Origin of the sequence: Sphaerisporangium flaviroseum (assembly GCF_039537005.1) — a bacterium.
Lineage (GTDB): Bacteria > Actinomycetota > Actinomycetes > Streptosporangiales > Streptosporangiaceae > Sphaerisporangium > Sphaerisporangium flaviroseum.
Map to the genome: position 1 here is coordinate 715119 of NZ_BAAAZR010000001.1, position 57671 is coordinate 772789.

At 69.3% G+C, this 57671-nt stretch carries 48 protein-coding genes and 1 pseudogene; 28 read left to right on the forward strand and 21 right to left on the reverse strand.

Annotation, left to right across the window (positions count from 1 at the left end):
• The 3 genes and pseudogenes from ABD810_RS03470 to ABD810_RS03480 form a co-directional block, all read left to right on the forward strand.
• Positions 1-341, forward strand: a pseudogene (locus tag ABD810_RS03470) (TetR/AcrR family transcriptional regulator); the annotation flags it as partial.
• Entirely contained in the window at positions 338-529 is a 192-nt protein-coding gene (locus tag ABD810_RS03475) for a ferredoxin (RefSeq protein WP_344934066.1), read from the forward strand. The pseudogene ABD810_RS03470 and the gene ABD810_RS03475, both read left to right, overlap by 4 nt.
• An 8-nt stretch (positions 530-537) precedes the next feature.
• Positions 538-1809 carry a cytochrome P450 gene (locus ABD810_RS03480; protein WP_344934068.1) on the forward strand — a complete coding sequence of 424 codons (1272 nt, stop codon included), beginning with the start codon at positions 538-540 and terminating at the stop codon, positions 1807-1809.
• 39 nt (positions 1810-1848) lie between these two features.
• On the opposite strand, the gene ABD810_RS03485 is transcribed toward ABD810_RS03480, so the two are convergent.
• The gene (locus ABD810_RS03485) at positions 1849-2307 is read right to left on the reverse strand and encodes an ATP-binding protein (protein ID WP_344934070.1); all 459 of its coding nucleotides are present in this window, start codon (positions 2305-2307) and stop codon (positions 1849-1851) included.
• 744 nt (positions 2308-3051) lie between these two features.
• On the opposite strand from ABD810_RS03485, the gene ABD810_RS03490 reads away from it, so the two are divergent.
• Both ABD810_RS03490 and ABD810_RS03495 read left to right on the forward strand, forming a co-directional pair.
• A complete protein-coding gene (locus ABD810_RS03490; protein ID WP_344934072.1) occupies positions 3052-3900 on the forward strand; it encodes a helix-turn-helix domain-containing protein in 849 nt (282 codons plus the stop codon).
• A gap of 8 nt (positions 3901-3908) precedes the next feature.
• On the forward strand, positions 3909-4109 hold the full coding sequence (locus ABD810_RS03495; RefSeq protein ID WP_344934075.1) for a DUF397 domain-containing protein: 201 nt from the start codon (positions 3909-3911) through the stop codon (positions 4107-4109).
• Positions 4110-4571: 462 nt separating this feature from the next.
• On the opposite strand, the gene ABD810_RS03500 is transcribed toward ABD810_RS03495, so the two are convergent.
• From ABD810_RS03500 to ABD810_RS03515, 4 genes are read right to left on the reverse strand one after another with little or no spacing between them, the layout of a single operon-like run.
• Complete coding sequence (locus ABD810_RS03500; protein ID WP_344934077.1) at positions 4572-5147, reverse strand: GTP-binding protein; 576 nt, start codon at positions 5145-5147, stop codon at positions 4572-4574.
• Entirely contained in the window at positions 5128-5502 is a 375-nt protein-coding gene (locus tag ABD810_RS03505; protein WP_344934079.1) for a DUF742 domain-containing protein, read from the reverse strand. Before ABD810_RS03505 ends, ABD810_RS03500 begins: the two co-directional genes overlap by 20 nt.
• Entirely contained in the window at positions 5499-5906 is a 408-nt protein-coding gene (locus tag ABD810_RS03510; protein WP_344934081.1) for a roadblock/LC7 domain-containing protein, read from the reverse strand. Before ABD810_RS03510 ends, ABD810_RS03505 begins: the two co-directional genes overlap by 4 nt.
• On the reverse strand, positions 5903-8401 hold the full coding sequence (locus ABD810_RS03515; RefSeq protein WP_344934085.1) for a nitrate- and nitrite sensing domain-containing protein: 2499 nt from the start codon (positions 8399-8401) through the stop codon (positions 5903-5905). The genes ABD810_RS03510 and ABD810_RS03515 overlap by 4 nt, the downstream gene beginning before the upstream one ends.
• A gap of 232 nt (positions 8402-8633) precedes the next feature.
• Here ABD810_RS03515 and ABD810_RS03520 point away from each other — a divergent pair, with 232 nt between their 5' ends.
• A complete protein-coding gene (locus ABD810_RS03520) occupies positions 8634-9458 on the forward strand; it encodes an SDR family NAD(P)-dependent oxidoreductase (RefSeq protein WP_344934088.1) in 825 nt (274 codons plus the stop codon).
• On the opposite strand, the gene ABD810_RS03525 is transcribed toward ABD810_RS03520, so the two are convergent.
• Positions 9427-11397 carry an NAD(P)-binding protein gene (locus ABD810_RS03525; protein WP_344934090.1) on the reverse strand — a complete coding sequence of 657 codons (1971 nt, stop codon included), beginning with the start codon at positions 11395-11397 and terminating at the stop codon, positions 9427-9429. The two genes, ABD810_RS03520 and ABD810_RS03525, sit on opposite strands and share 32 nt — an antisense overlap.
• 405 nt (positions 11398-11802) lie before the next feature.
• Here ABD810_RS03525 and ABD810_RS03530 point away from each other — a divergent pair, with 405 nt between their 5' ends.
• The 6 genes from ABD810_RS03530 to nrfD all read left to right on the forward strand — a co-directional run bounded on the left by ABD810_RS03530 (position 11803) and on the right by nrfD (position 19655).
• Positions 11803-11955: a hypothetical protein gene (locus ABD810_RS03530; RefSeq protein WP_344934093.1), complete on the forward strand. Its 153-nt coding sequence runs from the start codon at positions 11803-11805 to the stop codon at positions 11953-11955.
• Positions 11956-11987: 32 nt separating this feature from the next.
• Entirely contained in the window at positions 11988-13478 is a 1491-nt protein-coding gene (locus tag ABD810_RS03535; RefSeq protein ID WP_344934096.1) for an SPFH domain-containing protein, read from the forward strand.
• A gap of 126 nt (positions 13479-13604) precedes the next feature.
• Positions 13605-14417 carry an isocitrate lyase/PEP mutase family protein gene (locus tag ABD810_RS03540; protein WP_344934100.1) on the forward strand — a complete coding sequence of 271 codons (813 nt, stop codon included), beginning with the start codon at positions 13605-13607 and terminating at the stop codon, positions 14415-14417.
• 145 nt (positions 14418-14562) lie between these two features.
• Complete coding sequence (gene fdh / locus ABD810_RS03545) at positions 14563-17784, forward strand: formate dehydrogenase (protein ID WP_344934103.1); 3222 nt, start codon at positions 14563-14565, stop codon at positions 17782-17784.
• A 7-nt stretch (positions 17785-17791) separates the two neighbouring features.
• Positions 17792-18655 (forward strand): 4Fe-4S dicluster domain-containing protein, encoded by an 864-nt coding sequence (locus ABD810_RS03550; RefSeq protein WP_425566859.1) that lies wholly within the window; start codon positions 17792-17794, stop codon positions 18653-18655.
• Between the two features lie 55 nt (positions 18656-18710).
• A complete protein-coding gene (gene nrfD / locus ABD810_RS03555; protein WP_344934106.1) occupies positions 18711-19655 on the forward strand; it encodes an NrfD/PsrC family molybdoenzyme membrane anchor subunit in 945 nt (314 codons plus the stop codon).
• Between the two features lie 79 nt (positions 19656-19734).
• Here nrfD and ABD810_RS03560 read toward each other — a convergent pair whose 3' ends face one another.
• The 3 genes from ABD810_RS03560 to ABD810_RS03570 all read right to left on the reverse strand — a co-directional run bounded on the left by ABD810_RS03560 (position 19735) and on the right by ABD810_RS03570 (position 22956).
• The gene (locus tag ABD810_RS03560; RefSeq protein WP_344934109.1) at positions 19735-20190 is read right to left on the reverse strand and encodes a peptidase inhibitor family I36 protein; all 456 of its coding nucleotides are present in this window, start codon (positions 20188-20190) and stop codon (positions 19735-19737) included.
• A gap of 626 nt (positions 20191-20816) precedes the next feature.
• Positions 20817-21380 carry a hypothetical protein gene (locus ABD810_RS03565; protein ID WP_344934112.1) on the reverse strand — a complete coding sequence of 188 codons (564 nt, stop codon included), beginning with the start codon at positions 21378-21380 and terminating at the stop codon, positions 20817-20819.
• 301 nt (positions 21381-21681) lie between these two features.
• Entirely contained in the window at positions 21682-22956 is a 1275-nt protein-coding gene (locus ABD810_RS03570; RefSeq protein ID WP_344934115.1) for an MFS transporter, read from the reverse strand.
• Positions 22957-23062: 106 nt separating this feature from the next.
• On the opposite strand from ABD810_RS03570, the gene ABD810_RS03575 reads away from it, so the two are divergent.
• A complete protein-coding gene (locus ABD810_RS03575) occupies positions 23063-24064 on the forward strand; it encodes an ArsR/SmtB family transcription factor (RefSeq protein WP_344934118.1) in 1002 nt (333 codons plus the stop codon).
• A 175-nt stretch (positions 24065-24239) separates the two neighbouring features.
• Positions 24240-24608 carry a group I truncated hemoglobin gene (locus ABD810_RS03580; RefSeq protein WP_344934121.1) on the forward strand — a complete coding sequence of 123 codons (369 nt, stop codon included), beginning with the start codon at positions 24240-24242 and terminating at the stop codon, positions 24606-24608.
• Positions 24609-24633: 25 nt separating this feature from the next.
• Here the strand turns inward: ABD810_RS03580 and ABD810_RS03585 are convergent, their stop codons facing one another.
• Positions 24634-26154 (reverse strand): MDR family MFS transporter, encoded by a 1521-nt coding sequence (locus tag ABD810_RS03585; protein WP_344934124.1) that lies wholly within the window; start codon positions 26152-26154, stop codon positions 24634-24636.
• Between the two features lie 320 nt (positions 26155-26474).
• On the opposite strand from ABD810_RS03585, the gene ABD810_RS03590 reads away from it, so the two are divergent.
• From ABD810_RS03590 to ABD810_RS03610, 5 genes are all read left to right on the forward strand, one after another.
• A complete protein-coding gene (locus ABD810_RS03590) occupies positions 26475-26822 on the forward strand; it encodes a hypothetical protein (RefSeq protein ID WP_344934126.1) in 348 nt (115 codons plus the stop codon).
• Between the two features lie 54 nt (positions 26823-26876).
• Complete coding sequence (locus ABD810_RS03595) at positions 26877-28448, forward strand: hypothetical protein (protein WP_344934128.1); 1572 nt, start codon at positions 26877-26879, stop codon at positions 28446-28448.
• 347 nt (positions 28449-28795) lie between these two features.
• On the forward strand, positions 28796-29626 hold the full coding sequence (locus tag ABD810_RS03600) for a hypothetical protein (RefSeq protein ID WP_344934130.1): 831 nt from the start codon (positions 28796-28798) through the stop codon (positions 29624-29626).
• Between the two features lie 536 nt (positions 29627-30162).
• Positions 30163-30540 (forward strand): hypothetical protein, encoded by a 378-nt coding sequence (locus tag ABD810_RS03605; RefSeq protein WP_344934132.1) that lies wholly within the window; start codon positions 30163-30165, stop codon positions 30538-30540.
• Positions 30541-30655: 115 nt separating this feature from the next.
• Positions 30656-32002, forward strand: a complete 1347-nt coding sequence (locus tag ABD810_RS03610) for an endonuclease/exonuclease/phosphatase family protein (protein WP_344935393.1) — start codon at positions 30656-30658, stop codon at positions 32000-32002.
• Between the two features lie 49 nt (positions 32003-32051).
• On the opposite strand, the gene ABD810_RS03615 is transcribed toward ABD810_RS03610, so the two are convergent.
• Both ABD810_RS03615 and wecB read right to left on the reverse strand, forming a co-directional pair.
• On the reverse strand, positions 32052-34130 hold the full coding sequence (locus ABD810_RS03615) for a glycosyltransferase family protein (protein WP_344934134.1): 2079 nt from the start codon (positions 34128-34130) through the stop codon (positions 32052-32054).
• Between the two features lie 154 nt (positions 34131-34284).
• Positions 34285-35421, reverse strand: a complete 1137-nt coding sequence (gene wecB / locus ABD810_RS03620; RefSeq protein ID WP_344934136.1) for a non-hydrolyzing UDP-N-acetylglucosamine 2-epimerase — start codon at positions 35419-35421, stop codon at positions 34285-34287.
• A gap of 76 nt (positions 35422-35497) precedes the next feature.
• Between wecB and ABD810_RS03625 the strand changes: the two genes are divergently transcribed.
• The 6 genes from ABD810_RS03625 (at position 35498) to hisC (ending at position 43527) form a co-directional block, all read left to right on the forward strand.
• Positions 35498-37159, forward strand: a complete 1662-nt coding sequence (locus ABD810_RS03625; RefSeq protein WP_344934139.1) for a glycosyltransferase family 4 protein — start codon at positions 35498-35500, stop codon at positions 37157-37159.
• 129 nt (positions 37160-37288) lie between these two features.
• The gene (locus ABD810_RS03630) at positions 37289-38554 is read left to right on the forward strand and encodes a nucleotide sugar dehydrogenase (RefSeq protein ID WP_344934141.1); all 1266 of its coding nucleotides are present in this window, start codon (positions 37289-37291) and stop codon (positions 38552-38554) included.
• An 18-nt stretch (positions 38555-38572) separates the two neighbouring features.
• Positions 38573-39661 carry a glycosyltransferase gene (locus ABD810_RS03635; RefSeq protein ID WP_344934143.1) on the forward strand — a complete coding sequence of 363 codons (1089 nt, stop codon included), beginning with the start codon at positions 38573-38575 and terminating at the stop codon, positions 39659-39661.
• Between the two features lie 216 nt (positions 39662-39877).
• Positions 39878-41686, forward strand: a complete 1809-nt coding sequence (locus tag ABD810_RS03640; RefSeq protein ID WP_344934145.1) for a DUF4434 domain-containing protein — start codon at positions 39878-39880, stop codon at positions 41684-41686.
• Between the two features lie 39 nt (positions 41687-41725).
• On the forward strand, positions 41726-42388 hold the full coding sequence (locus ABD810_RS03645; protein ID WP_344934147.1) for an NUDIX hydrolase: 663 nt from the start codon (positions 41726-41728) through the stop codon (positions 42386-42388).
• Between the two features lie 77 nt (positions 42389-42465).
• On the forward strand, positions 42466-43527 hold the full coding sequence (gene hisC / locus ABD810_RS03650) for a histidinol-phosphate transaminase (protein WP_344934150.1): 1062 nt from the start codon (positions 42466-42468) through the stop codon (positions 43525-43527).
• Here hisC and ABD810_RS03655 read toward each other — a convergent pair.
• The 5 genes from ABD810_RS03655 to purD all read right to left on the reverse strand — a co-directional run bounded on the left by ABD810_RS03655 (position 43514) and on the right by purD (position 50253).
• Positions 43514-44515, reverse strand: a complete 1002-nt coding sequence (locus tag ABD810_RS03655; protein ID WP_344934152.1) for an EamA family transporter — start codon at positions 44513-44515, stop codon at positions 43514-43516. The two genes, hisC and ABD810_RS03655, sit on opposite strands and share 14 nt — an antisense overlap.
• 299 nt (positions 44516-44814) lie before the next feature.
• Positions 44815-46047 carry a transcriptional regulator gene (locus ABD810_RS03660; protein ID WP_344935395.1) on the reverse strand — a complete coding sequence of 411 codons (1233 nt, stop codon included), beginning with the start codon at positions 46045-46047 and terminating at the stop codon, positions 44815-44817.
• Between the two features lie 436 nt (positions 46048-46483).
• Positions 46484-47755 carry a UDP-N-acetylglucosamine 1-carboxyvinyltransferase gene (murA, locus tag ABD810_RS03665; protein ID WP_344934154.1) on the reverse strand — a complete coding sequence of 424 codons (1272 nt, stop codon included), beginning with the start codon at positions 47753-47755 and terminating at the stop codon, positions 46484-46486.
• Positions 47756-47895: 140 nt separating this feature from the next.
• Complete coding sequence (locus ABD810_RS03670; protein WP_344934156.1) at positions 47896-48939, reverse strand: hypothetical protein; 1044 nt, start codon at positions 48937-48939, stop codon at positions 47896-47898.
• Positions 48940-49020: 81 nt separating this feature from the next.
• A complete protein-coding gene (purD, locus tag ABD810_RS03675) occupies positions 49021-50253 on the reverse strand; it encodes a phosphoribosylamine--glycine ligase (protein WP_344934158.1) in 1233 nt (410 codons plus the stop codon).
• A gap of 529 nt (positions 50254-50782) precedes the next feature.
• On the opposite strand from purD, the gene ABD810_RS03680 reads away from it, so the two are divergent.
• A complete protein-coding gene (locus tag ABD810_RS03680) occupies positions 50783-51799 on the forward strand; it encodes a magnesium and cobalt transport protein CorA (RefSeq protein WP_344934160.1) in 1017 nt (338 codons plus the stop codon).
• 29 nt (positions 51800-51828) lie between these two features.
• Here the strand turns inward: ABD810_RS03680 and tenA are convergent, their stop codons facing one another.
• From tenA to ABD810_RS03700, 4 genes are all read right to left on the reverse strand, one after another.
• Positions 51829-52530, reverse strand: a complete 702-nt coding sequence (gene tenA / locus ABD810_RS03685; RefSeq protein WP_344934163.1) for a thiaminase II — start codon at positions 52528-52530, stop codon at positions 51829-51831.
• A gap of 64 nt (positions 52531-52594) precedes the next feature.
• Positions 52595-53857 (reverse strand): helix-turn-helix domain-containing protein, encoded by a 1263-nt coding sequence (locus tag ABD810_RS03690; protein ID WP_344934165.1) that lies wholly within the window; start codon positions 53855-53857, stop codon positions 52595-52597.
• Positions 53844-54740, reverse strand: a complete 897-nt coding sequence (locus ABD810_RS03695; protein ID WP_344934167.1) for a hypothetical protein — start codon at positions 54738-54740, stop codon at positions 53844-53846. The genes ABD810_RS03690 and ABD810_RS03695 overlap by 14 nt, the downstream gene beginning before the upstream one ends.
• A gap of 58 nt (positions 54741-54798) precedes the next feature.
• Positions 54799-55719 (reverse strand): glycerophosphodiester phosphodiesterase family protein, encoded by a 921-nt coding sequence (locus ABD810_RS03700; RefSeq protein ID WP_344934169.1) that lies wholly within the window; start codon positions 55717-55719, stop codon positions 54799-54801.
• A 158-nt stretch (positions 55720-55877) separates the two neighbouring features.
• Here ABD810_RS03700 and ABD810_RS03705 point away from each other — a divergent pair, with 158 nt between their 5' ends.
• Together ABD810_RS03705 and ABD810_RS03710 are read left to right on the forward strand one after the other, a co-directional pair.
• Positions 55878-56483, forward strand: coding sequence for an RNA polymerase sigma factor (locus ABD810_RS03705; RefSeq protein ID WP_344934172.1), 606 nt, complete (start codon positions 55878-55880; stop codon positions 56481-56483).
• Positions 56476-57615 carry a CU044_5270 family protein gene (locus ABD810_RS03710; RefSeq protein WP_344934174.1) on the forward strand — a complete coding sequence of 380 codons (1140 nt, stop codon included), beginning with the start codon at positions 56476-56478 and terminating at the stop codon, positions 57613-57615. Before ABD810_RS03705 ends, ABD810_RS03710 begins: the two co-directional genes overlap by 8 nt.
• Positions 57616-57671: the final 56 nt, after the last annotated feature.

Below are 57671 nucleotides of genomic sequence, written 5' to 3' on the forward strand. Positions count from 1 at the left end.
GGCTCCCGCGCCGGCGGGACGCCCGCGGCTACCTCATCGTGGAGGCGCTGGTCGCGGCCCGGCGCGACGAGGACGTCGCCGGGCCGATGCGCGACTACGTCGGCGAGCGCGTCGACTGGATCGCCGGGCTCGTCCGCGCCGCACAGGACGGCGGCGAGATGGACGGGGCGCTCTCACCGGACGCGCTGGCCCACTTCTGCCTGCTGCTCGCGATGGGAAGCGCACTCATGCCACCCGACCTGCACGCGGTCGACGACCAGGAGTGGACCGCGCTGCTCACCCGTGTCGTCGCCGCCTTCGCCCCTGCCGACACCACAGCACAGAAGGGAGCCCCGCGGTGAAAGTACAGATCGACGCCGAGCGATGCCAGGGACACGGCCGTTGCTACGACCTCGCCCCCGGCCTGTTCGGCGATGACGACGAGGGCTACGGCCAGGTCCTCGGCGACGGCCTCGTGCCGCCGGGCCAGGAGCAGACGGCTCGCCTGGCCGTGGCCAACTGTCCGGAAAGAGCGATCGAGACCCTCTGAGGAGTGAGATGACCGTCGACGACCGCTTCAACCAGGACTTCCGGGAGAGGATGCGAGACCGGCCCCAGCCCACGCGCAACGAGATCATCACCGGCCCTGTCTCGGACTGGGCGACCGACTTCTCCCACGCCGAGCCTGAGTGGGCCGCCGACCCCTACCGCATCCAGGACGACCTGCGGCAGCGCTGCCCGATCGCGCACACCGAGCGGTTCGGCGGTGCCTGGCTGCCGACGCGTTATGAGGACATCGCGGCGATCGCCTACGACACCGAGCATTTCTCCTCGCGGGCGATCATCGTGAGCAACGTACGGCCGCCCCGCGAGATCGCGCCGGTCGGGAGCGTGCCGCCGATCTCCTCCGACCCGCCCTTCCACCACGACGCGCGCAAGCTCCTGCTGCCGGCGTTCACCAAGACTGCGGTCGCCAAGCAAGAGCAGGCGACGCGGGCGTTCTGCCACGCGCTCATCGACGAGCTGGAGGGGCAGGAGGTCATCGACGCCGCCCGCGACTACGCCCAGCACATCCCCATGCGCGTCATCGCCGACATGCTCGGCTTCCCGCCCGAGGACGGACCGAAGTTCCGCGAATTCGTCGAGAACGCGCTCGAAGGCGTCAACGCTCCGCCCGACGTGCGCATCTCCCGCATGGAGAAGCTGTTCAACTACCTGCTCGCCCAGATCCGCGACCACGTCGACAACCCGCGCGACGACCTGACGAGCTACCTCATCAACGCCGAGCTCTACGGCCAGAAGCTGGAGTCGGGTCACGTGGCGGGCACGATGTCCCTGCTGCTCATCGCCGGCATCGACACCACCTGGAGCGCGATCGGCGCGTCGTTGTGGCATCTGGCCAAGACCCCGGCCGACCGCGAGCGTCTGGTCACCGAGCCCGCGCTGCTGCCGACCGCGATGGAGGAACTGCTGCGGGCGTACGCGCCGGTCACGATGGCCCGGCTGGTCAAGGACGACATGCACTGGAACGGCGTCGACATGAAGGCCGACGACTGGATCCTGCTGTCGTTCCCGGCGGCCAACCGCGACCCGGAGCAGTTCGACCGGGCCGGTGAGGTCGTCATCGACCGCGAGGTCAACCGGCACGCCGCGTTCGGCCTGGGCATCCACCGCTGCGTGGGCTCCCACCTGGCCCGCATGGAGCTGCGAGTCGCGCTGGAGGTCTGGCTGGAGCGCTTCCCTGTTTTCAGCCTCGACGACCCATCGGCGGTCACCTGGTCCGCCAGCCAGGTCCGCGGCCCCCGCACACTCCCCCTCCGCATCGGCTGACCTGGCGGGGGGCTCGAACGACCAGGAGCCCCCGCCAGGTCATTCCGGGCGGGCAGGGGAGGACGGAAGGGACAGGACAGCGGAGCTCACGGTGGTGTCCCGGGCTGTGCGCCAGCGAGCCCAGACCGTTTTCCCCGAGCCGCCGGCGAGTGGAGTGACGCCGTACTCATCGGCCAGGGCGGAGACGATGGTAAGGCCACGGCCGTGGATGGACTCGATACCGAGGTCGAGGTGGCGGGGTCGCCCGGTCCCGTGGTCGGTGACCCGGAGGCACAGTCCATCAGCGGAGGCCCATAGGGAAAGCCTGACCGGAGGCGCGCCGTAGTTGACGGCGTTCGCCAGCAACTCGCCCGCGACCAGGACCACGTCATCCGCCAGATGGCTGAGCGCCCAGCGGGTGAGGGTGTCGTTCACCATGGTGCGGGCCCTTCCGACCATGGACGGATCGTGGGGCAGGTCCCAGCAGACGGTACGAAGACCGTCCGGAATGTCGGGCATCGTGACTCCTCGGGAGGGCGGCGGCGTGCGTACGGGCGGGTGGGGTGCCCTGGAGCGGGGCAGGCATGCCTGTTCCGCCTCACACATGAGGTCGCGCAGTTCGTCAGCGGAGGACGCGTTAACGATGAGTGGGTGAGGAGCGGGCCAGATGGCGATGGCATAGAACCGCCGCGCGCCGACGCCGTACCAGACCGACCACGAGGGCTCCGTCTGGTCCAACTGCTGGGCGATGGCCTGCTTGGCCGGATCCCACCGTCGCTCGGTAACCGGCTCAGCAGCCGCTCCTCGCCGGTGGCGTCCCCCTGACCGCGCGTCACGATCGCGTCCGTTCACATCACCGCCCCCTGCCGGTACGGCTCCCGCCCGCCGGGCGAGGGCTGTTTCCCTGGAGGCGTGCCACGCGGATATTGCTCCCATTCATGCATGGGCTGATGCGGCAGGTTCTCCTCGTCATGGGCGTACGGTGGACGCCCGCAACACGGGCACCCAAGCGGCATAGGCGGCTGCTCAGCATGCCAACGCACGCGAATGACGCGTGCAGTTCTAATAGGGTTTTCATTAGGTCGCACCTCCGACGTGCGATCAGGTCCTGCCAGGCGGTGCAACGCCTGGCAGGACCGGCCTTCTCTCGTCATACTGAGGCCAGCCGTTGTTTTCGCGCAATACCCAAATCAGAACATCTAAATTTTTCCCTTGTGCGGCTTATGAGTTGACGAGGGGGAATTGCGAAAGGAGGAGTCGGCAATGGCGGTACAAAGTCCGACAGTCAAGCGGCGCCAGCTATCCGCAACACTTCGCCAATTAAGAGACGAGTGTGGACTGACATCTACAGAGGCGGCAAAACGCCTTGAATGGGCACCGAGCAAACTAACGAGAATCGAACGCAACGAGTGGAAGTTGCCTAACGTCCACGACATCCGTCTCCTGCTCGATCTCTATGGGGTCGCCGATCAGCAACAGCGTGAGGCGCTGCTTGTTCTCGCTCGTGAGTCACGTCAGCGGGGGTGGTGGGCCGACTACAAGGACGTATTTCGAAGCAACTTGCCTGCGTTCGAGGCCGGAGCTTCAGTGATCCGAACGTATGAGACCGTCCTCATCCCCGGTCTGCTCCAAACCCCGGAGTACACCGCAGCCGTCTTCCGGGGCGGTCAAGTTCTCGACAGCGCCATCATCGATCGATACGTGGAAGCCCGGCGAGCCCGTCAACAGCTTCTCAGCCGCGAGCATCCACCATCCTTCCTCGCACTCATCGACGAAGCCGCGCTCCTCAAGGTGGTCGGAGGGCCGAAAGTGATGCAGGACCAGCTTCGTCACCTCATCGAGATGGCATCCCGACCGAACGTCACCATTCAGGTGATTCCAAACTCTATCGGTGCCCATTCCGCATTGACAGGAGGTCCTTTCGTCATCCTGGACTTTTCGGGTGAACCAAGCTTGGTCTACATGGCAACAGCGACCGACAGTCTCTGGCTGGAGCGACCCGAGGAGTACCAGCGGTATAACCTCATATTTACCCATGTGTCGGCGTCGGCCCTCTCCCCAGAGGATTCGACCCAGCACATAGCCGCGATGATGGATCAACAGACGAGGTAGGGGCAATCGTGGACCACGGCACGTTCGCCTGGCGGAAGAGCAGGTACAGCGGTACGGACGACAACTGCGTCGAGGTGGCGACCATCCCCGACGGTGGCCGAGCCGTCCGCGACAGCAAGAACCCCATTGGCCCAATGCTCACCTTCACCCTTGACGGGTGGGACGCCTTCATCAACGACCTGAAGACCGGCCGCTCCGCCAATCCGTAGAGAGCGGATGGGCAGCGCCTTGGTGCTGAGGGCCGTTCAGGTCCCATTGCCGGAACCGCCGCCGCGTGATGGTGGTCTTGTTCCCAGCGCTCAACATGTGGTCGATGGCTTCTTCAGGCCGCTTCGGTGGGGAGCTCGAGGGGCGGAGCCCTTCGATCGGGGGTCGAAGGGGGCGGAGCCCCCTGGGAAATACTGCCCGAGCCGAAGGCGAGGACCATTCAGAAGGTCCCTCAGGATCGCTGTGTGGGCCTACAGAGGGCGAACGCACGGAACTCGGCATTCCTTGTCCAAGGAAGGGCGCAGAGCCTCAGAGGCCTCTCCAGTGGCGTCCTGTCCCCCGAGTCGGACAGTCCGGTCCTGGGGCGCGCCTTCGCCATGAGGTGCCTTGGGGCATGGCGCGCCGATACAGGAGGTGCGGGCTCCTGACCCCGGCGGTCGGAGCGGGGGACGCGGCGCGTCCCTCTATCCGGCCGCCGGGGTCAGGGTGCGCAGGGCGTGCTCGACGAGTGTGACCAGCACGACCTTGGCCGAGGCGCGTCGTCGCACGTCGCACAGGATGACCGGGATGTCCGGATCCAGGTCGAGCGCGACGCGGACGTCCTCGGCTTCGTGCTTCTCGGCTCCGTCGAAGCAGTTGACCGCGACGATGAACGGCGTGCCACGCTGCTCGAAGTAGTCGATGGAAGGGAAGCAGTCGGTGAGGCGCCGGGTGTCGGCCAGGACGACCGCGCCCAGTGCGCCGTAGGACAGCTCGTCCCACATGAACCAGAAACGCTCCTGGCCCGGCGTGCCGAACAGGTAGACCACGAGACCCTCGCGGATGGTGATCCGCCCGAAGTCCATGGCCACCGTGGTGGTCGTCTTCGCCTCCACGCCGTCGATGTCGTCGACACCGATGCCGCGGTCGGAGAGGACCTCTTCCGTGCGCAGGGGGCGGATCTCGCTGATCGCCCCGACCAGCGTGGTCTTCCCCACGCCGAAGCCACCCGCCACCAGGATCTTGAGGGCGACGGGCTCCTCAGAGGGCTCGTAAGCCATTGATCACTTCCTTGAGAAGGCGCTCATTGGGGCGCGGTCCCGCGTGGGCGGGAGCCCGTACGGTGATCATGCCCTGGTCCTGGAGATCGCCCAGGAGAACGCGGACCACGCCGAGCGGCAGGTCGATTTCGGAGGCGATGTCCGCGACCGACATCGACCGGTCGGCCAGCTCGAGGATGCGGTGATCCTCGGGGCCGAGACCGGCCTCGCCAGTGTACGGAGCCCCGGTCGCCGTGACCATAGCGATCAGATCGAGGTTGTCACCGGATGACCGGGTGCGCCCACGGATGAGGGCGTAGGGCCGGACGATCGGACCCGCTTCCTCGTCGAGCCACTGCTCGCCACGAGTCGTCATGACAACGTCCGCCGAGGGTTGGTGGATATATGCTGGCCGACCCGCTTGACCAGCATCGCCATCTCGTAGGCGATGTGGCCCACGTCGGCGTCCGAGCTGCTCAGCACGGCCAGGCAGGTGCCGGTGCCCGCGGCGGTGACGAACAGGAAGGCCGACTCCATCTCGACGATGGTCTGCCGCACCTCCCCGCCGCCGAAGTGGCGTCCCGCCCCTCGGGCGAGGCTCTGGAAGCCCGACGCCACGGCGGACAGGTGTTCGGCGTCTTCTCTGCTGAAGCCCTGGGAGGCCCCGACGACGAGGCCATCGGTGGACAGGATGACCGCCTGGCGCACGGCGGCGACCCTGCTGATGAGATCGTCGAGGAGCCAGTTGAGTTCGCCGTTAGACGAAACTTTGCCGGTCATTCGTCACCCTTCTCGCCAGTCGTCTGATGGACGTAACCCTCACTATGGTCGCGCAGCTCGTGCTTTTGGTCACGTTCGTTCGGCTGCGTGGTGGTTCGTTCATCGGTTTCGGATACCTGGCCCGGTAACGGCTCCTCACCGTCGTGCCTGCTCAGATGCTCATCCGGTCGGTCGTTCCTTTCCGGGGTCAGGTCCGCGGAATCCTGCTCGGCTTCCAGGCGGCCCCGGCGTCCTCCTTGCTGGAAGGCGGAGAACAAGGCGCGGGCCTCGTCCGGGGATCGTTCCGCGGCTCCTGAGCCGCCCGGCTCGGGCCCGCTGGTGAGCTCAGGGCGCGCGGCGGGGGCAGGAGGAGTGGGGGCGGCCAGCGGCCCGGTGGTCTCCCGCAGTTGCGGGGCCATGTTCGCCTGGCGTACCCGGCGCGGCAGGCCCCGGTGGGTGCCCTTGGAAGAGGTGCGGGACGGCAGCGCGGTCGGAGGCTTGTCCCCGGCGTCTTCCGATGGCGGGGCGGCGGTCTCCGAAGGGTAGACGTCGATGGGGCCGGTGTCGGCGAGGCTGGGCACCACCGTGAGCGACGGGCTCGACTCGGGCGACCGTGTGCCCGGCGGAGTGAAGAACAGCGACGACTCGTCGGTGGCCTGCGGGTCCTGCTGCGGCGCCCGGCCGGCCGGAGCGGGGCGCCTGTGCTGCGCCCCGGCCTCGTCCAGCGAGGTCGGGGCGGGGGGCGCGCCGTCGTCGACCACCAGTGCCTTCGGGATCAGCGCGATGGCCGTCGTGCCACCGTAAGGCGACGCGCGCAGGATCACGCTCACGCCGTGGCGGGCGGCGAGCTGGCTGACGACGAACAGGCCGAGCCTGTCGCTGTCCGCCAGGTCGAACTCCGGCGGGTTGGCGAGCCGGTCGTTGACCGCCGCGTACTCCTCCGGGGTCAGGCCGAGGCCTCGGTCCTCGATCTCGACGACGAACCCGTTGGCCACCGAGTCGCCGCGGACCTGGACCTTGGTCTGGGGGGGAGAGAACATCGTGGCGTTCTCGATCAGCTCGGCGATCAGGTGGATGAGGTCCGCGACCGCGGTTCCGGTCAGGAAGGTGTTCGGGAGCGGCATCACGTTGACGCGGGTGTAGTCCTCGACCTCCGAGACGGCGGCGCGCACGATGTCGATGACCGGCACCGGCTTGCGCCAGGCCCGGCCGGGCGCGGCCCCGGACAGGATGATCAGGCTCTCCGCGTGGCGGCGCATCCGGGTCGTCAGGTGGTCGAGCTGGAACAGATCCTCCAGCGCCTCGGGCTGCTTGGCGCGGCGCTGCATGGCGTCGAGCAGGGCGAGCTGGCGGTGCAGCAGCCCCTGCTTGCGGCGGGCGAGGTTCAGGAAGACCTGGCTGACACCGTGGCGCAGGTTCGACTGGCCGACGGCCGCCTCCACGGCGGTGCGCTGTACGGAGCTGAACGCCCGCGCCACGTCCGCCACCTCGATGGAGTCGCCGCCGGTGATCTTCGGAGCCTCGGTGTCGACGTCGACCTCCTCACCCTTGCGCAGCCGCTCGACCACCCGAGGAAGCCGTACGTCGGCAAGCTCGCGGGCGGAGTTGCGCAGGTCGGCGAGTTCGCGCACGAGGCGGCGGCCGAAGCGCACGGAGATGCTGATCGACGCGACCACCGCGATCAGGCCGAGGCCGCCGGCCAGGCCGATGCGGAGCATGATGCCGGTGGCGACGCTCTTGGCACGGTCGGCGAGGGAAGAGGACGCCTTTATGCCGACCTGGTCGAGCATGGAGGCGAGGTTGTCGGTGATCGGCTGCCACTTGTCCAGCGACTCCGGCAGCCGGCCACCGGCCCGGGTCCTGGAGATGATGTCCTGTTCCATGCTGGTGAAGCGCTTGTAGGTAGGGGAGGCGAAGACCTCCTCGTACGGCTTGCGCAGCTCCTGGTCCAGCGACGACATCCCCTTGGCGTACTGGAAGCGCCGGTTGGCGGCCCATTCGGCGAAGGCGGAGTACTCGGCGTCGGACAGGCCGCCCGTGGAGATGGCCCCGTTGACCAGGGCGACCTGCCGGGAGTTGATCTCGCGGCCATTGCCCATGGCCTGCATCGCGCCGGCCTGCTCGAAAATATTCAGGTCGGGCACCGAGACCATGCGGTCGTACAGGCGGAACACCGCGTCCATGATGCGGCTGTAGGCCTGGGCGGCCTGCAGCCGGTTCGACTGGGCGGTGTCCACGTTGGCCCGGATCCCGGGCAGTTGTTCAAGTTCGTTCAGCAGGGCGGTGAGCGACACCCTCAGCGGGTCGCTGAGCGAGCTCAGCAGGTCAGGGTCGTTGGCCGCGGCGCGGAACTTCGCCATCGACCCGTCGGTGGCGTGCCGCTGGGTGGCGAGCTGGTTCTGGTCGCCGGACCGGACACTGAGAGTGGCGACCGACTGGGATCGCTCCGCCTGAATCTGGAGTCCCAGATCGGTCGAAGTCACCCCGATGCTCTGGTAGATCGTGTTGACCCTCATGAGGGAGATGCCATCACCGATCGTGAGGTTAAGGACAAATCCCCACAAGGCGCTGAGCGAGAGCAGCGGAAGGAGTAGTAAGGAAAAGATCTTGAAGCGGATGGACCGCTTTCCAGAACCCATAGTCACTCCTGCATCGCTCGGAGGCTCTTGCCGCATTTAGGTGAAATGCACCTCCGGAAGATCGCACAGAAGGCTAGCACCGATAGTGTTCCGGCGTACGGGAGGACAGATGATTGCTCTGATCACGGGGGCGAGTGCCGGCATTGGCGCCGCCGCCGCCGAAGGCCTTGTTCGCGCTGGACATGACGTGGTTCTGGTGGGTCGATCCCGTGCCGGACTCGATTCCGTCGCCGATCGGATCGCCGGCCTGCACGGCCGGCGTCCGGACACCTCGATCGCCGACTTCACCTCGTTCGAAGATGTGACCAGGCTCGCCGCCGACCTGCTCGACCGCTACGAGCGCATCGACGTGCTCGCCAACAACGCGGGAGTGATGTCCACCGAGAGGCGGCTCACGCGCGACGGCCACGAGATGATGATCCAGGTCAATCATCTGTCACCGTTCCTGCTGACCAACCTCCTGCTCGACCGCGTCATGGCGTCAGGCGGCAGGGTGGTCACCACCTCGTCCGGTGCCGCGAGGACCGGCCGTCTGGACCCGGCCGACCTCGACCGGTCGCGCAGGCGCTGGAGCGCGTGGCTGCAGTACAGCGACACCAAGCAGGCCAACTCGCTGTTCACGGTCGGGCTGGCCAGGCGCGGGGTGGCCGCCACCTGCTTCCACCCCGGCGTGATCAGGACGGGCTTCGCGTCCGACAGCCTCTACATGAAGCTGCTGTTGGTGCTCCCCGGGGTCGCGCGGACCCCGGAGCAGGGCGCGAGCACGCTGGTGCACCTGGCAACCACGTCCGACGGCGTCGAGCACTCCGGCCGCTTCTTCGCCAAGAGCGTCCCCTCGTCCGCCACCCGGGGGATGACCGACCCCGTTCTGGCCGCCACCCTGTGGGAACAGAGCGTCGCCGTCACCGGGCTCTCTCCCACCGGCCAGGTCTGAACAGCCCTGGCCGGGCCCGCGGCGCCGAAGGCCGGTCCCCGAGATCGCGTACGGCCCGGTAGGCCGCGCTGACGGCGGCGTCGGCGTCGGCTCCGGGAACGGAGTCGGAGCCGGCGATCGCGATGCGCCCGAAGCGCCGCCGGGCACTGTCGGCGGGGTAGGGGCCATCGGGATGGAAGGCGTCCCAGGGCCGCGTGTACTCGGGGGCGTGCCCGTGACCCCACCGGTTGATGGTGAGTCCCTCGATGTCGCGTGCGGGATCGAAGCCCCAGGGCCCGAGCAGCCTGGTGAGCTGCTCCCTGACGCCGTACTCCAGCCTCCCGTAGGGCGTGCCGAACAGCGCGCGGCGGCCCGCCACCGCCGCGTCCCTCGGTGCCAGGCCCGGCGTGGCCGGGGTGTGGACCAGGTGGACGTTGATCGGCTCCCCCGGGCCGCGCGGGCAGCGGTAGGACCCGATGCTGACCGGCGGGGCCGGCTCGACGGCGACCCAGTACGCGCCGGTGAAGCGGACGCGGCAGACCCCCGCCGCCCTGAAGGCGCGCCAGTCGCGCAACTGCGCCGTCGCGGACACCAGCGGCAGCTTCACCGCCTGGCGCATCGCCTCCTTCTGCTCCGCGGGCAGTTCCTCGACGAGGTGGGGGATCACGGTGCTCCAGCAGGCCATGATGACCGCCCCCGCCCGCACGGTCCTGACCCGGTGGCCGTCGAAGTAGCCCACCGTGGCGGTAGGGGCCGTGTCGGGCGGGCCGTCGTTGTGTACGAGCACCACCGGGCTCGACAGGCGCAGCCGTACCCGGTTGCCGGGCCGGTCCAGCGTGCCGTAGTCGAACGAGGTGGTGGTGATCCGATCCATCGAGGTCGCCCCGGCGAAGCCGGGCACCATCCGGCCGATCATCATGCGCACCAGGGCGTGGTTGCCCTCGGGGAAGCAGTACACCTCGGCGTCGTCCTCGGCCGACCACCTGCTGGTCACCCTGCGCGAGTTGTACGCCGAGGGCTTGCGGTCCAACTTCAGTCCCGCGAAGCCGGGATAGGTGTAACGGTCCGCGGTGGCCCACGCGTCGATGGCCCCCAGCGCGTCGGACCCGTAGGCCCATGTGGCGTTCGGCATCGTCTGGCAGAACCTGACGGCATCGGGATGGACCCGGCAGACGTCGCGCAGGAACTCCGCGTACGTCAGCCCGGCCAGCCGCTTCTTCTTGTCCTCGTCGGTCAGGCCGGGGAACCAGTCCGGCGGGTCGTCGAACAGCATGACCAGGTCTTTCCTCGCCTGGGCCGCGACCGGCAGTTCCTCTGCCCACTGGGCGGTGGCCTTGTCCGGGCGCAGCACCACGAGCTTGTCCGCTCCGAACGTCTCCCTGTCGCAGAAGACGGCGTCGTGCATCCCCAGGCCGCGGTACAGGTCCGGATCGGCGTGCCGGCCCGGTTCGACGCCGAGGTCGGCGAGCAGGTCCTTGCCGTCGGGCGACCACGCCGAGGGGGCGTACAGCGAGCGGGAGCCGCCGTGGCCGACCAGCGGGCCGTCCCGTCCCACCGGGTGGAACTCGTTGCGACGGGCATGGCCGCCCACGTCGTCGTGGTTGTCGAGGATCAGCACCCGGCTGCCGGGGTGGCGCCGTGTCCAGGTGTAGGCGGCGGTGACGCCGCTGATGCCGGCGCCGACCACGACCAGGTCATAGCCCTCCCCGGTCGGCTCGGGCGTGCCCGCGCGCTCCCAGAACCTGCCGTCGCGCAGAGCGTGCGCCACGGCGAGCGCGTCAGGGGTGTCGCCCTGGAGCCCTTGCGAGAGGGCGGGCCGCCCGGCCGCGCCGCCGTACGGGGCCGGAGCCCCGCCGGCCAGGCTCCTTCTGGAGCGTCGTGGGAGCGAGCCGGCCGCGGCACAGGCGGCCACCGCGGCGACCCCGTCGAAGAAGTCCCGGCGGCTGATCGGCCGATCCATCCCCAGCTCGCGGCCTTGTCTTCCAGGGAAATCCTCGCCGAGCGGGAAATGAGCCATCATTCCGTGATCATCACTCCGAGGGAAAGGGGAAAGGAGCGTGTCGCGGAGCGCGGGCCAACTCTTTTGGGGTTTATTGCGCCACCCCATAGGCGGGCGCGTCATCCTTTTCCGCCTGATTCGCGGCTCTTGATGGGAACGCGGCGATCGGGCCGGTCGTTGGCTCGGGTGAAGACGAAACGCGCGGACGTTCTGAGGCGCGGTGCGGAGCTTTCGCGCTCCTCGCCGGCTGCTGATCCAACGGGGCAAACGGGGTAACGTTCGCGTTCTCGGCTGGTATGCGACGACGGGGTGACACGGGTGGTCGGAAGGCAGGGCAGGGTGACCGGAAGGATCGGGCCGGGCCTTGTGGGTGAGGTGATGGTGCCGATACGCGGGGGCGTTGAGGCCTTCTACGCCCACCCGTCGATTCCCGAGGAAGAGATTCCCCCTGGGACGATCATCGTCGTCGTCGAATATTCGCCACCACGCACGGTCTACGTGGCACGCGCGATCGTCTGATCCTCCTCTCCCCCCTCATTTCGGAGGTCGTCATGACCACCACGGAGCTGGCCATGTGGGCCGGCGGCGTCGTCGTCCTTCTGGTCGTCTTCATCCTTCTCTTCAAAGCCGTCTGGCGTGTCGCCGAGCCCAACGAGGCGCTGATCATCTCCGGCCTCGGCGCGCGCACGAGAAACGACCTCGCGGACAGTCTCGGCTTCAAGATCATTACAGGTAAGGGCACGGCCGTGCTGCCCGGCTTCCAGACCGCTCGCCGGCTCCGGCTCGACAGCCGGGCCACCAACCTCCAGGTCAACTGCGTCACCCAGCAGGGCATCCCCGTCCAGGTCCGAGGCGTGATCATCTACAAGGTCGGCGACGACTTCACCTCGATCGCCAACGCCGCCCGGCGCTTCCTCGACCAGCAGGACAGCATGAGCGGCGCGATCCACGAGCTGTTCACCGGCCATCTGCGCTCGATCATCGGCAACCTGACCGTCGAGGACCTCATCCTCAACCGCGAGCGGCTGACCGGCGAGACCCGCAGCAGCGCCGCCGACGAGATGAGCAAGCTCGGCCTGGTGGTCGATTCCCTCCAGATCCAGGAGATCGACGACGAGACCGGCTACATCCTCAACCTCGGCAAGCCGCACGCCGCGAGGATCGCCGCCTCCGCGCGCATCGCCGAGGCGCAGCGTGACCAGGAGGCCACCGAGGCCGAGCAGGTCTCGGCCGCCAAGAAGGCCGCGGCCATCCGCGAGTCCCAGATCCAGCAGGCCGGCTTCCAGGCCGAGGTGGACCAGGCGTCCGCCAAGGCACGCCAGGCCGGCCCGTTGTCCGAGGCGACCGCGCGCCAGGAGGTCGTCGTTCAGGAGACCCGCGCCGCACAGCTGGAGGCCCAGCTCGCGGAGCAGCGGCTGCAGTCCCAGGTGCGCAAGCCCGCCGACGCCAGGGCGTACGAGACGGTGACGCTGTCCCAGGCCGAGCGTGACGCCCGCATCGCCCAGGCGGAGGCCGAGGCGAGGGAGACCGAGCTACGCGCCGTCGCCCAGGCCTCGCAGGTCAAGCAGGCCGCCGCGGCCGAGGCCGAGTCCGTACGGCTCCGCGCGGAGGCGGCGGGCGCGGCTGCCCGGGCCACCGGTGAGGGCGAGGCGGCGGCGGCGCAGGCGCGTGGCCTGGCCGACGCCGAGGCCGCCAGGGCGCGTGGTCTGGCGGAGGCGGACGCCTCCAAGGCCAAGGGACTGGCGGAGGCGGACGCGATCCGGGCACGTGCGCAGGCGCTGTCCGAGAACCAGGAGGCGGTCATCGCCCAGCAGCTCGCCGAGAACTGGCCGGCGATCGTCGAGGCCGGGTCGAAGGCGTTCGGCAACATCGACCACATGGTCGTCCTGAACGGCGCCCAGGGTGTGGAGGAGCTGCTCGCCAAGGCGCTCACGCTCGGCGGCACCGGGCTGGGGCTGGCCCGGTCCCTGCTGTCCGGTGCGACCCCGCCCAGCCTGAACGGCACCGAGCCGGTGATCGGCAAGTCCGCCGACGGAAGCTGACCCGGACCGCCGCCTCGGGGCCCAGGTCGCGGGGCCCCGGGGCGGCTCATCTCCCGGAAAGTGGCTCTGTCCGCCAGTCCGGAAGTGGACTTATGGTCCATCCAGTCACTCCTCTACCGTGAATTCATGACGACCGACCATTCCTTGTCCACGGCGACGAGCGAGCCGAACGCCGGAGCGGCCGCGCTCAGGGCGCTGCACGTCCCGGGCAGTCCTCTGGTGCTGCCGAACGTATGGGACGCCGCGTCGGCGCGCGCCGTCACCGCGGCCGGGTTCCCGGTGGTGGCCACCGGCAGCGCCGCGGTCGCCCCGGCTCTTGGATACGCCGACGGGGAGGCCACTCCGGCCGGGGTGATGTTCGACGCGGTGGCCCGCATCGTTCGCGCGGTGCCGGTCCCGGTGACCGCCGACCTGGAGCGGGGGTACGGGCTCGCGCCGGCGGAGCTGGTGGAGCGCATCGCGGCCACCGGCGCGGTGGGGTTCAACCTGGAGGACTCCGACCCGGGCACGGGCGCCATGGTCGACGCGGGCGAGCAGGCCGACTACCTGGCCGCCGTACGAGCCGCCGCGGCGGGCGCGGGCGTCGATCTGGTGATCAACGCGCGGGTCGACACGTTCGCGCACGGCGAGGGGTCGCCGCGGGAACGGCTGGCGGAGGCGGTGGAGCGGGGCCGTCGCTACCTGCGTGCGGGGGCCGACTGCGTCTATCCCATCCTCCTCGCGGAGGCCGAGGCGATCCGTACGCTGGTGGCTGAGGTCGGCGGGCCGGTCAACGTGCTGTTCCGGCCGGGCGTTCCGTCCCTGGCCGAGCTCGGCGAGCTGGGCGTGGCGCGGGTGAGCTTCGGCCACGGCCTGCACGCCGCCGCCCAGGCGTACCTCGCCACGATGCTGGAGGCCATCAAGTCCGGCCGGAGCCCGTACATCCCCTCTGCCGGGTAACAGCCTGTACGTCCCCTCCGGGGTGGAGGGACGCGCGCGGAGGTTGGAGTTCGTCCCCGCGGGGGAGGAACGGGCAGAACGCGCAGTGCGCCCCCCCACGGCAACGGCGGTTGATTCGCCCGGTCGGTCCGGGCGGGGGGCGAAAATGGGGATGAGCGATTTCCTGGGACGATGGCCGGTGCTGCGGCAGCTCACCGGCCCCGACCGCTTCGGGCTGGGCGCGGCCGTCAGGTCACCGAGCACCGACGCGCTGAGGTCCCGCATCGCGACCTCCGACCGGGTGGTGAAATCCGTCTGCCCCTACTGCGCCGTGGGCTGCGCGCAGAACGTCTACGTCTCGGATGAGAAGGTCGTCCAGATCGAGGGCGACCCGGACTCCCCGATCAGCCGGGGCAGGCTCTGCCCCAAGGGCGCGGCGTCGCTCCAGCTCACCACGGGCCCCGGCCGCGAGGACTCGGTGCTGTACCGCCGGCCGTACGCCACCGAGTGGGAGCGGCTCGATCTCGGCACCGCCATGCGGATGGTCGCGGACCGGGTGGTCCGGACCCGGCGGGACACCTGGCAGGAGTTCTGCGACGGCAAGCGCGTGACCCGGACCATGGGCATCGCGAGCCTCGGCGGCGCCACCCTGGACAACGAGGAGAACTACGTCATCAAGAAGCTGATGACCGGCCTCGGCGTGGTGCAGGTGGAGAACCAGGCACGGGTCTGCCACAGCTCGACGGTGACCGGCCTCGGCACCTCGTTCGGCCGGGGCGGCTCGACCACGTTCATGCAGGACCTGCAGCACTCCGACTGCATCGTCATCGAAGGCTCGAACTTCGCCGAGGCCCACCCGGTCGGCTTCCAGTGGGTGATGGAGGCCAAGCTACGCGGCGCCACGATCATCCACGTGGACCCGCGCTTCAGCCGGACGAGCGCGCTGGCCGACCTGTACGTGCCGATCCGGGCGGGCACCGACATCGCCTTCCTCGGGGCGATCATCAACCACGTGCTGACGGAAGGGAAGGACTTCCGCGAGTACCTCCTGAACTACACCAACGCCGCGACGATCGTCTCCGACGACTTCGTCGACAGCGAGGACCTGGACGGTGTCTTCTCCGGATGGAACCCCGAGACCCGCTCCTACGACGTCTCCACCTGGCAGTACAAGGGGCCCCAGGTGCAGGCGGTCTCGGGGCGCCGGCTGCGCCTGGACGAGTACCACATGCCCGGCCGCAGCGAGGCGCACGGCTCGGGCGGCGCGCCGGTGATCCCCCATCCCGAGTGGGACGAGACGCTGAGCCACCCTCGCTGCGTCTACCAGATCCTCAAGCGGCACTTCGCCCGCTACACCCCCGAGGCCGTCGAGCAGACCTGCGGGATCCCGCGCGAGACGTTCATGAAGGTCTGCGACGCGCTGACGTCGAACTCGGGACGCGACCGGACCAGCGCCTTCGCCTACGCGGTGGGGTGGACCCAGCACACCGTGGGCACGCAGTACATCCGCACGGCCAGCATCCTGCAACTGCTGCTCGGCAACATCGGGCGGCCCGGCGGCGGCATCATGGCGCTGCGCGGCCACGCCAGCATCCAAGGGTCCAGCGACATCCCGACCCTGTACAACCTGCTGCCCGGCTACATCCCCATGCCCTACGCGCACACCGACGAGAACCTGGACAAGTTCGTCGACGTCATCAGCACCCAGAAGGGGTTCTGGGCCGAGGCCCGCACGTACGTGGTCAGCCTGCTCAAGGCCTACTACGGGGACGCGGCGACTCCGCAGAACGAGTTCTGCTTCGGCCACCTGCCCCGGCTGACCGGTTCGCACTGCACCTACGACACGGTCATGGCGCAGCTCGAGGGCGTGTGCAAGGGGTACTTCCTGTTCGGCCAGAACCCGGCGGTCGGGTCGGCCAACACCCGGCTCCAGCGGCTCGGGATGGCGAACCTGGAGTGGCTGGTCGTCCGCGACTTCTCCCTCATCGAGTCGGCGACGTGGTGGAAGGACGGCCTGGAGATCCAGAGCGGCGAGCTGCGCACCGACCAGATCGCCACCGAGGTGTTCTTCTTCCCCGCCGCCTCGCACACCGAGAAGAGCGGCACCTTCACCAACACCAACCGGCTGCTCCAGTGGCACGATACGGCCGTCGAGCCCAGCGGCGACCGCCGCAGCGACCTGTGGTTCGTCTACCACCTCGGCCGGCTCGTCAAGGAGCGGCTGGCGAGCTCCGGCGAAGCCCGTGACCGGGCCATCCAGGACCTGGCCTGGGACTATCCGGTCGAGGGCGAGATCCAGGAGCCGAGCGCGGCCGCCGTGCTGCAGGAGATCAACGGGTACGGCGCGGACGGGAGCCTGCTGTCGTCCTACACCGAGTTGCGCGGTGACGGGTCCACCTCGTGCGGCTGCTGGATCTACTGCGGGGTGTTCGCGGACGGGGTGAACCAGGCCGCCCGCCGCAGGCCGCACACCGAGCAGAGCTGGGTGTCGCCGGAGTGGGGCTGGGCGTGGCCGCTGAACCGGCGCATCCTGTACAACCGCGCGTCGGCCGATCCGGACGGCAATCCGTGGAGCTCGCGCAAAGAGTGCGTGTGGTGGGACGCCGGGCTCGGCCGATGGACCGGGCACGACATCCCCGACTTCATCGACGACCGCCCACCCGGCTACCGGCCCCCGGAGGACGCCCTCGGCCCGGCCGCGCTGTCCGGGATCGACCCGTTCATCATGCAGGGCGACGGCAAGGGCTGGCTGTACGCGCCGGCCGGGCTCCTGGACGGCCCGCTGCCGGTGCACTACGAGCCGCAGGACACGCCGTGCGACAACCCGCTCTACCGTTCGCATCCGATGAACCCGGCACGTGTCATGTACGACCGTCCGGGCAACCGGTACCACCCGCCGGGCAGCGAGGTCTATCCGTACGTCGTCACCACCTATCGGCTCACCGAGCACTTCACGGCGGGTGGCATGAGTCGCTGGCTGCCGTACCTCGCCGAGCTCCAGCCGGAGATGTTCTGCGAGGTCTCGCCCGAGCTCGCCGAGGAACGCCTGCTGGAGCACGGCGGCTGGGCCACCATCATCACCGCGCGGGGCGCGATCGAGGCCAAGGTCCTGGTGACCGACAGGATCCCCCCGCTGCGCATGAACGGCAGGGTCCTGCACCAGATCGGCCTGCCGTACCACTTCGGGCCCAACGGCTGTGCCGTCGGCGATCCGGCGAACGAGCTGTCGCCCATCGTGCTCGACCCCAACGCCGACATCCAGGAGGACAAGGCGTTCACGGCGGACATCCAACCGGGGCGGCGCCCACGCGGGCGGGGGCTGCCGCTCCTGGTGGAGACCTTCCGGCGACGGGCCGGTATCAGCGAGCCCCCGCATCAGGAGGTCTGAGATGACGATGCCACCTCTCCCTGTGGTCACGCGGCTGCCCGAAGTCCAGGAAGAGACCGGCTATACCGAGCACCCGCCCCGGATGGGGTTCTTCACCGATACCTCCGTCTGCATCGGGTGCAAGGCGTGCGAGGTGGCCTGCAAGGAATGGAACCAGCTTCCGGCCGACGGGCCTTTCGAGTTCACCGGCATGTCCTTCGACAACACCGAGCAGCTCTCCGGGTCGACCTGGCGGCACGTCGCGTTCATCGAGCAGCGCAAGCCGGTCGGAAAGCCCGCCGAATCCGGTGACCAGGGGGCCGGCGACCTGCGCTGGCTCATGGCCTCCGACGTGTGCAAGCACTGCACCGACGCCGCCTGCCTCAACGTCTGCCCGACCGGCTCGCTCTTCCGTACCGAATTCGGCACCGTGGTGGTCCAGGAGGACGTCTGCAACGGCTGCGGCTACTGCGTGTCGGCCTGCCCGTATGGCGTCATCGACAAGCGTGAGGACGACGGCCGGGTGTTCAAGTGCACGTTGTGCTACGACCGGCTGGTCGACGACCTCACCCCCGCCTGCGCCAAGGCCTGCCCGACCGAGTCGATCCAGTACGGGCCGTTGGACGAGTTGCTCCACCGCGCCACCGCCCGGGTCGAGCGTCTTCACCAGGACGGCGTCGTCGACGCCCGCCTCTACGGCCACGACCCGGCCGACGGGGTCCGCGGCAACGGCGCCTTCTTCCTGCTGCTCGACGAACCGGAGGTGTACGGCCTGCCTCCCGCCCCGAAGGACACCACGCGCGACCTCCCCTCGATGTGGCGGCACGCCGCCGTCGCGGCCGTGACCCTGGCCTGCGGCGTGGCCGCGGCCTTCGTCATTGGACCCCGCTGAGCCCCGCCGGGGCCCGGCGAGCGCACCGAACCAGCGAAACGAGGACAGGAGCGAAATGACCACGCGAGGTCGTGTCGATGGCCAGGCGACACTCATGGAGGACGAGTTCACCTCGTACTACAACCGGCGGATCCTGAAGCCACCGGCCTGGCGCGAGGTGAACATCGGGGGGTACCTCTATCTGGGCGGACTCGCCGGCGCCTCATCGGTGTTCGCGGCCGGAGGTCAGCTCACCGGACGTCCGGGGCTCGCAAGGGCCGGGAAGGTGGCCGCGCTCACCGGCATCAGCCTGTCGCTGGTGGCGCTGGTCGAGGATCTCGGGCGGCCGGAACGCTTCTTGAACATGCTGCGCACGTTCAAGCCGACCTCGCCGATGAACGTGGGCTCGTGGCTGCTGGCGGCGTACACGCCACTGGTCGGGATCAGCATGCTGACCGAACTCACCGGCCGGTTCCCCCTGGCCGGGCGCGCGGCCTGCTACGGCGCCGCGGTGATCGGCCCGGCCATCACGACGTACACGGCCGTGCTGGTGAGCGACACCGCCGTGCCGGCCTGGCACGACGGTTACCGCGAGATGCCGTTCCTGTTCGCCGGATCGGCCACGGCCACGGCGGCGGGCGCCGCCATGATCGCCACTCCGCCGTCGGAGAACACCCCGGCGCGGCGCGCGGCCGTCTTCGGTACGGCGCTGGAACTGGTCGCCGGCCGGTTGATGCGCCGCCGCCTTGGCATGGTGGCCGGGTCGTACGAGCGCGGGCGCGCGGGCGCCCTGCTCCGGGCCGCCGAGGCGCTGGCCGTGGCGGGCGCCGCGGGAGCCGTGGTGGCCGGCCGGAAACGCACCCTGGCCGTGCTGTCGGGAGCGGCTCTCATGGCCGCGTCGGCGTGCGTCCGTCTCGGAGTGTTCTCTGCGGGGGTCGCCTCCACGCAGGACCCTCGATACACCGTCGTCCCGCAGCGCGCCCGCGTCTCCGCGCAGGCGGCCAGGCCCGGCGGACGCTAGCAAGGCGGCTCGCCGATTCCCCGCCCGCACGTGAAGAGCCCCGGACCGTACGCGTCGCGGCCCGGGGCAGGATGGTTCGTTACTTGGCGGCCCAGTCGACCGTGTCGACCGTGTCGTTGGTGACCGTCGGCTCCTCGAGCGAGCGGCCGGGCTTCAGACTGCGGATGAGGCCCGGCGTGTCGATGTTGATGAGCTTGGCCTTGGATCCGGTGTTGTTGACCCAGGACGAGACGTTGTTGGCCTCGCTGGGCCGTCCGGCCACGCCGCCGGTGATGGGCAGCTTGTTGAGGTCGACATGGTAGCCCGCCCCGATGCCGTAGGCCGGTCCGCTCCGGCCGTAGTCGCGGTAAACGCACAGCGTCTTCGTCGGGCACTGCTCGCCGTCACCGAGCTTGACCACCCCTGCGGGCAGCGGTGTGTCGGTGACGGGAGTGTCGCCAACCGGCTCGGCCATGGCCGTCGCCGCCGGGAACGAGAACGTGGTCATGGCCGCGACGGCGGCCACTCCCAAACTGATCACGACGCGATTGGTCACGATTCCTCCCCTGCTATCGATGACGTGGTCCGGCCGAGCCGCTTGCGGTCGCCCCCAGACCGGCCCGGCCGTTCCTCATGCGACAGCCATTAGACACGGGGAGCTTACGGTTGGACACGAACGGTCAGGGCGAGTTGGAGATGTTTGCCGCCGCCAACACCGCCGTTGGGCCTGGTCTGAAGGAGGCCCGTTCCCGTTCCCGGCATTGCTCGCAACTCGCTCGTGAGGCTCCGGCGCGGCCCCTGCCGGCCCCTCTCGCGGCTCAGCGGGAAGCCGGTCCGGCCACGCGGGAGTCGCCCGCATAATGAGCGATCCGGAACTGTCGTGGTGCAGGTGGTTCCGATGGGCACCACTTAGCGAAACCGTGTTCACACGCTCGGTGGGATTTCCTTATCCACCAGCGTCGGCGTGCCCTTTCATCGGGCGTCGATAAACACGGGGAAAGCGTCCTTACCGGGAAATGCGGCTGCGTTACCGGCCGATCCCTGAGGGCGAATGCCGGGCGATCCTGCGATGACAGCGGCGCGCGAGACAGGCGTCCGTACGGAGGTCATCCTGGGCGTGTCAAACAGTGTGCGGGAATGGGCGAGGGCGCCCGGGATAACGGGCGCCCTTCACCGCGGGAACTACCGCAACAGTGCCAGGATCTGGTTCAGCACATCCAGGAGCGCGCTGAGCTGGAAGGGGTCGAGCAGGTGGGCGATCGCGCACAGCAGGTTGCCGAGCAGCCCTCCGGGCACGGCCGAGGCGGTGATGTCGAGCACGACCCGGTCGAGATGCACGTTCAGGCCGAGCAGGTTGAGGTCCAGGGGACCGAGATTCAGATGCAGGATGTCGCAGGTAGCCAGCGTGATGGCCGCCGGGGCCGTGGCCTGCTGGTTCACCGTGCCGACGACGCCGCCGGCGGAGTCGGTCAGCGTTCCGGTCAGAGTTCCGACGGCGGCGATGTCGCCGCCCTGGTCGACGAACTGGGTGGGCGTGAAGGTGCCGGCGAAGGTACCGGTGCCACCGGTCGCGTCGGTGAAGGTCCCGCTGATGGGTGCGTCGAGCACGGACGCCGCGGCGGCGTGCTGCGTGCTAGTTGTCGACGAGCGCGTTGTGTCGGCGGTCGCCGGGCCGGTCGCGGTAAGCAGCAGGACTGCGCCGGTCACCGCGGCGGCGAGAACGGAGATGATTCGCTGTGAGTTCATCCCGTCACCTCTTCTCACATATCGGGAGTCTCGGACTACGGCCTCCTACCCATTCATTTGACGCGAAACGCGTAATGACCGATCGGATAGGTGCGTCAGATCTCTGCCTGGTCTGTTTACCGCCCTTGACCTGCACGGAAAAGGCCGGGCGATCCGAATGTTTCGATCCGGACTCATCCGCCGGTGAATGAAATACCGGACCGTCCAAAACCACCGCCCGAACCGGACCGGCCGCCGCGCCACGTCGCCGCCACTCCTGCTCGTCCCCGCATTATGGGCCTGACCGTAATACGAACGGCCCTCACGCGGTGGTGCCGCTGGAGGCTCGTACGGTCCACAGCACAGCGGATACGCAGACCACGCCGAGCACTCCACCCCAGGCGACGACCTGGTGGACGGGGAAGAACTCGGCGGCCGTGCCCGCCAGGGTCATGCCCAGGCCCTGGGCCGTCATCAGGCCGGCGGTCATGAGGGTCATGGCCCGGCCGCGCAGATCCTCCGGCACGGCGGCGATGAACCACTGGTCCAGGCCGAGGGTGTACGAGATGCCGCACCCGGTCAGGATCTGGCAGACCAGCGCCCAGCCGAGTGAGGGCTCGAACGCGTACCCGATGCCGGGCAGCATCGCGAGGACGGCGACCGGCATCGTCAGGCGTGCACGCCCGCGTGGGCCGAGCAGCGAGCCCACCAGGGTCTCGCTCATGATCGCGCCGATCGGCATGCCGCACATCAGCAGCCCGAGTCCCGCCGGGCCGAGCCGCAGCGAGTCGGCGTACGCGGTGAGAAGGGCTTCCGACACCACGACGAACATGGGCGGCACCCAGCACAGCAGGAGCAGTGCCCGGATCCGCCGGTCGGCGCCGAGCAGCCGTATCCCAGAGAGCGAGGCGCCCAGCATCGTGCCGCCGTCCGTCGTGGCCCGCGCGGGGCGGCGCCGGGTGCCGAAACGGAGCAGCAACGCCGAGCCGAGGAACGTCGCCACCGTCATTACGAGCACACCGCGCGGCGACGCCACGGCCAGGAGCAGCCCGCCCGTGGCGAACCCGGCCAGTCCCGCGCTCTGCGTGACGATCCGTATGACCGAGCGGCCCAGCACGAACAGATCTCCTTCCCCGAGGATGTCGCCGAGCGTCGAAGCGCGCGTGCCGGTGAAGACCGGCGCGATGGCGGCGACCATGCAGCGCAGCAGGAGCAACAGGGCCACGGGCATGCCGGGCAGCACCATCCCGGCCGCGCACATGGCGGACACCAGGTCGCAGACGACCAGCACCCGGCGTGCCGGGAACCGGTCGGCGACCGACGACAGCAGGGTGCCGCCGAGGACGTACGGCAGCAGGCCGAGGGCGAAGGTCAGCGCACTGAGCAGTGGCGAGCCGGTGAGCCTGTACACCAGGACCGCGAGGGCGATCTCACAGACGACGGTGCCGAGCGTCGACATCGCGTGCGCGGCGAAGACGACACGGAACTCCCCGACCGCGAAGACGGCCCGGTATCCCGCACTCCGCTCTCCATCGCCGGACTCCGCCGGTGCCGCATCCTCGGGGGTGGTGTTCGGGGAAGCGGAGGAAGGGGGCATGGCGGCAGCCTGCCTGGGTGCTTCGCCCGGCTTCTAGACTTTCGGCTGTGGCCGAATCATGCGGGAACATGCCGCCGAGCCTGCTGTCCGGATCATCGGGAGGACCATGTCGCTTCGGTTGCGGTTCGGCACCGACGACCTGTTGCGCTGCCGGTTCGCGGTCTCGCCGCTGTGCGAGACCCATGAGGCCGTACGGACCCTGAGGCGCCGGGGACGGCACGGTTACCATCAGCCGTGGCTGCGAAGGATGGGGGAGGCCGTCGCCGGGCTCGATCTGTCCGAGTTGTGGCTGTTCATGGCCGCCGAGGGTGGCTACACCCCCGATTTCCTGGGCCCGCCGCCCGGTGCTCCGTTCACCTCGCCCGCCTCGTTCGAGGATGAGTTGGCGCGCCTGCGTGCCACCGATCCGGCCCTGGCGCGTGAGGAGATGGCCCGGTCGCTGGCATGCACCCCCGGAGCCGCCGAGTCCCCACTGGGCCGGGGGATGCTCGACGACCCCGCGGGCGCAGTGCAGCGGCTCGCCGATGTGACGGAACAGGCCTGGCACGCGTTGGTCGCCACCGACTGGCCGAGGCTGCGCGCACTGCTGGACGCCGATGTCGCCTACCGCTCCCGAAAGCTCGCCGACGGCGGTCTGGAGAGCCTGTTCGCCGATCTGCATCCCACGTTAAGCTGGGCGGCCGGCACGCTCACGCTGAGCACTCCCTCCACGTTCCTCGGCATGTGGGATCTGGGGGGCCGCGGCGTGCTGCTGATGCCGAGCGTCTTCGTCTGGCCGGACGTGGTGAGCGGTTTCGCCCCTCGCTGGCAGCCCACGGTGATCTATCCGGCGCGCGGCATGGGCGACCTGTGGCGGGGGCCGGTCCCCGAAGCGCCGGGCGCCCTCGTGCGGCTGCTGGGCCCGAACCGGGCCGCGATCCTGAGCGCTCTGGACGAGCCGGCGTCGACGACGGCTCTCGCCCACCGGCACGGCCTCGCGCCGTCGTCGGTGTCGGCACACCTGTCCGTGCTCCGCCATGCCGGGCTGCTGGCGTCGCGCCGTCAGGGGCACCAGGTGCTGTACGAGCGCACGCCGCTGGGCGTGGCACTGGCGACGGGTCAGGCCTGACCGCCGACCGCGTGAACCACGATGGCGGGCGCCGAATCGGACACAGGTCCGGAGAATGTGAGGAATCTTCGTGACAGCGGGTGCTCGTCCATGATGCACTGGCTCCGAAGATCTTCGACTGGAACCGTGAAGTCCTCCTGCCAGCGGCAGTAGGAGTCGCTGAAGGAGAGTCGCCATGGCGTCCATTTTCGACCAGATCGGTGGCCCGAGCGCGGTCGCGGCGGTTGTCGACGAGTTCTATCTGAGAGTCGTCGGCGACCCCCTGCTGAAGCGTTACTTCGCGGACATCGACATGGCGAAGCTCAAGGCCCACCAGCGCAGCTTCGTCGCCGCCGCGCTCGGCGGGCCCCAGGCCTACCAGGGCAGGTCGATGGGCGAGGCGCACGCGGGTTTGGGCATCACCTCGGAGGAGTTCGACCTGGTGGTCGGCCATCTCGCGGGCGCACTCGCGGCGTGCGGCGTCCCCGCGGACACCATCGGGACCATCGCCTCGACCCTTGTCCCGCTGAAGTCCCAGATCGCCCAGAACCAGGTACCGGCGTAACGGGCCCGGTCACCGTCCAGACGCGTCAGTCGAACGTGAGCTGTTCGGTGCGCCGGGGCATGAGAAGGATGGCGGCGACGCTGAGGACCGCGACCACGAGGAGCGCGAGGAAGACGTGGTGGGTGGCGTCGTAGAGCGCCTTGCGCACGAAAGCGGCCGTGGCCGACTGCGCCGCAGAACCGTGCCCGTCGAGCACCAGGCTCGTGGCGTCGACGCTGTTGGGCAGCAGGCCGGCCACCGAAGCGGGCGGGTGGGCGAAGCGGTCGGCGAGCGTGGCGTTGGAGATGGCCCCTAGGATCGCCGCCCCCACCGCGCTGCCGATGGAGCGGCAGAACATGTTGGTCGCCGTGACGACGCCGCGGCGATCCCACCCGACCACCGACTGGATCGCGACCATCGTCGGGCTCGACGAGAGCCCGAGACCGGCGCCGACGACGAAACAGGCCGCCGCCACCATCCACACCTGCGTCCGCGCACCGAGCAGGGTGCACACCACCGCGCCGACCACGACGACGCCGCTGCCGACGAGGGCCGTGTCCCGGAAGCCGATGCGCATGTAGATACGTCCCGACAGCGCCGCGGCGAGAGGCCAGCCGATGGTCAGCGCCGCGAGGGCGAAGCCCGCCACCAGGGCGCCGGTGCCGAGGACGCCCTCGGCGAAGGTCGGCACGTACGAGGTGAGGCCGATCATCAGCGCGCCGACGCTCAGCCCGACGAGGTTGCCTCCGGTGAGCGTGCGGTGCCGGAACACCCACAGCGGCAGGATCGGCTCGGCCGCTCTGCGCTCCACGACGACGAACGCGGCGATCATGAGGGTGCCCGCCGCGAAGATGGCCAGGCTCGGGACCGAGCCCCAGCCCCAGGCCACCCCGCCTTCGAGCAGGCCGAGGATGAGCAAGGAGGAGCCCGCGGTGAGAAGGGTCGCACCCAGGTAATCGATCTTGTGAGGGTTCCGCGCCACCTTCTCCTTGAAGCGCCGGGCGAGCACCCACGCGGCGACGGCGCCGAGCGGCAGGTTGATGAAGAAGATCCACCGCCACGAGACGTACTCGGAGAACAGCCCGCCGAGGGTGGGCCCGATCACGGCGGAGATGCCCCACACGCTGGCGACATAGCCCTGCACGCGCGCCCGCTCCTCGACCGAGTACAGGTCGCCGACCATGGTGATGCTCATGGGTTGCACCGCGCCGGCGCCGATGCCCTGCAAGGCGCGGAAGGCGATCAGCGCCGGCATGCTCCACGCGAGACCGCAGAGCACCGAGCCGATCAGGAACACCGCGATGCCGAAGAACATGACCGGCTTGCGCCCGAAGATGTCGGCGAGCTTCCCGTAGAGCGGCACGGTGACCGCCTGGGTGAGCAGGTAGATCGAGAACAACCAGGGGAACTGGGAGAAGCCCCCGAGATCGCTCACGATGGACGGGACCGCCGTGGCGATGATCGTCGCGTCGAGTGCCACCAGGCCGGTGCAGAGCATGATGGCGCCGAGCACCGGCCCGCGTTCCGACCTCAGACCGATGCCTTGGGACGTCGTTGTCGTCGTCACGTCGGGAGGTCTCCTTAGCGCGTCGAGTGTCGATCCAACCCGTGACGCCCGCCCGGCGGCGCGGCCATCACCGAAGTAAGCAACCGGCTACAACCCCTAGTACATTCCCACCTATTTGTCGTGATCTGCTTCATATGGGCCTTATTTAGGAGATCTCCACTGACAGCAGGGCTTCCTGGCGTGGGCTGGGGCGATCAGCCGAACGGTTCCGGCTCGCGGACCTGACGCGATTCCGATCTTCCGCTGGAAGCGCACCAGCGCTATCGTGTCGCCGATCCGGCCTTGACGAGGCAGGGGCGGAGCGCCTGAAGGGGGGTCCATTGTCCGGATTCCAGGTTAGTAAGCAGGGCATGCTGGTCGCCGCCACGGAGATCGGGGACGCCGCGACCGTCCTCGACGAGGTCGAAAAGGAGCTGTCTCTTGACGGGACCCCCGGGTCCACTCCGGGGGCAGGGCCCTCCGACATCTTCGGGGAGTACGGAGCCGCTGAGGCGTACCAGAGGTTCCGCAGTACTTCCAGAGACAGTCACACCTTGCTTGCGGCGGCGTTCCGGGAGCTTCGCGCGAGGGTCGATGAGGCCGCCGCGAACTACTCCGCCACGGACGACCACTCGGCCGCGCAGTTCGAGCGTTTCGGAGGTGAACTCGCAGGGCCGGAGCCCTCCTAAGCGCTCGACGCGTTCATCCCCCCGACTTCTCACGTGTGATGGGAGAACAAGATCATGGCGAGTCTTGAGGAAATCGATGGGTGGATAGACGACGTCAAAGGGGAGGGATGGCTGTGGGACGGCTGGGAGGTCGGCAAGCTTCGGAAGGCGGTCGAAGCAGCGTTGTCCTTGCCCAAGCCGAAGGGCGACCCGGACCGTCTCGACGGAATGGCGGAAGAGTACAGACGGGTTTGGGCGCGCATCAACGACATGAAAACAGACCTGAGCGTGCTGGCCAGGCGCGGCATCCCCGAAGTATGGACCGGCGAGGCGGGAGCGATGGCCAGTGAGACCGTCGTCGCCGCCCATCACCGCCTGGACGACACAAGTGTTTGGTTCAGCAACGTTCAGCCGAGCCTGACATGGCTCGCGAAGGATCTCAGGAGCGCACAGGATTGGCATGCCCAGGCTCAGGAACCGTTAAGGAACGCGCTCAAAGCCCTGGGCTCTCTGTCCAACAGCAAGGACCTGGTCTTATCGGACTCCGAAAAAGCGAGCATCGAGGACGCCCGCACCAAGGCCCTCGAAGGCATGGGTCTACTCCAGGACGCGGTGAAGAGGGCGAGGGAAGCCGCGGAAGCATTTGAATTCTCGACCAGTGCCCTTATCGAGAAGTATCCGCATGAGGCCGGGCTGCTGCTGACCGATGAACTGAGCGCCGCAGGACGCCTGGTCCTGGCCGACACCGCTCTGAGGCTGGGCGAGTCGAATTTCTCCATCCTCACCGATGACCAGTTGAAGTCGGCGGCCCAGCGTCTGGAGAGCATGAGCGCGCAAGACCGCGACCGCTTCATGGCGCTCTACAACCGCACACCTGACGACCCGACGACATCGGAAGAGCGGGCGTACCTGATGAAGGCCCTGGCCACCGGCAAGTACAGCATCGATGACATCGAGCGCTTCGCCCAGGTCATTCATCAGAACGGGGATTTCATCCCCGAGTGGGCGCGGGCCAATCTCAGCCCCACTTTCGGCGAGAACGGGAAGCTGGCATGGAGCGTCGAGGGAGACGACGCCGATCTCAACCCGGCCCAGGCTCTCGTGATGGGACGTGCGGCGGTCGATCCCGTGTACGCCCTCCGGATGGCCACCGGTGTCGACGTCACGAACCCCGAAGGTTTCGGCTCCGGCTCTTTCGACCCTGACAATTTCGACCAGGCCGGTCTCGCCGGCCGGCTCCACGACGAGCAGGATCGCATCCTCGACGGCAGCCGCAACTTCGCGGAGAGACTGCTGGGAAGCGGCATGGGCGCCAAGGAGATCCGGGACACCGCCGGCGACATGCTGGCGAGCGGCGAATACCAGGTCCGTCCCTCAGTTGACGGCGACAAGTGGGATCACAACCTGCCGGACGATGTCAAGGGCGCGATCGCCGATGGCAAGCCGGTGATCGTCACCATCGAGGGCGGCGACGAAGAACGCACTATGGCGCTGCTGCCCCGAGGGGACGAGTGGGTCGTGTACGACCCCGCGACCGGTGCGACCCATGACTACGACCTGTTCACGGCCTATCTGCAGACCTACAAGGACGCTTTCCCGTACAACAACAACGAGCTCAAGGTGAAGGACATCTACCTGCCGAAATGACGGTGACGTCGCACCGCGGCGGGCGGCGGGCGGTGTCCGCAGGCCGCATTCGGACCTGTCACGGCAGCCGGTCCGCCTGCGATCAGGCGAACGGTTCCGGCTCGCGGGACCCGGGTACTCGATCTTCCGCTGATTGATCACCGGGACTAGAGTGTCGGGGATACTCAGTCAACTGAGGTGAGATCGACTACGGGGCCGCCACCGTCACCGCCGCTCACGAAGACCCGCCGTGTTGGGAACGGGCTGCGTCCTAGCCACCGGGACGCGGCGGGTCGGCACGGCCACTACAGCCATGTGGCCGGTCGTGGACCTCGTTCGCTTGTCACTCGCGTTGGGAGAACAGGACCATGGCCAAGCCTGAGGACATCCCCGGATGGTTGGACGACATCGAGGGGTCTGGGTGGTGGCTGGATCGCTGGGAGGTCGGGAAACTCAGGAAAGCGGTCGACGAGGCGCTGACCTTGCCGCCGCCGAAGGGCGATCTTGTCCGTCTCCAGGCACTGATTGATGACTACCAACGGGCGTCGAATCGACTCCACGACGTGTACGAAGACCTGAAGGTGCTGGCCAGACGTGGCATCCCCGAAGTCTGGATCGGTGGTGCAGGAGCGATGGCCAGCGAGACCGTCGTGGCCGCCTACCGTAGCTTGGCGCGCATCAACAACTGGTATGGCTATGTCTGTGACGAAACGGGGGGCCTATCGCATCTCCGTAACGGTATTAGATGGGCACAGCTGAGACACGGGGAGGCTATGACTAGCCTGAATGAGGTCCGCGAAGTCCTTAGCGGAATGTCCGACTTCGACGTCCGCGACGTCCTTAGCGGAAAGTCCGACTTCGACGCAGAGGTATTTAATAGCGCTCGGGAAAAGGCTCTCGGAGCGGTGACCGAACTGCAGCGCGGCGAGGAGCGGGCGAAAAGCGCCGCAGAAAACTTCGTGCAACACATGAAGCGGGTGAAGGAGGATGTGAATGACGTCGGAACCGATAGGCTGGACGCCGCAGGAAGCCTGGTTCTGGGCGACACTCGTCGGACGACAGAGCCGAGCTTCCTTCGCCCATGGCGGCATGCCGCCGATCATTCGCAGTGGGGCGCCGCCATCGCGCGTACGGCGTTCTCGAACTTCAGTGCCTGGTCGTGGTCGAGGGTGAGGTCGATGGGCCTGCCCCTGCGGTAGGCGGTGAGCGGTCCGGCCGGGGGCCGGTCGAGGAGTGCGGCTATCGGCGGCACGGCCTTGGCCACCGGCTGGGCGAACAGGGCGGACATCGCCCATACGAGACCGCGTACCGGCTGCCGGAAAGGTTCGAACAGTCCGGTCGCCACGAACAGCGGGTTGTCTGCCCGGTCAGATCATTTCGGGGGACTCGGGGTGACCAACGAAGCAGAACTGGGCTTTGGGGGTCCCGGCCGGGTCGGACCTTGTACTTGGCGGCTCTATCTGCCCTGGTCTGGCGTCCGTCCTGGAAACGCCTGACGATGGCGGGGCTCCGCCGCCCAGCCTGAGAACGTCTGGCCCGGGGGAATCAGTACAAAATGCCGCCGGGGTCTGTTAAGAAAGTGCGTGATCATAGCGGCAGGGAGGCAGGCCGGGGCGCGCGAACAGAACGACGGTTCCGGTCGGACAGGCGATGTGCGCCCTAACCGTGCCCGTCGCACCGGTCACATACTCGGCCGGCTTGGCGAGGGCTCGCGTAAGTGTTGATCACGGCTTGAGTGGACGGGATGGTGTTGGTGGGGCGGGAGCTGAGAGTTGATGAGGCGGCGCTGACCAGCGCCGCGCGGGGGATGCGGGAAGCCGCGCATCTGTTCGGCGGGCATACCGATGCGTTGCTGACGTCGATCACCGGCGGTGGTGGCGGGCGTTCCCCATGGGGGGACGGCATGATCGGTGTGGCCATGGATCGGATCAACGAGATGCTCGGCCAGGCGTGCCGTCACCTGCACACCAATCTCGATCAGACCGGCATCTCATTCGCTGCGATGAGAGACCGGCACACCGCCGGGGAGGCCGCATCCGTGGCCGCGATGCAGAACGTGTTCTCGGTGAACGATCCGGAACCTGGCCCGGCCGCATCGGGCTCGGTCACTTGACGGCGTCGGGTCCGAGCCATCCCGGCTTGTCCGCCGCAGCCGGCGCCGATCCGGTTCGCGTGCGTCAGGCCATGGCCGGCGATGGCAGAGGTGAGAGGCCGGTCCGGTGGCCGTGATGCTCCCGGCGGGGTTGGAGGCGGCGTTCGGGATGCTGGGCGTGCCGTGGCCGACCCAGGACGAAGGCGCGCTCCGACGGTGCGCCGCCGCGTACCGTGCCTGCGCCGGTTCGTTGGCCACCGAGGTCATCCCGACCGCACACGGCGCGTTCCAGTGCGCCGCGGCCAGCAACGCCGGTGATGGCATGAACACGGCTCGCGCCTTCTGGGCCGACTACCACGAGGACGGCGACGACTCCACCCACCTGCTCAACCTGGTCACCATCTTGGACGCTTTCGCCGACGGACATGACCTGGCCGCCGACCTGGTCGAGGCGATCAAGGACTTTCTCATCGCCGTTGCCGCAGTGGTGGCCATAGTGCTGGCTGTGACCGTCGTCGCCGGCGGCATAGCCGTACTTCATGCACGGATGAGCGTCGTCTGCCTACGCACCATCGCTCAGCGTGCGACGTCCGTCACTCATCGCGAATTGAACCGGTTCTTCGGCAGAACCCTGGTCGGCGGCATCGAACCTCGCCTCCGCCGCATCCTCGGCGCCCGATCTCCCCGTCGAATCAACGTCACGAGCTGGAACATCGCCGGCGCTCGCACCATCAATTCGCTCGACAGTTTCGACTATGGTCCGGAGAACATCCCCTACTTCACCAGAGGACTGGCGAAGGACAGGCCCGATTTGGTCTTCTTGCAGGAGTCCCATGTGGGCGCGACTCCATCGGACTCCCTCGCCGGCAGGCTGGCGGACAAGCTGGGTCTACCGCACGTCATGGACACGCCGACCTCTATTTCGCACCTCGACCCCCGATACGTTCTGGCCAATTCCATGTTGTCGAAGTCTCCGCTGCGGGCCCGTGCCGCACATCGCCTTCCGCGCCCGGATTTCGAAGTGCGCATCAGAGGCGAGGGGGAGCCGGTGGAGCCCTTCGATCGCTATGTGCAGGTCGCCCGGGTGAACGTCAACGGCCGGGACATCACCGTCGCGAACATCCACACCAATCCCCTGGAGTTCCTCGGGCACGCCGGCGGCTATGTGGAGGGTGATGGCGTCCGGCACGCGCGGGCCATCGAGCGGCTTCTCCTGGACAGGCTTCCCCGGCGGGGTCCTCTCCTTCTCGTCGGAGACTTCAACACCGACGACATCTTCAAGGCCTACCCCGACCTGATGCGGAAGCTGGGTCTCAAGGACGCCCTGGTGGATGTACCCGCCACGGTGCCTTGGGGACAGCACCCGGACCACATCTTGTACACCTCCCGCACCTTGAGACTCATCGACGCGGCGGCGACCGCGGACGCGGGCACCGACCACTACCGATGCAGGGCCGTGTTCAGGCGCCGTCTCATCTGGTGACGGGTGTTCTTGCGGATGGCAGGCAACGCCCACCGTCCGGCCTGGCCGGTCAGATCATCACGTGGGATTCGGGGTGGCCGACGAAGCAGAACTGGGCGTTGCGGGTGAGCTTGTAGTCCTGGGCCTTCCAGGTGTGCGCTGAGGCGTCGGCGCCGCGCATGTAGACGAAGTTGAAGCGGTCGGCCGAGTAGATGCGGACGCCCTCCTCCTTGCACCGGCGGACGAGCCGCGTGTCCTCACCCGCGTTGACGGCCTCGAACGCGAACGTGCGCAGCAGGTCGGCCTTGGCGAGGATCGTGGCGCCCTGGACCAGGTGGGCGTACCGGTGCTCCAGCCCCGGCAGCCGCATCACGGTCGTGTCGGTGGCGGGGAAGTAGGTGTAGTGGGCGCCCTTGCCGACCATCTCGGCGTCGGCGTAGTCGAAGGCGCGTAGCAGGTCCGACAGGTAGTGGGCGCCGTACAGGTTGTCGTCGTCCATCTTGGCGATGTAGTCGCCGTCGGCCTGGGCGATGCCGAGGTTCAGCACCTCGCCGAGCGTGAGCGAGGGGTCGGCGGTGAGCACCTTGACGGCCGGGATGCCGGCGGCGAGGGCCTTGTCGCGGACCACACCCGGGTCGATGTCGAGGCCGTGCAGGACCAGGACCAGCTCCAGTTCGCGGTGGCGCTGGCGGGCGACCTGCGCGATGGCGTGTTCGAGCTGCCCCGCGCGGTTGGTGGGCAGCACGACCGACACGCTCTTCGTCCGCGCGGTCACCGGGCGGCCGAGCGCGGTGAGGATCTGGTCGACGCGGTGGGTGAAGAGGTGCTTGTCGAAGACCTCGCGCATGGCCAGGTGGGCCTGGCGGGCGCGCAGCTCCGGGCTGTTGATGAGGTAGAGGGCCTGGTTGTAGGCCTCCTCCTGCGTGTGGGCGATCGGGATCAGCGACCCGAATGTCTCCTCGATGGCGCGGGACCAGCCCGACAGCACGGTGGTGGAGCACGCGGACAGCTCGAAGACGCGCCGGGCGCACATCGTCGGCGAGTCGATGACCGAGTTCACGTTCAGGAAGACCTTGTACATCTTGTACGCGGCCAGCATCTGCTCGTACGGCAGCTCGCCGACGATGTGCGGGCGGTACTCGGGGGGCCAGGCGTACTTGTCGCCGGCCTTGTCGTTGCGGGCGAAGATGTGCAGGCCGAGCTCGCGCGTCGGCGCGATGACGGTCTCCATCTGCTCGCGCCGCTCGGGGTGCTTGTCGCGGAAGTACATGCCGGCGAAGACGACGTCGTAGGGCCGGCCCTGCTTGGTCTGCACGGGGTTGTGCACGCGGGGCTGCGCCGCGAACTGCAGCACGTCGACCCGGTCGTGTCCCAATATTTCGCGATATTTCGGCACCATGTCCCCGTCGCACGTGTACACGTGGTCGAACAGCTTCGCGGTGTCGATGAAGAAGTCGAAGTTCGGCGGGTCCTCCTTGTTCCAGAAGACCGTGGGGATGCCCTGCTCGCGGCACCAGCTCAGCAGGTCGCGCAGTTCCTGCTTGGGCGCGTTCGTGCCGGTCATCTGGTAGCGCCAGCGCCCCTGGTTGCCGTGCCAGGCCGACTCGCAGAACAGCACGTCGGGACGCTTCTCGGCGAAGATCTCCTGCCAGTCCTTGGTCCCGAACTCGATCTGGTCCCACTCGTACTTGAAGGCCATGCGGGAGAAGTCGTCCAGGATGACGGCGACCTTCAGGTCCGGGCGGCCGACCGGCCCGTCAGGCCATGCCAGGTTCGGGATCTTGACCTCCGGCGCGCGCGCGAGCACGGCGTCGATGGCGACGCCGCTCGCGGTGACGGTCGCCGGTGCCTTGGGCGCCTTCTTGGGCTTGAGCGCCTGGGAGAGGTCGCGCGGCAGCCGTACGAGCTTCGCCGGGCGCTTGGCGCCGGCGAGTGCGGTGCTGACGCGGTACGGGCGCTGCGCCTTGGTGGCGGAGAGCAGCCACTGGGCGTACTCGGCCCGCGCCTCGGCCGTGGCCAGGCGCCGCTCCAGTTCGCGGAGGCGGTCCTCGTAGCGCTCGACGACCTTGCGTTCCTCGGGTAGCCAGTTCGCGGCCCCGAGACGCTGGAAACGCGGCTCATCCGGATTTAGCTGGTCACTCTCGGCCATGGTCGGACTTGCTCCCTCGTATCCGCGAACCCCACCACGAGCTTCGGCTCAATGCCCGGGAATGACCGATCGTACGGCTTTCGGCGCAAGGAAGTCGTCGTTTCACCCTAGATGCCCGGATCTGCCACCTCGTGAGGTGGCCTTCTGCCGCAGGTCAGGACTCCACGCGGGGCGTCGCCTGCGCGGCAGGGGAGAGGTTGTCCCCGCGCAGCCAGGCCTCGATCACGCGGGCGATTCTCGGCCCCGCGGCGCCGTCCCACAACGGCGGCAGCTCTCCGCTCGGGGTCGCCGCGCCGTCGGCGAGCGCCTTGGACGCCGCGGCGGGCAGGGTGCCCGGAGTCACCAGGCGGTTGGTGCCGTGGGTGATCGTGATCGGTCGCTCGGTGTTCGGGCGGACGGTCAGGCAGGGAACGCCGAGCATCGTGGTCTCCTCCTGCACGCCGCCCGAGTCGGTGACGACCAGCGCCGCGCCCCGTACGAGCGAGAGGAACTCCACGTAGCCCAGCGGGTCGATGATCGTGAGGCTGTCGCCGTTCACCAGGCCGGCCTCGGCCAGGCGCCCGCGCCCGCGCGGGTGCAGCGGCACCACGATCGGCACCTGCTCCCCGACCGCCAGCACGGCGTCGACCAGCTCGCGGGCCGACTCCGGGTCGTCGACGTTGCCCGGGCGGTGCAGCGTGGCGACGGCGTAGCGCTCCGGCAGGCCGAGACGCAACCTGAGCGGCTCGGGGTCGAGCTTCGGCAGCGCCGAGAAAAGGCTGTCGATCATGGGGTTGCCCACGAGGTGGACCTTGGCCGGGGACACGCCCTCGTTGGCCAGGTGGGAGAGCCCGTCGGGGCTCGTCACGAGCAGGATGTCGGCGAGCGCGTCGGTGACGACGCGGTTGACCTCCTCGGGCATCTCCCGGTCGAAGGACCGCAGGCCCGCCTCGACGTGGGCGGTCGGGATGCGCAGCTTGGCGCACACCAGGATGGCGGCCAGCGTGGAGTTGACGTCGCCGTAGACCACGACCAGGTCGGGCCGGTGCTCCAGCACGACCTCCTCCAGGCCGGTCAGCAGCGCGGCCGTCTGCCGCGCGTGGCTGCCGGAACCCACGCCGAGGTTGGCGATCGGCTCGGGAAGCCCGAGATCGGCGAAGAAGACGTCGGACATCAGCGCGTCGTAGTGCTGCCCGGTGTGGACGATGCCCTGCCGGACCGCCAGCTCGGCCAGGCCGCGCACGACGGGCGCCGCCTTGACGAAGTTGGGCCGAGCGCCCAGCACATGCAGGACGAGGGGGTTCTCCCTCATTGACCACGCCTTTCACCCGGGAGTGGGGCAACAGCTGCTCAGCTGGGCCAAGCGTTGCCTATGGTACGGTCACCGCGTGGTTTCCGAGGCCAGCCGGCCCGAGAAGGTCTCGCCCAAGTCGGCTCGCGCCGGCTTGCGAGGCTTCCTCAAGGGCTTCGTCCAGCATCCGGTCATTGTCTCCCGAGTCTTCGTCACCAGGGTCAAATCCGACCCGATGCGTGTGGCGCAGGCCGCGGCGGAGGCGATGCCGCCACGCCTGCGTCCCGCTGTGGGCAGGGTCGCGTGGCCCGTCGCCCGCGTCGTGCGCGTCACCGCGCGCAAGATCGCACGCCGCATGGCCGACGGACCGCTCGAGGCGGCCAGGGCCCAGTTCGAGCTCGGCCGCATGACCAAGGCCGTGGAGGTCCTGGAGCCGCATGCCCGCTGGCCGTTCATCCGGCGGCGGATCGCCTACTACGAGGGCGAGAAGGCCGCGATCGGCCCGGCTCCCATCCCGCCGAAGTCCAAGGTCATCGTGGGTGACCGCGTCGAAGGACGCGTGCTGCACTGCGTCACCAACGCCCTGCCGTACACCCAGGCCGGGTACACCGTCCGCACGCACCGCATCGTGACCGCGCAGCGCGCCGCCGGGCTCGACCCGCACGTGGTGACGAGCTGGGGCTGGCCCATGTTGCAGGGCCACGCCGACGCCGAGCCGTACGAGGAGATCGACGGGGTCCCCTACCACCGCCTGCTGCCGAGCGGCGAGGTGCCGTTCGAGAGCCGCGGCCGGATGATTCGCGGGGCCGGCGAGGTGACCGAGCTGGTCAGGACGCTGCGGCCGCAGGTGCTGCACGCCGCCACCGACCATCGCAACGGCTCGGTGGCCCTCGCCGCGCGCGAGCGCACCGGCACGCCGCTGGTCTACGAGGTGCGCGGCTTCCTGGAGGAGACCTGGGCCTCGCGCGACGCCGCCAGGATCGGCAGCGAGCGGCACCTTCTGCAGCGTGAGCGTGAGGCCCACATCATGCGCTCCGCCGACGCGGTGGTGACGCTGGCCGAGACGATGGCGGTGGAGATCGCCGAGCGTGGCGTGCCCCGCGATAGGATCTTCCTCGCGCCGAACGCCGTGGACGACTCGCTGCTGACCGCCGACTACAACGGCGCGGCGTTCCGTGCCGCCTACGGCATCGCGCCCGACGAGATCGTCGTCGGCTCGGTGTCGAGCATCGTCGGCTACGAGGGCTTCGCGACGCTGCTGTCGGCGGCCGCGCTGCTCCGCGACACGAAGACCCCCGTGCGGGTCCTGATCGTCGGCGACGGCGCCGAGCGGCCCGTGCTGCTGGCGCAGGCGGAAACGCTCGGCCTGGGCGATCTGGCGATCCTGCCGGGCCGGGTGGGCCCCGAGGAGGCGCTCCAGGCCCAGTCGGCCATCGACATCTTCGTCTGTCCCCGTGACGACCTGCGCGTCTGCCGTCTGGTGACCCCGCTGAAGCCGGTGGAGGCGATGGCGCTCGGGAAGCCGGTCGTGCTCAGCGACCTCCCCGCCCTGTCCGAACTGGTCGGCGCCGACGGCGCGGGCCTGCTCGTGCCCCCCGGCGATCCGGCCGCGCTCGCCAAGGCGCTGGCCGGGCTGCGTGACGATCCCGCGCGGCGGGCGGAGATGGGCGAGGCGGGTCGCGCGGAGGTCGCCTCCAAGCGCACCTGGAGCAGGATCGCCGAGAGCTACCGGGCGATCTACCAGTCTGTCGCCCGATGATTCTCCTACCATGAACGATCGGAAAGCTGCGCTTCGCTACGCGTTCAATCGCATTAGACGTGATCTGTGCGGAGTTGAGATAGCCTTTCCCACCATGCAGTGTTGTTTCGGGCTTCTTCGGGTCGCCACGTGAGCGCATATGATCTCGCGGTCATCGGTCTGGGCTACGTGGGCATGCCTCTGGCCAAGGAGGCCACCGGGGCGGGTCTTCGTGTGGTCGGCGTCGACGTCGACCCTCGCAAGGTCGACGCGCTGACCTCGGGCCGTTCCTATATCGACGACCTGAGCGACGCCGATCTGGACGCGATGCTGGCCAACGAGTTCACGGCCACGCTCGACCAGTCGGTGCTCGCCGCCAGCGACGCCATCGTCATCTGCGTGCCGACGCCGCTCGACGAGGACCATCGTCCCGACCTGTCGGCGGTGCGCGGGGCCGTCGAGTCGGTGGGGCGTTACGTCCAGCGCGGCGCGCTCGTGGTGCTGGAGTCGACGACCTATCCCGGCACCACCGACGACGTGGTCCGTCCCATCCTCGAAGAGGCCTCGGGGCTGACCGCCGGTGTCGACTTCCACCTCGCCTTCTCGCCGGAGCGCATCGACCCCGGTAACGCGAAGTACGGCCTGCGTAACACGCCCAAGGTCGTGGGCGGATACACCCAGACGTGCCGCGACCGCGCGGCGGCGTTCTACGCCCGCTTCATCGAGCAGGTGGTGCCGGTCAGCGGCACGCGCGAGGCCGAGATGGCCAAGCTGCTGGAGAACACCTACCGCCACGTCAACATCGCCCTGGTCAACGAGATGGCGATCTTCTGCGACGAGCTCGGCGTGGACCTGTGGGAGGCCATCGAGGCCGCCTCCACCAAGCCGTTCGGCTTCCAGAAGTTCCTTCCCGGCCCGGGCGTCGGCGGTCACTGCATCCCGGTCGACCCCTCCTACCTCTCCCACGCCGTGCGCAAGCTCGGCTACCCGTTCAGGTTCGTGGAGCTGGCCCAGGAGATCAACGAGCGGATGCCGGCGTACGTCGTCGCGCGCGTGCAGCGCCTGCTGAACCGTGCGAAGAAGCCGGTCAACGGCTCCCGCGTCCTGCTGATGGGCGTGACGTACAAGCCGGACATCGCGGACGAGCGTGAGACCCCTGCGGTGCCGGTCGCGCGGGCGTTCCGCGACCTCGGCGCCGACCTGGTGTTCGCCGACCCGCACGTGAAGCAGTGGACGGTCGACGGGGTCGAGGTGCCACGCGAGGCCGATCTGGCGGAGGCGGTGGAGCGCGCGGACGTGACCGTCCTGCTCCAGCAGCACTCCGAGTTCGATCTGGACATGGTGGAGAAACGAGCGCATCTACTTCTCGACACCCGGGGCGTCCTCTCCGAGGGCGAACGCGTCGAGCGGCTCTGACGGGCGGAGGGTCGGCGCGTGCACGTGCTTGTCATGACGGTGGTCCACCACCCCGAGGATGCTCGGATCCTGCACCGGCAGATCCGCGCGCTCGTGGACGCCGGTCATGCCGTCACGTACGCAGCGCCGTACACCGCTCGTGGTGTCGTGCCGCGGTCGTGGGTCACGGGGGTCGATCTGCCGAGGGCCGCGGAGCGCAAGCGGCTGTCGGCGGTACGTGCGGCGCGGCGGCTGTTCAAGAGCCTGCGCGGCCAGGTGGACCTGGCGCTCATCCACGACCCCGAGCTGCTGCTCGCGGTCGCGGGCGTGCGGCGGCGTCCTCCGGTGGTCTGGGACGTCCATGAGGACACCCCCGCCACGCTGTCGCTGAAGCCGTGGCTGCCCTCCTTCCTCCGCCCGCCGACGCGGTTCCTCGCCCGGATGCTGGAGGGCACGGCCGAGCGCCACCTGCACCTGCTGCTGGCCGAGACCGCCTACGCCGGGCGCTTCCGCCAGGCGCACCTGGTCGTGCCGAACGAGACCTGGGTGCCGGACCACGTGAGCAGGCCCTCCGACGACCGGGTGGTGTATCTCGGCTGGCTGTCGGAGGCACGGGGCGTGCGCGAGGCCGTCGAGGTGGGCCGGCTGCTCCAGCCGCACCGCGTCGCGGTGGAGCTGATCGGCTACGCCGACCCGCAGAGCAGGCCGCTCCTGAATCAGGCCGTCTCCGATGGAGTGCTGGAGTGGCGTGACTTCATGCCCAACGACGAGGCGCTCAAGCGACTCGATGGCGCGCTGGCGGGGCTGTCCCTGCTGCACGACGAGCCGAACTACCGCCACTCCATGCCGACCAAGATCGTCGAGTACATGGCGCACGGCATACCAGTGATCACGACCCCCTCGCCGCGGGCCGTCGAGCTTGTGGAGCGTTACCAGAGCGGTGTGGTCGTGCCCTGGCGTGACCCGCAGGCGGTGGTGCGTGCGGTGTTGCGGCTGCGCAACGATCCGGAGGAGCGGCGCGCCGCCGGGGCGCGGGGGTACGCCGCCGCACGGGCGAACCACCACTGGCCGAACTCCGCCCGAAGGTTCGTCAGCCAGCTCGAAGCCTGGGCGGGCGTGAAGAAGTAGCCATCCGAGCACAGGGACCGGGCTCCTGCGGTACTCATGAGGCACGCCTCTTCGAACAGGCGGCCCCCCGGGCGCGTGATCTCGGTGTTCCAGGGCACGTGACGACGCAGTCCCGGAAAGGCGGCCGGCGCGGTCACTGGCGGCGTTCCGGGGTGACCACGGGAACCTGATCTTTCCTTATCAGGACCACAACTGAAGGACGGTAATCTCCTGAAGGTGCGCGGGCTCACTCTGCTGCTGGGAGCGGCTCTTCTGGCCGCTGTCGCGGCGATGGTCATCGTTCTGCCGGACTCCTCAGGCGGTTCCCGGACCGCGACGACCACACCGGTCCAGAAGACCAAGTCGGGGAGCCCAACGCCGTCGACCAGCGTCTTCAGCGACCCCTGTGGAACGTTCGACACCACGACGCCCACCCCGTACGCCGTCACGGGGTACTGGCTCGTGCCCACCTCCGACCACTGCACGTGGCGCAGCCAGCTCCAGGCCATCCACCAGGTCGGCGGCGACACCGTCGTGCGCCTGGGGTTCGGCCTCCAGCCGCGCGCCGTGGACGACGACGGGCAGGTGCTCGCCGCGCAGGGCGGGGAACCGGACCCGCGTTACCAGAGGTGCCAGGAGAACGGCATGACCTGCGTGCAGGCCGCCGAGTCGGCGCTGAAGGCCGCCAACCCCGGTAACCGCATCACCTGGACGTATGTGTACCGGACCGACGAGGCGTTCGGGCCAGGGCTGTTCCGCTGCCCGCAGATGGAGCACACGATCACCGTGGGCGGTGACGTCTACTACCGGGTGCTCGCACCCGATGACGGCTCCGACGACCCGACGTGCGACTTCACCTCCAAGGGGCGCGGCTACCACCTCATCCTGGTCAACGGTGCGGCCAAGGACAGCCTGACCGAGATCCTCGACCTGGCCGACCGCTTCGCGATGAAGGTCTTCCCCGCGCTGCCGCTGGCTCCGCGCGACCGCGTCGAGCCCACCAAGGCCGACCCCCGGCACATCGGGACGCTCACCACGCTCACCAGGCGGGTCCTGCAGGACTACGGCGACCGCTTCAACGACCGGAGCTCGCTCGGCGGGGTGTACCAGCCCTTCGAGCTCCAGCTCAGGGACTGGCCCGACCCCACGGTGGTGACGACCCTCCAGGTGTACGCCGAGCAGCACGACATCGTGCAGCAGGAGCTCCCCGGCAAACCGATCATGGTGAGCCCGTACCTCGACGGGCGCAGGGGCAAGAAGTTCACCTCCACGCCCGAGCAGGTCAAGCGAGGGTTCAAGGTGCTCGCGCGCACGGGCGTCGGCATCATCGCCCCCCAGGACAGCCGCGGCACCGGCAAGGTCGGCCTGTACTGGCCCAACCTGAAGGGCCAGCCGGTCGACGACCGGCTCAAGCCCGTGGTGGGCGACACCTCGTACGGCAAGGCCTACTACGGCGCCACGCGCGACTACTACCGCGCGATGTCGAGCGCACTCAACGAGCTGCGCGCCGAGGGGGACGATGTCCAGCTCTGGGCCAACGTGGAGGCGTTCGAGCCGACGGGCGACGGCGCGTGCGAGGCCGGCGGGAAGCGCGGCGCCACCGACAAGAAACGCCTCGACGCCGCGGTCACGTTCACCGGTCCGTACGTCTCGAAGATCATCTCCTACAAGTGGAGCAGCTTCTTCACCTGCGGGTCCCCCACGCTGGCGGAGGAGGTCGCCGAGGACTGGGACCGGCCCATCCCGATCCAGGCCCTGGCCGCGGGCAGGGACGCCAAGGAGGGCATCGAGGTCCGCGGGTACAACCTCGCGCGGGGCAAGGTCACGTTGAGCTGGTTCGGGGGCGAGGATCCCATCGAGGCCGACTCGGCGACCGTCGGATGGTCCGACACCACCCCCATCTCCGGGCTGCCCGGCGCCGTCCAGAAGATCTGGGTCCCGGTCGACTGGTCGACGGTCCCCGCGGGCGGATGGGTGCGTGTGGACGTGACCTCACTCGACGGACGGCAGAGCCACGCCCCCGTCTACCTCAATCGCGGGGCGTGACGGTCTTGGGCCGCCCGTTACAGGTGTAACGTGCGTCCCATGGTCCCGCGTATTCCCGTCAGCGTGGATCTCGTCGTGCTCACGGTGCGCTGCCAGCAGCTCAGCGCCCTGGTCTGGCAGCGTGACCGCCCGCCGTACGAAGGCCGCTGGGCGCTGTCGGGCGGCTTCATCCAGCTGGAGGAGGATCTTCCTGCCGCCGCCTCGCGCGTGCTCGCCGAGCGGGCCGGGCTGCCCGGTGCGCCGGTCCACCTGGAGCAGCTCCAGACCTACGGCTACCCCGACCGTGATCCCCGGCAGCGGGTCGTGAGCGTGGCCTACCTCGGGCTCGCGCCCGACCTGCCCGCCCCGACCGAGGCCCACATGAGCTGGCAGCCGGTCTCCACGCTCGACGTGATGGCCTTCGACCACCGCCGGATCGTCCTCGACGGCATCGAGCGCGCCGGGGCCAAGCTGGAGTACACCTCGCTGGGCGCGGCCTTCTGCCCGAGCGAGTTCACCGTGGCCGACCTGCGCCGGGTGTACGAGATCGTGTGGGGCCGGTCCCTCGATCCGCGCAACTTCCACCGCAAGGTGACCAAGGCCGACGGATTCCTCGTCCCCACCGGCCACACGACCACCCGGGACGGCGGCCGGCCGGCCATGCTCTACCGCCGTGGCCCCGCCGAGCTGCTCCATCCGCCCATGCTCCGCTTGGCCGGATGAGCCCGTGCCCATGGCGATTTCCGTGCCGGGGTGGTTCCCGGGGTCTGCCGGCGGTGGGCGCGTCATAAGGTAAGGCCATGCCGCGTTTCCGTCCGATTCTCGATGAGTTGCCCGCCTACCGGCCGGGGAAGGCCGTGGTCTCGGCCGACGGCCGTTCGTTCAAGCTGTCGTCCAACGAGTCTCCCTACGACCCGTTGCCGTCCGTGGTGGAGGCGATGGCCGCCGCCGTCAGGGAGGTCCACCGCTACCCCGACCCGGGATGCGTGCGGCTGACCGAGACCCTGGCCGAGCGCCTGCGCGTGCCGCCGGAGCACCTGGCGTTCGGGGCGGGGTCGGTGACCGTCGCCCAGCAGCTCTTCGAGGCCGTCGGCGACCCGGGCGCGGAGGTCGTCTACGCCTGGCGGTCCTTCGAGGCGTATCCCCTGCTCGCCGACCTGGCCGGGGTGACCTCCGTCCGGGTGCCCCTCGCGGACGAGACCCACGACCTGGCGGCGATGGCCGCGGCGGTCACGCCCAGCACCCGCATGATCTTCGTGTGCAACCCGAACAACCCGACCGGCACCGCCAACCGCGCCGCCGAGCTCACGGACTTCCTCGACCGGGTGCCAGAGGACGTGCTGGTCGTGCTCGACGAGGCCTACCGCGAGTACGTGCGCGACGCCGACGTGCCCGACGGGCTCACCCTGTACGCCGACCGGCCGAACGTCGCCGTCCTGCGCACGTTCTCCAAGGCGTACGGCCTGGCGGGCCTGCGGGTGGGGTATCTCGTCGCCCAGGAGCCGGTGGCCTCGGCCGTGCGCAAGACGACGGTGCCGTTCGCGGTCAACAGCGTCGCGCAGGCCGCCGCGATCGCCTCGCTGGCGGCCGAGGACGAGTTGCTGGAGCGGGTCGAGACGGTCGTCAAGGAGCGCACGCGCGTCCGCGAGGCGCTGCTGGGCCAGGGCTGGCAGGTCCCGCCGACCGAGGCCAACTTCGTCTGGCTGCGCCTGGGCGAGCGCACGGGTGAGTTCGCCGAACGCTGCGCCGTCGACGGCGTCGCCGTGCGGCCCTTCGGAGGCGAGGGCGCCCGCGTCTCCATCGGCTCCCCCGACGCCAACGACACCTTCCTCGCCGCCGCGGAGGCCTTCAGGAAGGGGTGACCTCCGAGAGGGAGCCGTCGACCGGTGACCTCTTCTGGGGGGCGGCCTTCTCGGGAGGGCCGCCATGCGCCTCGCCGGCCGGTGTCTCGGTGTCGGGGCGCCGGCCGTTGCGCTCGGTGGAGACGACCAGCGCGACACCCACGACGATGACGAACCCGGCGGCGATCATCTGGGGGGTGACCCGCTCGCTGAGCACCACCACGCCCAGGAGCACGGCGACCACCGGGTTCACGTACGCGTAGGTGGAGACCAGCGAGATCGGCGCGTTGCCGAGCAGCCAGATGTACGAGGTGAAGCCGATGAGCGAGCCGACCAGCACCAAGTAGGCGAGCGCGAGCCACGAGCCGCCGCTGACCGCCGCGAGGTCCATGCGCTCGCCGAAGGCGGTGCCGATCAGCAGGAGCCCGCCGCCGCCGACGGCCATCTCCACGGTGCTGGCCACGAAGGGGTCCTCGGGCATGGGGATCCGGCCCGAGAGGAACGAGCCTACCGACCACGAGAGCGCGCCGCCCAGGATGATCACGATGCCGACGGTGCTGGACGACGCGCCGCCGGCCAGCGAGAGCCCGGCGACGCCGCAGAAGCCGATGAGCACCCCGCTGAGCGTGAGCAGGTGAGGACGGTCGCGGACCGCCATGCGGAAGACCACCAGCCAGAGCGGCACCGAAGCGACCAGGAGCGCGGCGAGGCCCGAGGAGATGTGCTGCTCGGCGATCGCCACCATGCCGTTGCCGGCGGTGAGCAGGAGCAGGCCCACCAGACCGGCCCCGAAGAACTGGCGCCGGGTCATGCGGAAGGTGCGGCGCCCCCGGCGGACCGCGAGCACGGCACCGAGGATGAGCGCGGCGGACACGAAGCGCAGGCCGCCGCTGAGCATCGGGGGGATGGTCTCGATGGTGAGCATGATGCCGAGGTAGGTGGACCCCCACACGACATACACGGCCGCCAGTGCGGCCCAGACCTTGATGCCACGAGTGTTTTGCCCCATGGCTCATTACACTATCGGTCCACCCTGACAGAACTCACGCGGGTTTCAGACGTTGAGAGCCGTCTTTGACGTCTCATCACAGGTTTGTCCACATCGTGTGGATAACTCGCTCATGCGATCGAGACGTAGGTCACTATCCGCATCCGCATCAGGCATTTCCGCGACGTTGTGGTCGCGGGAAAGTTGTCCACAACCTGTGGACAACCATGTCGTACGGCTGGCGGCAGCCCGTGTGACCTCTCGGTCCCCGCGAACCTCCGCGGGTCATCCGCCCCACGCGAATGACCCGCTTCCGGTGGTCAGCGTGGGCCGAGTTTCTCCACGATCAGGCGGTAAAGCTGTCGCGGCCGGCCAGGTTGCGGCGTGCGATTCGGCGGTAGCGGCCACGCGAGTCCCTCGTCGACCAACGTGCGCAGCAGGCGCCGAGCCGTGCGGGGAGTTACTCCGAGCATGCGCCCGGCGCTCTCCGCGTCCACTATCGTGTCGCCGCCCTCCAGCTTGGCGGCCAGTCGCGCGAGCACTTCCACGCCCTTCGGCCTGCCCTGTCCCGGCGCCTGAGGAGGCATACGGGGGGCGGGCACGAGCGTCCGGCCCTCGCGGTCGACCGCGAAGCCCTGTGGCTGCTTGCCCGCTTGTGTGCGGGCCAGAGCGGCCCTGGCGTGCGTCTCCGCGTCGTGGGTGGTGCGGCCCATGCCGACACCGACCTCCACCGCCAGCCCCAGGTCGTCGCGGATCCGCGCGGCGAAGGGCAGCACCCGGAAGCCGTCGGTCGCGATGGCCATCGAGCCACGCGTCGCCGTCACCAGATAACTGTGGTCGTCGATCGCCCATACGGCGGCGTTCATCCGATTGGCTTCCTGAACCAGCAGCCGGTGCAGGGACAGTCTCAGCTCGTCACGCCAATATCTCGGTGCCGCCCGCCGTACGGGCTCGCGTAACGTGGGCACCTCGATGAGCACCACCGTGAGCTGCGACTCCTCCAGCCTGTGGTGCGCACCGAGCAGTGCGGCGGTGTGCAGCGCCGTGCGCACGGCCGCCGAGGTCGGCCGCACACGCACGGTCGGCACCCCGGCCGCCGTCAGCCGGTCGGCGACTCCGGGCAGGCAGGTCAGCGCGCCCGTCGTGTTGCCCTGCCGGATGAGGCGCTCATGGTACGCCGCGACGGTCCCCGTCGCGCCCGACTCCTCACGGGTCTGGACTCCCGCGGTGGGAAGACCCAGGTCGGCGTAGGCCTCCTCGACGTCGGAGCGGCTCAGCATGTCGACGCTGACGCGGCGCGGGTCGATGCGTTCGTCCAGCGCGGCCCTGGCCAGCGCCGCGGTGAGCGCCGGCCCCCCGAGTTGCACGTAGGTGGCCGGGATCGTCAGCACGCCCGAGCGTCTGGCCAGCTCATACGGCACAGGGCTGGCGAAGAGGCATGCGTCCACGCCTGGGCCGAGCCTCACCACCTTGTCGGCCGCCTCCTGTTCGTCACGGTAGGCCGCGGCGACCAGCCGGCATGGAACCGGAGCCGCGGCATGGCCCATGAGCATCACTCGCTCGACCAGGTCGTGGGGTCCCACCACCCCGATGGTGAGGTCGGGGGCCGCGCCTACGCGTGACCCTCGCGGTGTATCTTCGGCCCTCTCGACCAATGTTCGTCCCATCCCGCCATACCTCTGATCGAGGTCCCCCGCGTCGCGCGGTCCCCGGGTGGGTATGTCCCAGCCCGAGGAACGGCGTCGTGGTTTCCTCTCGAAATCCACTGGTCGAGTCCACCTCGCGGGGAGCGCCGGCGGCTCGCCCGCAAGGCGGCACACGGCGTTCCCGGCTCGGGTTCGTCTCCCATCCGGTCTAGTCCTCTTTGGAACGATCGCTCGCCGAGGCACTAATGTCACGCCCGGATTTGCCGGAATGCCGTCGGCCTATGCCGATCAGGTATGACCGAGATGGTTATATGAACAGGTCAGAGGCGGTTTACGGACGCAGTCACGACGTAGAGGAAATCTCTCTTACCACATCGCCTCCCAGGGCGTTCATGCGCACCGCCAGGTCGTGGTGACCACGGTCGATGAGGTACCCGGGAGAGACGACGGTCTCGCCGTCGGCGGCCAGCCCGGCCAGCACCAGCGCGATGCCGGACCGCAGGTCGTGAGCCGTCACGTCCGTACCGGTCAGCGGCGTGTGACCGTGGACGACGGCGCGGCTGCCCTCGACCTCGATGTGGGCGCCCATTTTGTTGAGCTCGCCGGCCAGCGCGAAGCGCCCGTCGAAGATGCGCTCGTGGATGTAGCTCGCCCCGTCGGCCAGGCAGGCCGCCGTCATGATCGGAGACTGCAGGTCGGTCGCGAACCCGGGGTAGGTGTCGGTGATGACGTTGATCGGCCGCAGCGGCCGGTCGCGCCGCACGTGGAGCACGGCGCCGTCGGTCGCGAACTCGACGCCCATCTGCTCCAGCTTCCACCGGACCACGCCGAGGTGCTCCAAGGAGGCGCCGACGAGGTTGACCTCGCCACCGGTGATGGCGGCGGCCATCGCGAACACGCCCGCGTCGAGCCGGTCGGGCATGACCCGGTGCTCCACGGCGGTGAGCTCGTCGACGCCTTCGACGGTGATGAACCCCGTGCCGCCGCCGCTGATGCGGGCGCCCATCTTCGAGAGCATGTCGATGACGTCGAGCACCTCGGGCTCGAGCGCCGCGTTCTCGATGATGGTGGTGCCCTTGGCGAGCGCCGCCGCCATGATGAGGTTCTCGGTGCCGGTGTGCGAGGGCGTGTCCAGATACAGCGAGGCGCCGGTGAGCCCGGCCGCCTTGACGTGGATGACGCTCTCGCCCTCGTCGACGACCGCGCCGAGCCGCTTGTACCCCAGGTAGTGGAAGTCGAGGTTCCGGCTGCCCAGGTTGCAGCCGCCGACACCCTCGATGATCGCCTCGCCCAGGCGGTGGAGCAGGGCGGGGACGAAGAGCACCGACCCGCGGAACCGCCGCGCTATCTCGGCCGGCAGCACGGCGCTGGTGAGCCGTGAGGCGTCGATGACCAGTGTGCGCTCGGCTTCGTGGAGCTCCACCTTGGCGCCCACGGCCTGCGCGAGCTCCAGGGCCCGCCGGACGTCTTCGATGATCGGCACGTTGCGGAGGACCGTGCGGCCCTCGGCGGCCAGGAGAGCCGCACCGATCATCGGGAGCACGGCGTTCTTCGCTCCCTGGATGAAGGCGGTTCCGCGCAGGGCGTTGCCACCGCGCACGCGGTAACGGACCATATGATGAGGCTCCTCGAAATCAGGGAAATGACGCGCCGGATAAGCGGACGGCGGCAAAGTTATCCGCCCACAGTAGCCCTTTCAGGACGATGGCCCGGCCAATTTGACTCCACTGTGCTGCCCGGAAAAGCGGTGATCAATCAACGCGGCGGAGGGCTCGTCAGCGCGTTCGGCGACGCGGCGTGTAGCAGCGTGTTCGCGCGTTGATCGACGAATCGCGTGACCACCTGCTGGGCGTATCCGAACACCATGGCCCACACCAGAATCGAGGTCTGCGAGCTGAGCCCGCCGAACCCCGGAACGAATCCGGAGTTGAGGATCAGCAGGCCGACGATCGCGGTCGCCACACCCGCGGGCGCCTTGAGCAGGTTCTGTGCGACCGCCAGCGAGTAGCGCGTGGACAGCTCCGAACGGGTCGACAGGCTGGCGGCGGTGGCGAGGGCCGCGCCGAGCATGCCGATGAGCGCGACCAGGGGCACGTCCCCGGAGGAGGGGGCGCCGATGCCGGTCGGGCACACCTGGTTGTCCCGCGCGCCTAAGCTCGCGAGCAGGGTCCCGTTCCCGCACATGGGGATCGCGGACGGCCAGAGCGCCGCGATGCCCACCAGCCCGGCCACGATGACGGTCAGCGCCACCACGCCGCCGAGCAGCATGTTGCGGAAGCTGCGCACCCGGCCGCTCTCGATCGAGGCCGCGTGGTAGCCGGCCCGGAGCACCGACTGCAGCAACGACCGGTCGCGCTCGTCGATGTCCCCCGTCGTGGCGCGGGCGGCGAGCTGGGCGAGCCGTGCGTCGTCGGAGGGCAGGTACGCGCGGCCGGTCGCGATCACCTCGGGGGCGCGGGCGTTGAGCTCGCTCGCCGGGAGCAGCCCGTACAGCAGGATGGCGGCGCCGTAGACGTTCGACCAGGCACCCTCGATGGCCTGCCCGGTCAGCCAGCGCCGCCAGCCCTGCCGCTCGGTGGCGTACTTCGCGGCGAGCGCGAGGTGGTGGTCGATCGCGACGTGGAGCGCTTCGAGGCCTGGCTCGCCCTGCCGTGCGATGAGGCACCGGTTGGCGTCGGCCCGGATCTCCTCACTGCGCGAGGCGATGTAGACGCGCCACACACCCGGCCAGCGCAGCACTTCCTTCTCGATCGCGTCATCGGACGCCTCGCTCTCGTGCACGGCCGGCTCGGCTGCCATACGCTCCTCCAGGGTTCGCGTCTGTCCCCGGCTTATCGCGACGCTCTGGTCCGGCGCTACCCTTTCGCGATCATCGGTCGGCTAAGCCTGGGCCGCGATGTCGGCGCGGTGGTGCGAGCCGCGCAGCGAGATGCGGCCGACCTGCTCGTACGCGGCGGCGCGCGCCGCCGCGATGTCGGGACCGGTGCCGACGACGCTCAGGACCCGTCCACCCGCCGAAACCACCCGGCCGTCCTGGTCGAGCGCGGTGCCGGCGTGGATGACGTAAGCGTCCTTCACGGAGGGCTCCAGGCCCTCGACGCGGTCGCCCTTGACGGGGTCGGCGGGATAGTTCTCCGCGGCGATGACCACGGTCACCGCGGCGCCGTCGCGGTAACGCGGCGCGGGCTGCGCGGCCAGCGTGCCGGTCGCACAGGCGTGCAGCAGGCCGGCGAGCGGGGTCTCCAGCCGGTCGAGCACGACCTGGGTCTCCGGGTCGCCGAACCGGGCGTTGAACTCGATGACCTTCGGACCGGCCGCCGTGAGGGCGAGGCCGGCGTAGAGCACCCCGGTGTACGGCGTGCCGCGCCGGGCGAGCTCCCCGATGGTCGGGAGCACGACGGCGTCCATCACCTGCTCGGTCAGCCCTTCCGGGGCCCAGGGCAGCGGGGTGTAGGCGCCCATGCCGCCGGTGTTCGGGCCCTGGTCGCCGTCGTAGGCCCGCTTGAAGTCCTGGGCGGGCTGGAGCGGCACGGCGGTCGTTCCGTCGCACAGGGCGAACAGCGAGACCTCGGGACCGTCGAGGTACTCCTCCACGACCACGCGCTCGCAGGCCCGCGCGTGGGCGAGGGCCTCCGCGCGGTCGGAGGTGACCACGACCCCCTTGCCGGCCGCCAGCCCGTCGTCCTTCACGACGTACGGCGCGCCGAACGCGTCGAGCGCGGCCTCGGCCTCCTCGGCCGTCGTGCACACGCGCGCTCCCGCGGTCGGCACCCCGGCCGCCACCATGACGTCCTTGGCGAACGCCTTCGATCCTTCGAGCCGGGCCGCCTCCTTCGACGGCCCGAAGCAGGGGATGCCCGCCGCGCGGACGGCGTCGGCCACGCCCGCCACCAGCGGCGCCTCCGGGCCCACGACCACCAGGTCGACGCCCAGCCGCAGGGCCAGCGACGTCACCTGCTCGGGGTCGGTGGGCACAACGGGATGCACCGTCGCCACCGAGGCGATGCCGGCGTTTCCCGGGGCACAGTGGAGCTCGGAGACTTCGGGGTCGAGCCCGAGGGCGCGGCACAGGGCGTGCTCCCGGCCGCCGGATCCAATCACAAGAACGCGCACGTGGGGAGTCTACGGGCCAGGTCTGGGGTGGGCGGACGGCATGCCGGATCGCCGCAGGTGCCGGGCATGCGTCCGCCCCGGCGTGCCGAACCGTGAGGACGCCACCGGCCGGACGAACTGCTTTGTCGACTTCTGCATGATCGGGGAATGTAAGGGAGATGTAAGCTAGGTGCAGAGGCCGCGCTGTGGTAGGTTAGGGCAGCTTTGGGCCGTCTCTTGGCGATTGGAGGTGGAATCGGGATGACTTCTGGTGATCCCAGCAGTACGTGCTCGCGCACGTACTTCGTGCGCAAACCCGACCACTCCAATTCGGTGTCCGACTGAGAGCCACGCGCCTATCACCCTGTGACGTCTGTCGCACTTTTGTTCTCTTGCGCGCTGGTTCCCTGAGGTCGGGCGGGAAGGGACCGCCATGCGCTCGTCCACGCTTTTCCAGCGGATCAACTTGCACCCCCGCACCACTCACGTCCGGCTTGGTGCCTCCTCATCGGTCAGCGCGATGCACCGCGAGACCATGAACAGGCGATGCGTGCCGCCCAGTGACTCACTGGTGCAGTTCGGCGCCTATGTCGCCGGCAAGCGTGTCCGCGCCTCCGGCATCCCGGAGGCCGTCAGCCTGGTGCGCGAGCACAACGCCGCCTCCGAGGCCAAGGACGCCTACGTCTGGGTCGGGCTGCACGAGCCGGAGGCCCGCGAGGTCGAGTGGCTCGCCGAGGTCTTCGGGTTGCACCCCCTGGCCGTCGAGGACGCCATCAAGGCCCACCAGCGGCCCAAGGTCGAGCGCTACGGAGACTCGCTCTTCGCCGTGTTCAAGACCATCGCCTACCTCGACCACGACGAGCTCACCGCCTCCAGTGAGATCATCGCCACCGGCGAGATCATGGTGTTCGCCGGCCCCGACTTCGTGGTGACCGTGCGGCACGGCGAGCACTGCCCGCTCTCCGCGGTCCGCGGACGCCTTGAGGACAAGCCGAAGCTGCTGTCGCGCGGGCCCGTCGGCGTGCTGCACGCCATCGCCGACCACGTCGTCGACAAGTACCTCACAGTGGCCGACCTGATGCAGGCCGAGTTGGAAGAGGTCGAGGCCGCCGTCTTCGCCGACGTGAGCTCGCGCGACATCGGCCGCATCTACCAGCTCAAGCGCGAGATGATCGAGATGAAGCGCGCCGTGACCCCGCTCCAGACGCCGCTGGGAGCGCTGGCGCAGCGCCGCATGATCCCCTCCGACATGCGCGAGTACTTCCGCGACGTCGTCGACCACCTCTCTCGCGTCTGCGAGCAGGTGGAGTCGTCCAACGAGCTCTGCAACTCCATACTGCAGGCCGCGCTCGCCAGGTCCAACGCCCTCGCCAACGAGGACATGCGCAAGATCTCCGCATGGGTGGCGATCATCTCGGTGCCCACGATGATCGCCGGCATCTACGGCATGAACTTCACCCACATGCCCGCGCTGTCCGCCGTCTGGGGCTATCCCGTCGTGCTCGGCGTCATGCTGGTCATCTGCTCCGTGCTCTACCGGGGGTTCCGCCGCAACAGCTGGCTCTGACCGGACGCGTCCACGGGCACGCTGACCGGTCAGATCGGCCAGGTCTCCTGGTGCCAGGCGGCGTTCCAGAACATCCACTCGTAGCGGGCCGTGGTGACGAAGTGGTCCAGCGCACGGCCGCGCTGGAGGGGGGTCGCCTCCTCGCCGCTCCGGTCGGCCAGGGCGACGACCCGCCGGACGACGTTCTGGAATGACTCGTCACCGTACGCCGCGATCCAGCGCTGGTACAGAGGGTCCGGCGACGACTCCTTCAGCAGCGCCTCGCCCACACGGGCGTAGATCCAATAGCACGGCAGCACCGCCGCGAGGCCGTCGAGGAACGAGCCGCCGTACACCGTGGCCAGCAGGTAGCTGGTGTAGGCACGGGTCGTCGGCGCCACGGGAGCCCGCGCGGCCTGCTCGGCGGAGCCGCCCAGCGCGGACATGAACTCCGCGTGCATCTCCTGCTCCGCCGCGATCGCGCCCACGGCGTCACCGGCGAAGGCCGCCACATCGTCCTGCGTGGGCGCCTTCGCGCCGCACAGGGCGAGCGCGCGGGCATAATCCCGCAGGTAGTGGGAGTCCTGCACCACGAAGTGCCGGAAGGCGTCACGCGGCAGCGAGCCGTCCACCAGCCCGGTGATGAACGGATGGCCGAGGATCGCGGTGTAGATGGGGTCGATGGCGTCCCACAGCTCTTCGCTGTACGGCCGCTGACGCGCGGACGGGACGGCGGACTCGCTCTTGCTCATGGAGAACTCCCTACGCCGGCATGACCTCTTGAAGGCTTACCTGGAGCGGACGGATCGGATCGCGTCAGGGGACTATGCGAAGTTCGGGGCGGGTGTCGGGGATGCCGAGGAGTTCGCGGACGCGGGTGAGGGGCCAGGCGAGCTGTGCGGCCAGTGTCGCCATGGTGAGGCCGGTCTCCGCCACCGCGAGGTCGAACGCCTGGCGCAGGAGGACGGGATGCTCTCCGGGGTAGCCGGTGATGGGCTCGCCGGCGAAGCCCGGCTGGTCGCGGAGGGCGTCGAGGCGCTGGTAGGCGCGGCCGGCCGAGGAGTCGGAGAGCAGCCCCACCTCGCGGCACCGGTAGAGCAGGGAGTCCACCGATACGCCCCACGCGTGCTTGAGCTCGACCAGCCGGCGAAGGTCGAGGCGGCGGGGCAGCTCGGGAAGGATGCTGTCGCGCGGCGTCAGGAACTCGGCGGCGAACGAGTCGGCCTCGCGCTCCTGCTGCACGTCGCCCGCCGCCGTGTCGCCGTGGAGGACCAGATGTCCCAGCTCGTGGGCGGCGGTGAAGCGGTAGCGGTGGATGTCGTCGAACCGGTTGGCGGTCACGACCACGATGGGCCGGGGAAGCTGTGAGGTCGAGAAGGCGTCGACCGTGGTGGCGTCCTCGTCGGGCGGCGGGAGCACCACGACGATGCCGTGGGCCTCCATGTGCCGGACCAGATGCGAGATCGGCCCGGTGCCGAGCCGCCAGTGGCGGCGCAGCTCGCGGGCGGCGGCGGCCGGATCGCGCGGCAGCTCGACCCCCGAGTGCACCTCGCCGCCGGAGAACCCCGGCAGGTCGACGTGGGGCAGCCGCACCCGCTTCTCCAGGGCGTGGGTGAGCTCCCAGACCTGCTCCACGAACGCGACGGCCTTGACGCGCTGGTGGACTCGCGTGGAGCGCAGGCTGCGGAAGTGCGCCATGGACCCGTCGAGCTTGGCGTGCGGGCGGCCCGACAGGAAGAACGTCACCGGCACGCCGAGGGCGTCGGCGAGGCGCGGGACGAGGTCGGGCCGGGGATGGGTCATGCCCGCCTCGTACTGCCCGACGGCCGCCGGGGTGACGCCCACCCGCTCGGCGAGATCCTTCTTCGTCATCCCGGCCAGGCGGCGCGCCTGGGTCAGCCGTGCCTGGTCGAAGGCGTCGGCCACCGCCTGGGGAGAAGGTCTGCCTCGCCCGGTGGCGCCTGAGGAGTCGAAGAGACGGCCCTGGCCGCCGTCGCGCTCCCGGCCGCCCGGGACACGGCCACGGTGACCGTCCGGGACGCGATGGACGCGGCCACGGTCGTTCCTACCGTCGCTCATCGGCGTCGGCGATCGGGAGCTCGTCGGTGGTCTCGCTGTTCACGGGGAAGATCATCGCATTCTCGCGCTCGAGCGCGGGACGGCGGACGAGGGTGAGGTCGGGCTCGGCGCCACGGTCGAAACGGCCCGCCATGTCCGGCTCGGCCACGGGGAGACCCTGCGCCACCCATGGCAGGGCGCTGAGCAGGGGGATCTGCTCGCAGTGGATCCAGTCGATCCTGCCCGTGCCGTCGATGAGCTGGGCCTCACCCCAGTAGAGCTTCAACAGGCTGGCCTGGGCGTTGGCGGCGTAGGCGACGGGGATGAGACGCGTGTCGCCGGGAAGCTGCGCGAGCAAAGGTCGCGCGGCGGCGAGCTCGGCGAGCTGGGCCTCCTCGTCGTCGGCCACGAGGGCGAGATCGAGCTCTTCCTGGTGGTAGGTCGTCTTGGGGCCGAAGCGGGTGAAGAGCTCGCGCACGAGCGCGGAGACACGCCCGTCGCTGACCCGGGCCTCGCTGATCGGTGTCGTCTCGTCCTCGGCGTAGCGGAAGGGCAGCAGCAGGTTGCCGTCGAGCACGACGAGGTGATGCGGGGAGCCGTGTGGCCGGACGACCTGGAACCCCGGCTCGTTCCTGAACCCGTCGACGAGGGCTTCGTACCGCCGTGCCATGAGCGTGGAGCCGTAGGCGTACCGCTTGTCGCTTCTGGAGGACTTCTGAGCGTCCTGCGCGTTGCCGGCAGCTTCGATGAGGGACGCGGCGAGCTGCCCCCGCACCGACGCGGCCCGCGCTCCGAAACGCTCGGTGGCCCAGCTCGAGATCTGTGGCTCCCCCTGCATCGGTGACCTCCGGTTCTCGGCGTCGTGGCTTCGGGCGATCGGCGCCACCACTTCAGTTCTCCGCACGATACTCCCGCGAGCACTCCAGTTGATGTTGTGACTCGCCGGGTTCGCCGGGAAAGGATCAGGCGGGCGCGGGGCGGAGAGCGGCGGCGGGCGCGGGGAGGGGCAGGCCACGCTGGGCCCACAGCGTGCGCATCCGGTCGGGGTAGTCGGTGACGATACCGCGGACGCCGAGGTCGATCAGGCGTGACGCCTCCTCGGCGCGGTTGACCGTCCACACCACGACGGGCAGTCCCGCCTTCCCGGCCCTTGTCATCAGCTCCTGGTCGACCAGCACCCGGTCGGGGGACAGGGTGGTGGCCCCGATGGAGGCCGCGGCCGCCGCGATGTCACCGCCGAAGTCCTTCTCGTGGTCGAGACCGAGCCACGCGGGCTTGAGCGTGGCCTTCTCGACCAGGGCGTAGCGCGTGGCGACCAGGTTCTCGGCGATGCGCAGGACGCGCCAGTCGAAGCTGAGGATCGACGCGCCGTCGAGCCGGTTGTGGCGGTCGAGCTCCGCCACGACGAGCTCGGTCAGCACGCGCGGATCGACCGAGAGGTCGGGCCGGGTCGGATCGGACTTCAGCTCGACGTTCAGCCGCACGTCGTCGGCGCCATAGGCCCCGAGCAGCGCGAGCACGGCGCCGAGCGTGGGCATCCGGGTGCCGGGGATCTGCACCTGCGTGCGGATGAAGCGGTCGGCGTCGTTCTTCGGATGGCGCACTCCCACGTCCAGGGTGCGCAACTGGGCCAGGGTAAGCGATCGGATGGGCTTGCCGACGTAGGGGAACTCGGGGTCCCCCGGTATCGCGGGGACGGTGTCCGTGCTGGTCACGGCCGAGACGGTCAGGTCGTGGGTGAGCACGAGCTGCCGGTCGGCGGTCAGCGCGACGTCGAACTCGATCGCGTGGACGCCGAGCTCCAGCGTGTGGGCCATGCCGGGGAGGGTGTTCTCCGGGCGTAGGCCCCGCGCCCCCCGGTGGCCGTGTATCTCCACCTGCACAATGGCGCACCCTATCGTTCACGTGCCTTGACCATGTTCAGGCGGGGCCGTGTACGGCGGTCCCGGATTCGCCTCGCATCCCCGGCGGCCGTGAAAGCGAATTGGCCCATCGGGAGAGACACATACGACGGAAGGACGTATATGACGAGGAGAATGCGGTGACCGCCGCGGCTCAGGCGAAGGATCCGGCTCTGGCCGACGCCTATGTGGTCCGGCTGTCCGAGGGCGAGCCGGAGAGTTTCGGCGCCGTCTTCGAGGCTTATGGGGCCGAGATCCACCGTTACGTCGCCCAGCGGCTCGGCGCGGGTGACGCCGAGGACGTGGTGGCTGAGACGTTTCTGATCGCGTTCCGCAAGCGTGAGACCTACGACGCCTCTCGTGCCGGGGTCCGGGTGTGGTTGTACGGCATAGCCACCAAGCTCGTCGGCAAGCATCGGCGCTCGGAGATGCGTGCCCTCCGGGCGCTCGGCCGTTGCACCCCCGACCGCGACTCCGAAGGGCATGAAGAGCAGGTCACCACCCAGGTCAGCGCGCAGAGCCTGCGGCCCCGCCTGGCGAAGGCCGTGGCGGGGCTCAACCGAGGCGACCGCGACGTGTTGCTGCTGGTCGGCCTGGCGGGGCTCAGCCACGAGGAGATCTCCACGGCCCTGGGCATCCCCTACGGGACCGTGGGGTCGCGCCTGAATCGGGCCAGGAAGAAGTTACGCGTGCTGCTCGGTGAGACCAACCCCATGCTCGACATCGAGGAGACCGGCCATGAATGACCTTCACGCTCTGCGTGATCTGTACGGGGCCCCGGACATCGACGCCTTCGCCCACGGGAGGATCCGTGTGCGGGTGAACGACGGCGTTTCGCGCCCAAGACGGCGGCGGCCCTCCTGGAAGGTCGTCACGGCCGGCGTGGCCGTGGTGGCGGGGGCCGTGGTGGTCGCCGTGCCCGGCGTGCCCACCCGTCTCGGGCTCTGGAATGAGGCGACGACGTCGGCCTCGGCCTTGGTCACGGGGCGCGAGATCCTGCTCCGGGTGGCGGCTCAGGCCGAGTCGGCGCCGGTGGCCACGGGGACGTACTGGCACGTCAGGACGTTCTCGCACAACACGTTCCCGGAACAGCTCGGGGAGGGCGCGAACCGCTACTGGGTGGAGGAGTCGGACGTCTCCGAGACTTGGAGCAACCGCGATGGCGAGTCCTGGAGGGGTTACCGCGAGCTCGGGGTGCGGCCGAAGACCCCGGCGGACGAGGAGGCGTGGCGTCGGGACGGCTCGCCGACGGAGTGGGACAAGACGATGGAGCCGAACCTGGTGGCCGAACTGTCCACCCGACCGGAGGAAGGAGTGTTGACGCCCCCAGAGGTCGCGGACCATCCCCACGCCGATACGAACGCGGACCAGCTCGATACGAAGGCCTTCCACGTGGCGGGTGGCTCGGTGACCTATGCCGCGCTCCAGGAGCTGCCCGCCGATCCGGACGCCCTGAAGGCGTGGGTCGAGCGAAGCCTGAGCGCATCGACGGAACCGTCGGAGTACACGAACTTCAACGTGGCACGCAGCCTGTCCACGGAACTGCTGCTCGACGTGCCCGCTCCGCCGAAGGTGCGCGCCGCCGCCTATCGCGCTCTGGCCGAGATGCAGAATATCCGGTACGTCGGTGAGGCCAAGGACGATTGGGGCAGGCCGGGGGCCGAATTCTCCATCCTCGGTCCCGCGGGCAAGCTCTCGACAAACCTGATTATCGACCCCCGCACTTCGCTCATCCTCTCTTCCCGCGTGGCGGTCCTGCACAAGGGCGAACTGCTCAAGGGAAAGAGCCAGACAGCGACCTACCTGGACACCGGCTGGACGGATGCCGAGCCGGCTGTCCCCGCCATCCCGCAGGGCTATCCCGTCAAAGTGCCATAAAACTGGACACTAGGTTAACTGCCGGATAAATCGTTTAACGGATAGCAGACTCATGG

Bases quoted from the DNA above. Each gene is read 5' to 3' on its own strand.
- ABD810_RS03480 (WP_344934068.1), top strand. From the start codon at position 538: ATGACCGTCGACGACCGCTTCAACCAGGACTTCCGGGAGAGGATGCGA.
- ABD810_RS03485 (WP_344934070.1), bottom strand. From the start codon at position 2,307: ATGCCCGACATTCCGGACGGTCTTCGTACCGTCTGCTGGGACCTGCCC.
- ABD810_RS03490 (WP_344934072.1), top strand. From the start codon at position 3,052: ATGGCGGTACAAAGTCCGACAGTCAAGCGGCGCCAGCTATCCGCAACA.
- ABD810_RS03500 (WP_344934077.1), bottom strand. From the start codon at position 5,147: ATGGCTTACGAGCCCTCTGAGGAGCCCGTCGCCCTCAAGATCCTGGTG.
- ABD810_RS03505 (WP_344934079.1), bottom strand. From the start codon at position 5,502: ATGACGACTCGTGGCGAGCAGTGGCTCGACGAGGAAGCGGGTCCGATC.
- ABD810_RS03510 (WP_344934081.1), bottom strand. From the start codon at position 5,906: ATGACCGGCAAAGTTTCGTCTAACGGCGAACTCAACTGGCTCCTCGAC.
- ABD810_RS03515 (WP_344934085.1), bottom strand. From the start codon at position 8,401: ATGAGGGTCAACACGATCTACCAGAGCATCGGGGTGACTTCGACCGAT.
- ABD810_RS03520 (WP_344934088.1), top strand. From the start codon at position 8,634: ATGATTGCTCTGATCACGGGGGCGAGTGCCGGCATTGGCGCCGCCGCC.
- ABD810_RS03525 (WP_344934090.1), bottom strand. From the start codon at position 11,397: ATGGATCGGCCGATCAGCCGCCGGGACTTCTTCGACGGGGTCGCCGCG.
- ABD810_RS03535 (WP_344934096.1), top strand. From the start codon at position 11,988: ATGACCACCACGGAGCTGGCCATGTGGGCCGGCGGCGTCGTCGTCCTT.
- ABD810_RS03540 (WP_344934100.1), top strand. From the start codon at position 13,605: ATGACGACCGACCATTCCTTGTCCACGGCGACGAGCGAGCCGAACGCC.
- fdh (WP_344934103.1), top strand. From the start codon at position 14,563: ATGGGGATGAGCGATTTCCTGGGACGATGGCCGGTGCTGCGGCAGCTC.
- ABD810_RS03550 (WP_425566859.1), top strand. From the start codon at position 17,792: ATGCCACCTCTCCCTGTGGTCACGCGGCTGCCCGAAGTCCAGGAAGAG.
- nrfD (WP_344934106.1), top strand. From the start codon at position 18,711: ATGACCACGCGAGGTCGTGTCGATGGCCAGGCGACACTCATGGAGGAC.
- ABD810_RS03565 (WP_344934112.1), bottom strand. From the start codon at position 21,380: ATGAACTCACAGCGAATCATCTCCGTTCTCGCCGCCGCGGTGACCGGC.
- ABD810_RS03570 (WP_344934115.1), bottom strand. From the start codon at position 22,956: ATGCCCCCTTCCTCCGCTTCCCCGAACACCACCCCCGAGGATGCGGCA.
- ABD810_RS03575 (WP_344934118.1), top strand. From the start codon at position 23,063: ATGTCGCTTCGGTTGCGGTTCGGCACCGACGACCTGTTGCGCTGCCGG.
- ABD810_RS03580 (WP_344934121.1), top strand. From the start codon at position 24,240: ATGGCGTCCATTTTCGACCAGATCGGTGGCCCGAGCGCGGTCGCGGCG.
- ABD810_RS03595 (WP_344934128.1), top strand. From the start codon at position 26,877: ATGGCGAGTCTTGAGGAAATCGATGGGTGGATAGACGACGTCAAAGGG.
- ABD810_RS03600 (WP_344934130.1), top strand. From the start codon at position 28,796: ATGGCCAAGCCTGAGGACATCCCCGGATGGTTGGACGACATCGAGGGG.
- ABD810_RS03610 (WP_344935393.1), top strand. From the start codon at position 30,656: ATGCTCCCGGCGGGGTTGGAGGCGGCGTTCGGGATGCTGGGCGTGCCG.
- ABD810_RS03615 (WP_344934134.1), bottom strand. From the start codon at position 34,130: ATGGCCGAGAGTGACCAGCTAAATCCGGATGAGCCGCGTTTCCAGCGT.
- wecB (WP_344934136.1), bottom strand. From the start codon at position 35,421: ATGAGGGAGAACCCCCTCGTCCTGCATGTGCTGGGCGCTCGGCCCAAC.
- ABD810_RS03645 (WP_344934147.1), top strand. From the start codon at position 41,726: ATGGTCCCGCGTATTCCCGTCAGCGTGGATCTCGTCGTGCTCACGGTG.
- hisC (WP_344934150.1), top strand. From the start codon at position 42,466: ATGCCGCGTTTCCGTCCGATTCTCGATGAGTTGCCCGCCTACCGGCCG.
- ABD810_RS03655 (WP_344934152.1), bottom strand. From the start codon at position 44,515: ATGGGGCAAAACACTCGTGGCATCAAGGTCTGGGCCGCACTGGCGGCC.
- ABD810_RS03660 (WP_344935395.1), bottom strand. From the start codon at position 46,047: ATGCTCATGGGCCATGCCGCGGCTCCGGTTCCATGCCGGCTGGTCGCC.
- murA (WP_344934154.1), bottom strand. From the start codon at position 47,755: ATGGTCCGTTACCGCGTGCGCGGTGGCAACGCCCTGCGCGGAACCGCC.
- ABD810_RS03670 (WP_344934156.1), bottom strand. From the start codon at position 48,939: ATGGCAGCCGAGCCGGCCGTGCACGAGAGCGAGGCGTCCGATGACGCG.
- tenA (WP_344934163.1), bottom strand. From the start codon at position 52,530: ATGAGCAAGAGCGAGTCCGCCGTCCCGTCCGCGCGTCAGCGGCCGTAC.
- ABD810_RS03690 (WP_344934165.1), bottom strand. From the start codon at position 53,857: ATGAGCGACGGTAGGAACGACCGTGGCCGCGTCCATCGCGTCCCGGAC.
- ABD810_RS03710 (WP_344934174.1), top strand. From the start codon at position 56,476: ATGAATGACCTTCACGCTCTGCGTGATCTGTACGGGGCCCCGGACATC.